Genomic DNA, 57,671 nt, shown 5'->3' on the forward strand with positions numbered 1-57,671 from the left:
AGAATGAGAAATTATGTCAGAAACCGTCAAACACGAAGAAATGGAAGCCTCAGAGCAGTCTTATAAAGCGCTTCATCGTCCCGCGTCTGAGTTTAATACTCGTGAAGAATACTTAGATCATGAATTACAAATCATGAAGCCTAGGCGTTGGGGTCTTAACTTACCGGGTCGAGATTTTCGCTTTGAATGGGAAGACCTTGTTCCCGCCATCGCTGGCACTATCGGCATTACCGTTATGTATTCTGCGGTAATGGCAGCTTGGGCTGCTGGACTGACCGAGAAATGGGAGCACGTTAATTTAGGTGCCGAGTTTGCCATTCAAGTTGTTCGAGTAGAAATGCTCATCCCTGCGTTACTCTTTTGTATTATCAGTTCCGGTTTTATCAACCCTCGCGCCAATCTTGGCGGTAATCATGGCCCCATGATCCCACTGATTGGGGCAATCGCCTTAGCTGGCGCGCACCCTCTCGCACTGGCCATTTTACTCGGTATCTTTGGCCTTATTCTCAGTTATTTTAAAGGCGGATCACGGCTGGTTAACCTCACCTCCAGTGGCGTGGCCGGTGGTTTATTGGTATTCCTCGGCTTTATGGGGGCCAAGAGTCAAATTAGCTCATTGTTCGATTGGGCTGGGAGTTTACAATCCAAGCATGCTCTAGATTACAGCTTAGGCTATGTGGCCTTCTTTATTTTGTTGGTGAATGTGATCTTATATGCCTATCTTGCTAAGGTGGGTAAACGTTGGCTGGCTATCCCATTGTGCTCAATTGCCGCGATTGCTTTAGCATTTGGCCTGGGGGCTGGGCTAGATCTGCAGTTTGTGACAGAACCTGGCATCCCTAACTTGAATCCAGCTTACTGGTGGGGCTCAACCGAATACGGTTGGCAACTAGGCTTGCCTAATGCGGCGCATTTTATCGCTTCACTGCCCTTTGCGATTTTAGCGGTTGCCATGTGGTCACCAGACTTCTTAGGTCACCGTATTTTCCAAGAACTTAATTACCCTAAAGGCACTGAAAAGGTACTCATGGATGTTGATGACACCATGACCACCTGTTCTTTACGTCAAATTGTGGGCACAGCTGTGGGCGGCGGTAACATCACCTCATCATGGGGCACTTATATGATCCCTGCTGCCATTGCTAAACGCCCTATTCCTGCTGGTGCTATTTTACTCGGTACACTGTGTATCATAGTGGCAGTTCTTGGCTATCCAATGGATGTGACGGTATGGCGCCCTGTGATGTCGATTGCATTACTTGTGGGCGTATTTTTACCGCTACTCGAAGCGGGTATGCAGATGGTCAAAGACACCCAAAGTAGCCAAGCGGCAGGGATCTGTATTTTTGCCTCGTTTGTAGCCAATCCCGTGCTTGCATGGGCACTCACCATGTTCTTAGACAACAATGGTCTGATTGGTGACAAAGAACGCGCTAAAAGATTAAGCGTCGCTGACCGATTAATTATCCCAGGGCTGGCCTTTGTTATCTGTCTTGCAGCAATGTTAGCCGTGGGCATGATCCAAGGGATCCCAGCACTATTGTAAACACTGTGCCACAAGGTGGGGTCCCCTGCTTTGTGGCTTCTCTTCTATACTTGTGATGATTAAGTGCTCTCTGATTTGTGGTCAGGATTATCGCTGTCAAATCTACCAATCTCATACTCAATCGGGATTGTTATTAGTACACAGTGGCGATAATTTAGGTCTAAATAACCGACTTTAAGATGAGATGCAATTAGAAAATGCGGGTAAAAATGATAGGTTGGTTACAGTTTTGCCTTTATCTCTAGCGAATCTGATGCAGCTAGCAAGTGGATATGCTAATATCCATTAGGTAAATTGGTCTTACCAATTTAGTGATCGCCGGTAAAACTGTAACGTGTCATCTTATCGGCCATCTCAAGTATAGAATTTAATCGACTCGTGAATACGAATCGATAATCGGTTCCCATCATCAGGGCAACATATTGAGGGGAGCTGTTAAGACTTAGCTATTGGTGTATCGCAACCTTTGTTATCAGAGCCAAATCGATACCCAATAACCTTTATCTCAATACAAAAGGTATTAGTACGATGACCGAAAAAACTGAGCTGTTCACCAAAGCGTGGGAAGGTTTTACTCCTGGTGATTGGAAGTCTGCAGTAAATGTACGAGACTTTATTCAAGCGAACTACACCCCATATGAAGGCGATGAGTCATTCCTAGCTGGCCCAACCGAGGCGACCCTAAAATTATGGGACAAGGTCATGGAAGGCATCAAGCTGGAAAACCGCACCCATGCTCCTGTCGATTTTGATACCGATAAAGTATCAACTATCACCTCTCACGAAGCGGGTTATATCGCTAAAGAATTAGAAACCATCGTTGGCTTACAAACTGAAGCGCCTCTTAAGCGCGCTATGTTGCCAAACGGCGGTATCCGTATGGTAGAAAGCTCTTGTGCTGCCTACGGTCGTGAATTAGATCCAAACATCAAATATATCTATTCTGAGCTACGTAAAACTCACAACCAAGGTGTATTTGATATCTATACCCCAGAGATCATGCGTTGTCGTAAATCAGGCATCCTAACCGGTTTACCCGATGCCTATGGTCGTGGCCGTATTATCGGTGACTACCGTCGTATCGCGCTCTATGGTATCGACTATTTGATGCAAGATAAATTTGCCCAATTTAGCTCGTTACAAGAAAAGTTTGAAGCCGGTGAAGACTTAACTGCCACAATGCAACTTCGTGAAGAGATTGCAGAGCAGCATAAAGCCCTTGGCCAAATGAAACAGATGGCGGCTAGCTATGGTTTTGATATTTCACGCCCTGCAACCAACGCCAAAGAAGCTATTCAATGGACTTACTTTGGTTACCTTGCGGCAGTGAAAAGCCAAAATGGTGCAGCTATGTCACTGGGCCGTACTTCGACCTTCCTTGATGTTTATATCGAGCGTGACCTGAAAAATGGCCTGATCACCGAAGAACAAGCGCAAGAAATGGTTGACCATTTCGTGATGAAACTACGTATGGTTCGCTTCTTACGCACTCCAGAATACGATGAGCTATTCTCTGGCGACCCAATCTGGGCTACCGAATCGATTGCTGGTATGGGACTGGACGGCCGTACTTTGGTGACCAAGTCAAGCTTCCGATTCTTACATACCCTATACAACATGGGCCCAAGCCCAGAGCCAAATATCACCGTACTTTGGTCAGAAAAACTGCCTCTAACCTTTAAAAAGTACTGTGCTAAGGTGTCAATCGACACTAGCTCTATTCAGTATGAAAACGATGATCTGATGCGTCCAGACTTCCAGTCTGATGACTACGCGATTGCTTGTTGTGTAAGCCCTATGGTTGTGGGTAAACACATGCAGTTCTTCGGCGCACGAGCCAACCTAGCTAAAACCATGCTTTACGCTATCAACGGCGGTATGGATGAAAAACTCAAGACCCAAATCGGTCCTAAGTTTGAGCCTATTACAGACGAAGTGCTCGACTTTGATGACGTGATGGGGCGTTTAGACGTCATGATGGATTGGTTGGCTAAGCAATATGTATCAGCGCTTAATGCCATTCACTTCATGCACGATAAGTACTCTTATGAAGCGGCCCTAATGGCACTACATGACAGAGACGTTCGTCGCACTATGGCGTGTGGTATCGCGGGTCTTTCTATCGCAGCCGATTCATTGTCAGCTATCAAATTTGCCAAAGTGAAGCCTATTCGTGACGAGCACGGCATTGCAATCGATTTCGACATTGAAGGCGATTACCCTAAATTTGGTAACAACGATGCACGCGTTGATGATTTAGCTACTGAACTAGTTGAGCGCTTTATGGCGAAAATTCGTGACATGAAAATGTACCGCGATGCCATTCCTACTCAGTCAATTCTCACCATCACCTCAAACGTGGTTTATGGTAAGAAAACAGGCACGACCCCAGATGGCCGCCAAGCAGGGGCTCCATTTGCACCAGGTGCAAACCCAATGCATGGCCGTGATGAGAAAGGCGCTGTCGCTTCATTAACCTCGGTGGCTAAACTGCCCTTTGCTCACGCTCAAGACGGTATCTCTTATACCTTCTCTATCGTGCCAAATGCACTAGGTAAAGACGATGATGGTCGCCGCACTAACCTGGCTGCGTTGATGGATGGCTATTTTGCCCATAACGAGTCTCGTGAGGGTGGTCAACACCTCAACGTGAATGTGATGAACCGCGAGATGCTTGAAGATGCAATCGTTAATCCTGATAAGTACCCACAGCTAACTATCCGTGTTTCTGGTTACGCTGTGCGCTTTAACGCCCTAACGCCAGAGCAGCAACAGGACGTTATTACACGTACTTTCACCAAAGGCATGTAAATTTAGGCGTTCCCTAGCATTTACGGTAGATTTTTGGTGAATTTAAGATAGGCTGTGCGGCTAATTTAGCACAGCCTACTTTACTTAAGGAGTCGCAATGACAGTAAAAGGTCGGATTCATTCACTCGAATCCTTTGGCACAGTCGATGGTCCAGGCATTAGGTTTATCGCCTTTATGCAAGGCTGTTTAATGCGCTGCCAATACTGCCATAACCGTGATACGTGGGATCTGCATGGTGGTCGTGAAGTCGAGGTCGATGAGCTAATGGAGCAGATCATTAGCTATCGCCCGTTTCTCGAATCGAGCGGTGGTGGAGTGACAGCCAGTGGTGGTGAAGCCATACTACAAGCCGAATTCGTCGCAGCCCTCTTTAGTGCCTGTAAAGCTCAAGGCATCCACACCTGTTTAGACACTAACGGTTTTGTCCGTAAATACACCCCCGTTATCGACGAGCTGCTCGATAACACAGATTTAGTGCTACTGGATATCAAACATATTGATGATGCCAAGCACATCGAATTAACTCAAGTCAGTAATCATCGCACCCTGCAATTTGCGCAGTACCTTCAAAAACGCCAACAAAAAACATGGATACGCTATGTCGTTGTCGGTGGATTTACTGATGATATTGACTCAGCTAAAAGCCTCGCTGAGTTTATTAAACCCATGAGTAACGTTGAAAAGGTTGAATTATTGCCCTATCACGAACTCGGCAAACACAAATGGGAAGCCCTAGGTGAAGAGTATCAACTGAGCCATATTTCGCCCCCAAGTCGCGACACTATGGACCAGATAAAACAGATTTTTTTAGATGCAGGGATCCATGCGGTTTATTGATAATTACAGATTTTCCCAGTAACTGTTATCGAGACGTTCAAAGGCCATTTTTAAAATCACCGCCATATCGAGATAACACGCTTTTGCCCCTAAGGGAGCACAAGCAACACCCATGCTTTGCAGTTTGATTGACAGATTATTACACCAATCAAGCAAGCTTAACGGTAACGGATGCGTGGCTCGCCAACCGAGCCAAAATAAACCTTGGATAGGTAAACTGATAAAAAACAACGCGATGGTAATGGCTTGCGGTAAAAAAGCCCATCCATAGAGATACAGTTGACTGCCAGCAGCAATAATGGCTAACAACGGCATAAAGCGTAATGCCAGCTGAGTCGCCCTGACAACGCGATACTCTGGGAAATAGAAACTAAGTTGTTTAACCATGGGCCACGTCTTCATATAACGACGACCGTCCCCTAAGGTTTTAAACACTTTTACTGTCAATGATGACACCTAAACTTTGAGACACTGCCTTTACCATAGCACAATCGGTTTAAGAGTCCCAAGTACTCACGACTGGCTTAAGGCAGTTTATCAGCCCCATTATTGGGCAAAACACGTGGTTTGCACTACATATTATTGCAGCCATTACATTTTGGTGAACGCACCCGATTCATCTACTTTGCAAAAGGTTTTAAACATGTCAAATAAACTGGTATTGGTACTTAACTGCGGTAGCTCTTCATTGAAGTTTGCTATTATTGATGCCCTCACAGGTGATGACCAGATCTCTGGCTTAGCTGAGTGTTTTGGTCTTGAAGACTCACGTATTAAGTGGAAAGTTAACGGCGCTAAATCTGAAGCCAAATTAGGCGCCTTTACTGCTCACCGTGAAGCGGTTGAGTTCATTGTGACCAAAATTTTGGGTGAACACCCACAAATTGCCGAGAAGATCCAAGCCATTGGTCACCGTATCGTTCATGGCGGCGAGAAATACACCCAGTCTGTCATTATTGATGAAACCGTGCTTAAGGGTATCGAAGACAGTGCCGTATTTGCACCACTGCACAACCCTGCTCACCTGATCGGTATTCGTGCGGCGCAAGCCTCTTTCCCTGAGCTACCACAGGTTGCCGTGTTTGATACTGCGTTCCATCAAACCATGCCTGAACATGCCTACATCTATGCACTACCTTATAAGCTATATCGTGAACACGGTATCCGTCGTTATGGCGCACATGGTACCAGCCACCTATTCGTTAGCCGTGAAGCGGCTAAAGCCTTAGGTACAGAACCGAGCGAGACCAATGTTATCTGCGCTCACTTAGGCAATGGAGCATCTGTTACGGCGATTAAAGGCGGTAAGAGTGTTGATACCTCAATGGGCTTAACCCCTCTAGAAGGCTTGGTGATGGGCACACGTTGTGGTGATATGGACCCTTCAATCGTGTATCACCTTATCAATAAACTTGGCTACACGGCTGATGAAGTCAACAACTTGATGAACAAGCAAAGTGGTCTATTGGGCATTTCTGAGCTAACCAATGATTGCCGCGGCATCGAAGAAGGTTACCAAAATGGCCATAAAGGCGCGACATTGGCATTGGAAATATTCTGCTATCGTTTAGCTAAATATATCGCCTCTTATACTGTGCCACTGGGTCGCCTCGACGCACTGGTCTTTACTGGCGGTATCGGTGAAAACTCCGATCTTATCCGTGAAAAAGTGCTTAACTTGCTTTCAATCTTCAATTTCGAAGTGGATACAGAACGCAATACGGCTGCGCGTTTTGGCAAACAAGGTCAGATCACTACTGACAATGGCCCTATCGCCATGGTTATTCCAACCAATGAAGAGTGGGTTATCGCCGAAGACGCGGTATCACTGCTCAATAAATAATAGTGAGTCGGGATTAACCCGTCTCGCCTAAGCGTAAATTGACCTGCAAGTTACGACTTGCAGGGTAACAAGAGGTATTTATGTCTCGCAATATCATGCTCATACCCAACGGCACTGGCGTAGGCTTAACGTCTATCAGTCTCGGTATGGTTCGTGCGTTAGAACGCCACGGCGTTAAGGTGCGTTTTTTTAAGCCTATCGCCCAGCAGCGTCCAACCGACACAGGCCCTGAACGTTCGACCACTATTTTAAGTAAGTCGCCTACAGTAAACCCGCTTGAGCCGTTCGATATGGCTCACGCTGAAAACCTGATCCGCAACGATCAAACCGATGTGTTAATGGAACAGATCATTGCGCGCGCCACTGAATGTGCCGATGCCAGTGAAACATTGATTGTCGAAGGTTTAGTGCAAACCCGAAACCATCCGTTCTCTGACGACATCAACTATCAAATTGCCAAGGCGCTCGATGCGGATATTATTTTCGTCGCAGCGCCGGGTAATGAAACCCCAACGGCACTGATGAACCGCCTTGAAATTGCATTCAACGCTTGGGGCGGCATTAAAAACAAACGCATTATCGGCGCGATTATCAACAAGATCGGCGCACCTGTTGATGATGAAGGTCGTGCTCGCCCTGATCTGTCTGAAGTATTTGACCATCAAGATGTACAGCGCCCCGATCCAGCAAGTATGTTCCAACTGCCAGGTAAGAGTAAACTGCGTATTCTAGGCAGCGTACCTTACAACTTAGATTTGGTCGCACCACGGGCATCGGATCTGGCTAAGCACTTACGCGCGCGCATCATTAACGCTGGCGAAATGCATACCCGCCGCTTACGTAAAGTCACCTTCTGCGCACGCAGTATTCCTAACATGGTCACCCACATTAAAACCGACTCATTGTTAGTCACCTCGGGCGATCGCTCAGATGTGATAGTCTCGGCTTGCCTAGCGGCAATGAACGGGGTCAAGGTTGGCGCGCTGCTGCTCACAGGTAGCTATGAGCCAGAGCCTGAGATTATGGCATTGTGCGAGCAAGCCTTTGAAACCGGTTTACCTGTGTTCCTAATCGACACTAACACATGGCAAACATCACTTAATATTCAACGTTTTGATCATGAAGTGCCTGTCGATGACGCCGTGCGTATCGAACAAGTACAAGAGTATGTGGCTAGCCACATCGACCAAAACTGGGTAGAGAGCGTGACCGAAAACTCACCACGCGAACACAGACTCTCGCCACCGGCTTTCCGTTACAAGCTGACTGAAATGGCGCGTGCTGCAGCTAAAACTGTGGTACTACCTGAGGGTGACGAACCCAGAACCATCGAGGCGGCAGCCATCTGTGCACAGCGTGGTATCGCTCGTTGTGTGCTACTTGGTAATCGCGAAGAGATCTTGCGTATCGCCAACCAACAAGGCGTTACACTTGGCGAAGGCGTTGAAATTGTTGAGCCAGAATCCGTACGCGAACGTTATGTTGAGCCGATGCTCGATCTTCGCCGTCACAAGGGACTGACTGAAGTCGTCGCGCGTGAACAGCTTGAAGACAACATGGTACTCGGCACAATGATGTTAGCTCAAGGTGAAGTTGACGGTATCGTTTCTGGTGCAGTCAACACCACAGCGAACACCATTCGCCCACCGCTACAGTTAATTAAAACTGCGCCGGGTTCAAGCTTAGTCTCCTCTATCTTCTTTATGCTGATGCCAGATCAAGTGCTAGTTTATGGTGACTGCGCGATTAACCCAGACCCAAATGCAGAGCAACTGGCCGATATCGCCATTCAGTCTGCAGAAAGCGCAGCAGCTTTCGGTATTGAGCCTCGCGTGGCAATGATCAGCTACTCAACGGGCAGCTCAGGCACGGGTTCTGATGTTGACAAAGTGCGTGAAGCCACACGTATCGCCAAAGAGAAGCGTCCAGATCTGATCATTGACGGCCCACTGCAATATGACGCAGCGGTTATGCCTAATGTGGCCCGCTCTAAAGCACCAAATAGTCCTGTAGCTGGTCAAGCGACCGTATTTGTATTCCCAGACCTAAATACAGGCAATACAACCTACAAAGCCGTACAGCGAAGTGCTGACTTGATTAGTATTGGTCCTATGCTGCAAGGCATGCGCAAGCCAGTTAACGACCTTTCACGTGGTGCGTTAGTCGATGATATCGTCTACACCATCGCACTGACTGCGATTCAAGCTTCACAAAGCTAAGCGATAATCCCAAGGTAAGTCGTTACCTACAAAAAAGCCTGTCAATTGACAGGCTTTTTTATTATTGCGGCAATGGAATCAAGATAATGGCAAATAACCCAAGTAAAATCACAATGCGTCAAAATTTAACCAGTGGTTATTATCAATTAAGTTCAACGACTTAAAAGTTATGCATCGAGTCTTCAACATAGTTGTCCACAGATTCTGTGGATAACCGCAATAAGTTATTCATTCAGATATGCCTTATTGCTGCGTCATAGTCAAGCAATTTATGGCCACACGACTTAATTTGACACCGCGAGAGAGTTAACCCGCATTGCCATCACCATTGCACTTTGATGGTGACATACTTAGCCTTGTTAGCTTTGCTCCTAGCAGAGAAAACTGCTTGTCCATTTATCGACATCCAAACCTGTTCGCAGGTCTAACAAATACACAGGCAACAGCGAATAGCTCATCCCCCTTGCTAAGTCAATACAGAGTCGCGATACTATTGAGCAAATTTCATTGATATAAACTATATGAGAAACTTACTTTTTTTGGTGATGGTCTTACTCGCTGGTTGTGGTCAGGGTAGCGATCCGATGAAGGGGATACAGACCCCTGAGCAGGTTTCATTGGGCTTTTTCAACGCTATCTATGTCGATAGAAGTGTCGACAAAGCGTTGCAATATGTTGATGAGCCAATGCAGCGAGTACTGCAGCACTATTATATCGCCTCAGCAGTACAGCGCCACGTACTCAACCTATCAATGACGGATGTCACATTAGAAATAGAAGAAATTGATATCGATTTTTTTCGTAAATTCACCAAAGACATTACGGTGATAGTAAAGATATTTGGTCTTAAAGATGGTCAAAAATGGATAGACGACCGTACTATCAGGTTGCATAAGGTGGATAACCGCTGGGTAATAGTTGAAATATTACCCGAGAAAGGGAATTTAAATTAAGACTAATCAACTTAATTACTGCACTATTTATCGGTGATATAAATGAGCTTATATATGGCATACTTTCAGGTGCCAAATGATATTTATCATATAAATCACATAATGTTAGCAGCGTATTTTTGAAACGTGCAGCTGATTTCATGGGGGGACACTAGCCAAATCATATAATCTTAGCAGCGTATTTTTGCAGTCTAAAAATGGCGAGACAAACAATACGATTAATATCAACTATCAGTAGTAACAAGCAAAAAAAATAGCAACCTAATGGTTGCTATTTTTATCTGAAATCGGCCTTATGCACATCGATGATACGATAACGCTGATCCAGTAATGGGGTTACCTATTAGCACAAACCCTTATCCAAAAACGTTTCGTCATCCATTTCAACAGGAAGTGACTCAATCACATCATCTTGAACTTGGTAATATGCGCTTTCGTAATCACGTGCTTCCATAACGACTCCAGATAGTATTGTAGGGTACAGGCATGCCTTTATGAATGCATTTTGCCTTGGGTCTTAATCTGCCTCTCAGCAAACTATGAGCGGCATACTAACATCAAACAACGACGACTTACAGAAAACTTTCACAAATGTCGCCACAAACAGGCCTAAAACCTTAATACACACAAAAATCACCTCACAAAAATGAAAGACTTTCAGGATTAAGCACACTTTTACCGACGCAAGGCTTATGAAGATAGCGTTTACAATTAAACGGCCTATGGCTCTGATCTCAGTGCTGAGACGTCATAGACACAGTTTTTGGTCAATCAATACGGCTGCGAAGCGGGTATGGATGTACTGGTGGAATTTGATGTAAAAAAGTAGTCGACCTGTTTGTTCAAGGTGACACATTGTCAATCCATGTGTTTATGGCTCCTGTGTCCATTTCGTTCGATGTACAGGACCGACTATTTAATGAAATATCAGCATTAAAAAAGCACTGCTTACTGATGCTACCTTGCAGCCCCCATGTGTCATATAGCTCATCGGTGCTGCGGGAGTATTTAATCTTTTAAACAACAGAGCAATAAGCGAAGCAAGGCTGCGGCGTAATGCCACAGCCTTCAATGATCGTGATATAAATTATACCGTTACGGTAGAATCGATATCTCTTTTATGCTGATAGCGCAGTACCTTAAGGGCTTTATTGGGATCTTTATCGCAATACACTTCAGGGTTAGCCAACTGTTCAATAAAGATTAAACTAGGGCTATGCTCTGCCACCTGCTGCATCAAAAAGTCGATATCCAGTTCAGGTGCATTGAGACACAGTAAAATGTCCCCCTGTTCGGCCAAGAGGCTTGGAAGGCGCCGTAATAATCTGGCGTAATCTTTCGTTGCTACGAAACTACCACGCTGATTACTCGGCGGATCGGCAATAATAAGATCATAAGGCCCAAATTTGGTTAGCTTACCCCATGACTTAAAAATATCATGGCCTAAAAATCGGGCGCCATGAGCCAAGCCATTGCGCAGATGATTTTGCTTACCAATACTCAGCGCCCCCTTACTCATGTCAATATTAACGACTTCATCGGCACCACCTTGCAGTGCCATAACAGAAAAGCCACAAGTATAAGCGAATAAGTTCAATACCTTGCGCTGCTTAGCATGTTGTTTAACCCATGCCCTACCCGCTCGCATATCGAGAAATAAGCCGTGATTTTGCCCTCTTAACAGATGCACCTGAAATTGCGCACCGTTTTCGGTGACATAATGGGGTTCGGGTACTGCACCTTGAAGCAGTTGGGTTTCTGTCTGGCCACCACAGCGGTGTTGAAATACCAAGTTAAGGGGTTCTTGCCCTTTAAGTTGCAGCCAGCGCTGAGTGATTGCCGTTGTTAATACATTAATTTCATCCTCATCAATGGCCTTAAAACTGGTCAAAAGTAATACCGGAGGAAACCAATCTAAACATAGGTGCTCACACCCTGCGAACATACCACCACGACCATGAAAAAGGCGCTCAGCATCATCACCCAAAGTAACGTGTTGCAATGCTTGTACAAATAATTGCATTAAAATTTATAACCCTATAATTAAGCCTGACTTTCGCTGTCAGTCACTGTTTCATCTGTGGCGACACCAGCCACTTCATCAACCTTATCGGCCAACAATATGGCTAACCAGCCACCACTCTTACTCGACTCGAGTGCAATCTTAACAATCATAGTCAGGGGCACAGATAACAACATGCCAACCGAACCTAATAACCATCCCCAAAAAATTAATGATAGAAATACCACCAAGGTCGACAATCCTAGTCCACGCCCCATATATTTAGGCTCCACCACATTGCCCATCACCATATTGGTCCCTAAATAGAGCAGTGCGGTTCCACCAGCCGCGGCAGGGCCTATTTGAATAAACGCCAGTAATACTGCAGGAATCGCCGCGATGATCGAGCCAATATTAGGAATATAGTTAAACAAGAATGCGACAACGGCCCACAGCAGCGCGTAATCAACACCCATCACAGCCAAGCCTATTCCGACTATGGCGCCAGTGCCGAGGCTAACCAAGGTTTTTATCACCATATATTGATTAACAGAATGCAGAAATTTATCGATCTGCTTTAGGCGCATGTCAGGATCATCTAAAGCAAGGTGTAACTTTTTAGGTAAGTTTTCCGCTTCGGACAACATAAAGACGACGGTTAAGATGATTAAAAACAGGTTAGCCATCACCCCACCGACGCTAGACAACATATTAGTGGTCATCGACAGCGCCACACCCGGATCAAAATAAGCCAGAATTTGTTCACGTGACAAGTCGATATTAAAGGTGTGCAATTTAGTTAATATCCAAGCGAATTGTTCAACTAACTGGTCGCGATATTGCGGTAATTGACGTGAAAACTCGTTAATAGAACTCCCCACTAACGAGGCCATCCAAAGCCCCATCAGCACGATAAAAATCATCATAAAGAAAACCGCAATCGGCCTAGGGATCTTAAATCGTGTCATACCATTAATGGCAGGATTACAGATAGCCGCAATAAAAGCTGATAATACAAATGGCACGACAATCGGACTTGCCGCCTTCATTCCAGCTAATATCACCACAATAAAAGCCATAATGGCAAAGCCCTTAAATGCAACACCTTGGTTTTCAAATCGAGCCATCTACATAATACCCTTATGAATAAACTATAAAATAATAGTGTGATCCGTGTAGGATACCACTACATGGTAATGGGTTACCTAACGCTATCGTCACTCATCCACTGACTCCACTCATCTTAAACCACATGTTCAAACCTTATTTTTACCGTGATGGAGTAAATTATCGCATGATTATCAAAAAAATCATCGCTTTGGTTGCCACTACCACCATAGCAGAAACAGCCTTGTATCGCTCAATAAGACAAGGATACAGGCTGAATCAGCCTTAACATATAACCATCATAATACTGAACTCAATCATAGGCACTGACCAAGCCCTCTTCTGGTTAACCTAACAGTCCGAGTAAACAGCAGATTTGTCTAGCCAGGTGTCCAGCTCTGCCATCTTTTTGTTATCCGCCAAGATGAGAGTCGATTAAATATTAACAATATAATGATCCTAACTAGGATAGTTAGTGTATATTTTTGATAACGTAGAAAAAAGTGGAGCGACTATGAAAATACTCATCACTGGAGGCACAGGCTTTATCGGGCGGCAGCTCGTTAACGCATTAAGTGCCGATAATGACATCACCATATTGACTCGCTCCGCGGGGAAGGCCCATCTCGAACTGGGCCGTCAGCACCGGCTCTTAGGTAATCTCAGTGCATTATCTTCGCTAGATGGGTTCGATGCTGTGATTAACCTTGCGGGAGAGCCTATTGCCGACAAGCGTTGGACCTTAGAGCAAAAACAAAAAATTTGTCACAGCCGCTGGGATATTACCGCAAGACTGAGCCAACTGTTTAACGCCAGTCAACATCCGCCGTCAGTTTTTATTAGTGGCTCGGCTATTGGTATCTATGGCAATCATGATGACCACACCTTACTTGATGAAAGTTTTGATTTAACTCAGCATAATGATGCCAGTCATACGGATTTTGCTCATCGGGTCTGCGCTCGCTGGGAAGAACTGGCACTTGAGGCAGCCAACAGCACTCGCGTGTGTATTGTTCGTATCGGTTTAGTGCTTGGCCTTAACGGCGGCGCACTGAAAAAGATGTTACTGCCTTTTAAAATGGGCGGTGGAGGCATTATCGGCTCAGGCAAGCAAGGCATGAGCTGGATACATCAAGCCGATTTAGTGGGACTCATCCTTTTCTTACTTAATAATGATAAATGCAGTGGCATTTTTAACGGCACTGCACCTAATCCGGTCAGTAATAAAGACTTTACCAAAGCGCTTGGCAAAGCACTGCATAGACCGACCTTTTTACCTATGCCAGCAATGGCGCTGAATATCGCCTTAGGTGAGTTATCACAGCTGTTACTTGAGGGGCAATATGTTTACCCTAACCGTGCATTAGAAGCAGGTTATCAGTTTACATACCCACAACTGCCAGAGGCATTAGCGGCATTAATGCAAAATCAATAAGGATTGGGTGAAGACAGTAAACATAGATGTGTAACTCATGTTTGCTGCTAATCTCGTCTTTTAATCGCTCAAAATGACATAGTGCCAACCATCGAGATTAAACAAGAAGCCAGTAAACCCTTTATGGGTCACTGGCTTCTGCTGTTTATTAGGCTTTAAGTAACTCACCACACGACTTTTGCAGTAACTGCCGGCAACGCCACGTGCCCAGCAGAGCCACAATAACGGCGCCAGACAGTGGCGCTAATATCCACCAATCCCAATGCATATACACAACGAGCTCAAACACTTGGGTCTTTAACAGATACAAGGTGAATTCGGCCACAACCACAGCCATCACCCCGGCTATCAGTCCTAATAAGGCAAATTCTAGTGCGGTCGCCATGCGCAATAACCAGCCCGATGCGCCAAACGTCCTTAATACGGCAAGTTCGCGTTGGCGCGTTGCCATGCCCGCTTCCGTTTGTGCCACCATCACTAAACTACTAGCGAGTAATACCAGTACCAGCACTAAGGTGAGCGATAACGACACTTGGTCGATGATCTCACGCAACTGCTTAACCATGGCGCCCACATCAATAATCGACACGGTAGGAAAGCGTTTAATCAACTCAAGCACCAGATGTTTTTGGTTGTCTTCAAGATAAAAGCTAGCCATGGAGGTATACGCAAAGGGCGCTAGCGCCTCTTGAGTGAAAATCATAAAAAAGTTGGGCTGTAAGGTTTCCCAGTGCACCGCACGTATACTGGCAATGTTCACAGTGAACCTTTGATTGTCTATTTCAAAAGTTAATGTATCACCTAAATCAACGCCCAAGCGTTCTGCGACGCCTGATTCAATTGATACCTCATCACTGGCTTGATTAAATGTGCCCGATAATAGATCGTTATTTGGGGGTAAATTGTCACGCCAGGTCAGATTGAGCTCTCTTGAAATCCCCACTCTACCCTCATTCCCCGCATCGGCTTGATCCGATGAAATCAAGTCTTCGCCATTGATCTGCACCAAACGTCCACGGATCACCGGATAAATATCGGTGGCCTTTATCGCATTTTGACTAAAGTAATCACTAAGGGGTTGCTGCTCATCGGGAGCAATATTCACTAAAAAGTAATTAGGTGACCCCTCTGGCAGTTGCTTTTGCCACTCATCGAGCAGGTCTTGGCGCAACGCAATTATCGTTAACAAGAGTACTAATGCACTACTAAATCCCACCAGTTGTACCGCATTTTGCTTCGCTCGGCGGCGCAGACCTGCTAGTGCCAATTGCATAGGATTGGTGGTTTTCATGCCTACGCTGTGCCCTGCCCTGATAAGCACAAAACCAAAGAGGCTCAGCAGTATTCCTAACAACAATACACCAGCAACAACTGTCATGGTCAGGGCAAGGCTTTGCGAATACAGGTAACCTAATAAGGCCATGGCACCGACACTTAAAAGTAGGTGTAGCCACATGCCAAACTGTACGCCTTCAAGTTGTCGCTGTAACACCCTTAACGGCGGTATGGATAACAAACGCATCAACGGATAAGCCGAAAACATAAATGCCGAAATGAGCCCTGTCGCCACCCCCAATAAGAGCGGACGAGCCAGTGGCGCATCATATTCGGCAATAGCTTGGGGTAAATAAGCGGTTAACATCGCATCAAGTGCGAGCCCACCGAGTAGCCCTAAAATAATGCCAAAACTGGTGACAAGTAAGAGATGTACGCCAAATAGCAGCCGAATTTGCTGACTCGATGCGCCGAAGGTTTTCAGCATGGCAACGACGTCAAAATGGCGCTGACAATAGCGCTGAGCCGCAATACCAATAGCGGCGCAGGCAAGTGCGATACCCAGTAAACTGGCCAAAAGCAAAAATCGCTCGGCCCGCTTAACCGCACTGGCAATGGGAGAATCGCCCGATTGCACATCGACCCAACGCTGACTGTTATTAAGCAGCGGTTTAACGGCCTCCTCGAACGCGACAAGCTTATCGGCATCGCCCGCAAACTGATGAATATAACTGACTCGACTGCCCGGTTGAATCACCCCGGTTTTTACCACATCGTCAAGACGCATCAATACCACAGGTGACGAAGCAAAAGGGTTGAAACCAGCATCAGGTAAGCGCGCGATCTCGGCGCCAAGGCGAAATTCCGCATTACCAATCTCAATCGAGCTTGGGTAATTTAACATGCCGCCTAAACGCGTCTCATACCATAAAGTATCCGCTTGCGGTAAGGTGGTCGTCACCCCATCGACTAACTCAATTTGGCCTTTTAATGGGTAATTAGAGTCTACCGCACGGACGGTTACCAGCTGAAAATTATCGTTAGCATACACCATAGAATTAAACTGCATGCTCTGAGCATGCGCTAGCCCTAAGTTGCTCGCTATGGCTAAAATCTCACTGTCGATGGGCGTTGGCGAATTGATAATACGGTCGGCGGCAATAAATTTAGACGCCTGCCCATTGATGGCAATTTGTAATCGCTCGCTTACCCTTGCAAGCCCTGTCACTGATAATACGGCCAGAGTAATGGCTAAGATGATCAGCATAAGCTGGCCCTGAAACAGCTCGCGCTTAAATAACTTCCATGCAATGCGCATCTCCATTAACTTACCTCCATCGATGCCAATTTACCTGACTCATGGGGAGCAGATTTCAGCGTGTCATCTGGCTCAGTTAATAGCCCTGCTTGCATAATAAATTGACGCTCACAGCGGTTAGCCAACTGCAGATCATGGGTAACCAAAATCAAGGTCGTATCACTATCACGGTTGAGTTCAAATAACATATCCGCGACCTTGTCGCTGTTAGCCCCGTCGAGATTCCCCGTAGGCTCATCGGCAAACAGCACCTTAGGTTCGCAGATAAACGCCCTTGCAATTGCGACACGTTGCTGTTCTCCCCCCGATAATTGGTTAGGGAAATGGGTTAAACGATGACTTAAACCAACGCGCTCGAGCATAGCTTCGGCCTTTTCACGAGCACGCTCAACCCCCGATAACTCTGCAGGCAACATCACATTTTCTAATGCATTAAGGGTATCTACTAGCATAAATGATTGAAAAATAAAGCTAACCTTTTCCTTCCTCAGTCTTGCCTTACCTTCTTCATCAAGGCCATGCAGTGCGACACCATCGAGGAATATCTCTCCAGACGTTGGTGAGTCCAATGCCGCCAGCAACCCAAGTAACGTTGATTTACCCGATCCAGAGGGGCCAAGGATCGCCACACTCTCACCTAACTTGACATCCATGTTGATGCCGTTGAGGATAGTAAGCTCTCCCTCTTGGGTAGCCACTGACTTAATGAGATTATTTACCGTGATAGCGCTATTGTCTGACATAAAATCCTTATTCATCCTTCGCTTAAATGTTGTGTTGCGGCTGCTTAGCCTCGGCTTGATGCTCAATATTGTCCCAGCCCATGCTAACCCAATCTTGATACTAGGTGATAGCCTAAGCGCAAGTTATGGCATGGAGCAAGACCAGGGCTGGGTTCATCTGTTACAACAAAAAATGCCTGATAAAACCATAGTAAATGGCTCTGTCAGCGGAGAAACCTCCGCGGGCGGCCTTCGTCGGCTACCGGGATTGCTTAAGTCGGTTCAACCCAAACTGGTGCTTATCGAACTTGGTGGTAACGACGGTCTGCGCGGTTTTTCACCTAAGCAGCTAAAAACCAATCTTGCCGAAATGATCCGCCAGAGTAAACAAGCAGGCGCTAAAGTCCTGTTAAGTGAAGTCATGGTACCACCTAACTATGGGCCACGTTATGCCAAAATATTTACTCAAGTTTATCAAGACTTAGCTAAAGAGCATCAAGTGACTTTAATGCCCTTTTTTATGACAAATATTGCCATACACCCCGACCTCATGCAGGCCGATGGTATCCATCCTAACCAAGCTGCTCAAGCGCAGATAGCCGATTTTGTTAAGCCTTGGCTGTTAGATACGCAGCCCGCGCCGCTTTAGGATCAATCATTTCACTGTGGCTTGCATTGGCATTAAAGAACCAAGCCACAGCTTTGTAGTCAATAAAATGTACTTTTGCAATTAAAGTTCACTGAACACTATGTGTAAGTGGATAGCTATAATTCATTAAAATACAGCAGCTTAATTATTGTATGGATATCCTCCAAACAACAAACTCTCTCTGCTTCCTATTTTTAACGTCAAATGCTTTAGCACAAGGCAATGATGATTAAGCTCGGTATAAGCCAGAGGCTAAAACGCGCTTTAGGTTAAGCAGGGCGTTAAGACAATAAAAAACCCGCTAAAAAGCGGGTTTAAACACTGACCTATACATTATCGATTAACTCATAGGTTGGTTTTTTTCAGCCATACGATTAAAAACAGCATTGACACAGAGCGATACCCCATGAGCAATTTTATCTGCCAACTTTTTCTTCAATCGATAACGCACTTTAATCACAGTTTTATCTTTAGCCAGATCCATAATCACATCATCGCTAGTGGATAACGCATCGATTAGTCCTAATGCAATGGCTTGCTGACCATACCAATGCTCACCCGTTGCCACCTTATCAAGATCTAACTGGGGTCGGTATTTGGCGATAAAATCTTTAAATAATACATGGGTTTCTTCTAACTCTTTTTGAAACTTTTCACGGCCTTCATCAGTGTTCTCACCAAAAAGTGTCAAGGTTCGTTTAAAGTCACCCGCAGTGTGTTGCTCATAATCGATATCGTGCTTTTTCAGTAATCGATTAAAATTAGGGATTTGAGCAACCACACCAATGGAGCCCACAATCGCAAACGGAGCCGCATAAATCTTATCAGCAACGCACGCCATCATGTATCCACCACTGGCAGCCACTTTATCCACACATATAGTAAGGGGGATATTAGCACTGCGCAATCGATCAAGCTGACTCGATGCCAAACCGTAACCGTGGACCATACCGCCACCACTTTCAACATTCACTACCACCTCATCGCCTGCTTCGGCGATGGTTAAAATAGCACTGATCTCCTCACGCAGTGATGCGACTTCACTGGCATCAAGGCTGCCTTTAAAGTCGATAACAAAAACTTTAGGTTCTACTGGCGTATCCTTGTGGCTTTTCTCCGCCTTCTCTTTTGCTTTCTCTTGCGCCTTACATTGCTTCTCGTAAGCCTTAAACTGCTTCTTTGACAACAACTCTTCTTTTAAATCGTGTTTTAACGACTGTAACTCTTCAGACAAATTAGTGAGGTTTAACTCCCCTTTATCTGCTTTCTGTTTAATCGCAGACGCCAATATCACCACCACTACCGCAATAATGGCGATAACAATGGTTACTGCCTTGGCAAGGAATAATCCATACTCGTACAAAAATTCCAAAATAAACTCCGTTTAAGGCTCTGTCGCTACACTAAAAATGTGGCGGTTATTCTATCAGTACTACTTTGAATAACAAATGCAGTAATAAAAAAACCCAGCATTTGCTGGGTTTTTATTCAATTATGTAACTGCTATTGCGCGATACCCACACACGGCTGAACTACAGACGAATATCTGATCGAGACAGTAGCCTGCTGTTTACCCGCAGTTAATGCAAAGGTGGCCACTTGTTGCTGCATTTCTGCCGTCGCAGCAGCCGCTTTACCATCTGTGACACCAGGGATCTCACTTGGGCTGACGATAGAGCTATGATGACCTTTACTAAAGCGAACCGCGCCAGAGCCTTGAATGGTGCTATCGACACATTCAAGACCTAAGTTAGCAATCAACGGCTCTGTGCCTGATACAGGGAAGTTCTCAACTGCGTTAGGCAACACCTGATCCGGTAAATTGCTTTCATCGCCCGTCACTTCAATCAAATGGACAGGTAAACCACTCGCCTTTAGCGCAGCGGCGTGGTTAATGGGATCGGCGCCATCAACAACGGTTTGCACCGCAAAGGCAAATGTCGGTATAAATTGACCATACACGGTTTTCACCAAAGCCATATACTCATCACTACCTGGCTCATAACCTGCAGTATTAGCCGCATCGACTAACGCTTGGAATGCTTCATTGGCAGTAATGTTAGCAAACAAAACGGGGCCGAACGTGGCAGAACCAATGAAAGTCCCGGCAAATCCACCCGAAGGCGCAACTAGCGAAACCGCATTAAGCTTATGGACATAACTTAAATCCATTCCATTAGGATGGGTCAAGCCAGAACTGGCATAAGTGGCAAAGTCAGTGCCCACTATCGCGCCTAAACTCAGTCCTTGAGCGCTAATTTGGGTAATGTCAAACATCTGTGGTGCCTGCGCAGCGGCAAGCCCACCCGCTAAGCCAGTAAGCGCCGCGCGCAGTCCTAAATGATCAACAGTTGCTTGTCTGAAATTATCACGTACCGATAAGGTACTGTTGATATTGATAAAGACCAGTGGATCACCTTTGACGAAAGCATCAGGATTGCCAACAAAGGCGCCAAAAGAGGGATCTGTTGCTGACACCTCATAGGTACCATCACCATTGGCATCAAATGAACGCGCACCGTGCAGCGGCATATCAATAGCAATAGTCGCGACGCCCATGGCGGCATAGCTTCCGGCATAGGCAAGTGACATCTCTTTACCGCCGCCTAAACCATGCATAGCGATCGTTGTCGGCCAACCAGCAGTGGGTGCTGTAAAAGTCTGTCCTTGATCAGCATAAAACGCAGCCAATCGTTGTGCATTTGGCATAGAGATCAACACAGGTACCGTTTCACGGCCTGTAGGCGCAGGAATGGGGTTAAACTTAGTCAAATGCTTGGCTTTATCGGCGGCAGTACCATCATCTAGCAGCCACGTTTTGCCTGCAAGCAACGCTGGATTTCCTAACGCTTGGCTCGGATCGATACCGTGTGCTACCGCTTGTGCGCCAAAGTTTTGTTGGCTCATGGTGCCAGATTGTAAAGCTAACAACACAGAGACAGGGCTGTCGCCAACGGCTTTCCAATAACCATCAATCCCATTACAGAACACCGAATTACAGCTACCGTAAGTCGGTAATGACAGCTCAGCAACATACACATCCGCCAGACTCGACACCACATAAGCCAGACCATCAGCAGGTGTTAATCCTGCGGCTTGGGCCACTGTTAACCCTAACGGGTGTTGCTTGGGGACTGAAATGGAGGGCGCATAAGGCGAGCCTTCTTGTAGCATCAATAACTTGGTCGTCTCATAAACATCACTGATCGCTTGGGTGGTAAACAAAGCTGAATAACTGATACTTGAAGAGTCAACACCATGAGCCGCTGCAATGCCTTTTTCGTAACTATTGACTAAACCTTGCAGCATTAACTGCTCAGGTGTCTCTAAGGGCTTAGTTTCAATATCGAGCTTTAATAAGCCATAAGTCGAAGACGGCGCAAGTGCACGGCCCTCTGAATCTTGAATAAGATTGGTGGTGGCATAAATATAAGATTGGTTTGCTTTAAGTGGTTTAAGCGGAATAACCGCAATGGTGCTACCCGATGTGGTGGTCACAAAATCAACACCAAATTGCAGCTCATCACCCACTTTACAGGCAGATGCAGATGCCGCAGCTTGGCACTCAGGATCGCTTGAGAGTGGTCCTCCGACCGTCGCTTCAAACAATCGCACCGCACCTGGTTGAGCAACAGAGACGGCATCTAAAATCAGTGCCGCGCCTTCATTGTTAGTCGCCAGAGCAACATTAATCGAAATTGGCGATGTGGTAGACCACCCATCTAATGCGCCTATGGCGATGGTGGCATCGGTATAATCACCATTAGCCTCACTTGGAGCATCTGGATCTGAACTTTTAGGAATAGTGATGGTACCATCAAGTGTGCCGCTAAAAAGCAAATCGTTAGGTAATGGCACAGCACCATTAGCCGGATCAAATACTATCGTGGATTGAGGTGTCAACGGTTCGGTCTTATCAGCCAGTTGATCAACACTATCTTCGCTACAACCTGTCATTCCTAACGCGGATGCTATTGCGACACCCAAAAAGAGTCTTTTCATCTTTTTTCCCCAAATCTTGTTGTAATAATTTTGTTTTCCCCAAAAATTGGTCACAATAGTCTTCCTTGCGTGACCCGTAGGACTTTTTAAGTCCCTATCTCAGCTCAAGTTAACGTAAAATTATTGAGTTAGCTACATCTTTGTCACATTTAAGAGCGGGATAAAAGGTCACAACTTAATCGTTTGTTTTAAACAAGCGTTTTTGACTGTAATAAATCATAGAAATGGCGGGTAATTCCGCTAATAGGAAAAATTAACTCATGTTGGAATATCAGGCAGCAAAAGATTTACTTAAAGATAAAACCATTTTGGTTACTGGTGCAGGTGATGGCATTGGACGCGCCGCTGCACTGGCATACGCTGAGCATGGTGCCACGGTGATCTTATTAGGCAAAACGGTCAAAAAGCTTGAAGCTGTGTATGATCAAATTGAACAAGCCGGTTACCCAAAACCTGCAATAGTGCCATTAGATTTGAAAGGTGCCACCGAGCAGAACTATATCGATATGGCCGAAACCATCGAACAGCAATTTGGCCACCTAGATGGTTTACTGCACAACGCCAGCTTATTAGGGGTTTTAGGCCCGTTTGAGCATATCTCACTCGATTCGGTAAGAGATGTACTGCAAGTCAATGTGGTCGCCGAGATCATGATGACCAAGGCGTTATTACCCGTGATGAAAAAAGCGCCATCGGCTTCTCTCATCTTTACCTCAAGTAGTGTTGGCCGTCAGGGACGCGCATTTTGGGGCGAATATGCTATTTCAAAATTCGCCACCGAAGGCATGATGCAATCCATTGCCCATGAATACCAAGGAACTTCACTGCGCGCCAATAGCATCAACCCTGGGGCGACTCGCACAGGTATGCGCGCCAACGCTTACCCAGCAGAAAACCCACAAACTTTGAAAACCCCAGAAGAGATCATGCCAACCTACTTATACTTAATGGGTGATGACTCTAGTGACATCACTGGCCAACAATTTAACGCTCAATAGCCTGATTGAAGTATAAAAAAAGGGAAGCTTTCGCTTCCCTTTTCTATGCATCAACTATAAATAAATCATCTATTTATATTTACGCATCACTAAAGTTGCATTGGTGCCACCAAAACCAAAGCTATTACTCATAATGGTATTTAGCTCTGCTTCACGATATTCAGTCACAATCGGCATCCCTTTAGCTTTTTCATCGACGTTGTCGATATTGATGCTCGGCGCAATAAAGCCGCTTTCCATCATAATAAGGCTATAGATCGCTTCATGAACACCAGCTGCACCAAGCGCATGACCCGTCAGTGACTTAGTCGAAGCTATCGGTGGAAGTTTATCACCAAAGGTTTCGGCTAATGCTTCTAGCTCACGCATATCTCCTACTGGCGTCGATGTACCATGAGTATTGATGTAATCGATAGGTGTATCGACATCGGCAAGCGCCATTTGCATACAACGCACTGCGCCTTCGCCCGATGGTGCAACCATGTCATAACCATCTGATGATGCGCCGTAACCCACCACTTCAGCATAAATTTTTGCACCGCGCGCTAGCGCATGCTCTAACTCTTCAACGACCACAATTCCGCCGCCACCAGAGATAACAAAACCATCACGGTCAGCATCATAGGTACGAGAGGCTTTTTCTGGGCAATCGTTATACTTAGTCGATAGCGCGCCCATGGCGTCAAAGCCCATGGTCAAAGTCCAATCAACCTCTTCTGCACCGCCAGCAAACACCATATCTTGTTTGCCCATCTGAATAAGTTCAACCGCATGACCGATACAATGTGCACTGGTTGCACAAGCCGAACTAATCGAATAGTTCATGCCTTTAATTTTAAACGGCGTTGCAAGGCAAGCGCTAGCCGTGCTCGACATAATACGTGGCACAATGTAAGGACCAACGCGCTTAACGCCTTTTTCACGCAGGGTATCGGCAGCCTGTACCTGGTTGGCCGATGATGCGCCGCCCGTACCTGCGATAATACCAACGCGATGATGTGAATATTGCTCTTCTGTTAGCCCGGCATCATTAATCGCTTGCTCCATAGCAATGTACGCATAAGCTGCGGCATCGCCCATGAAACGTAATGCTTTACGATCAATATGTTCTTTAGGGTCTAACTTAATGTCGCCCCAAACATGGCTACGAAGCTTCATTTCTTCAAACTGATCTGAGTGGGTGATCCCACTACGACCTGCTTTGAGTGACTCGGTGACTTCTTGCTTGTTATTACCAATACTTGAAACTATGCCAAGTCCGGTGATCACGACTCTTTTCATTATTTACTGTCCATTCCGTACGTCTAGTACCAATTTTGCTGGGCCAATAGTAGCGCTTTTAACGCAATTAAGTGGTCAGCTTTCCATAAAGGCAGGTAAAATAATGCCTAATATCATCGTCAGAGTAAAATCATTGGCTAACGAACCTGAAAATAAAACCCAAATTTGTGTAAACAAAAGTGTCATTGAGTCTATTGTGGCACATTTTTACCGTGCAACGCGCCTGCCTATGATGCTAGGTATCATAGGCCCTGGGCTTGAGTGTGTCATCAAACAGTTGCTTAGCCATATCGCCCATAATCCTCAACAAAGCCCATTGAGGTTGCACTACTTTATTGTACAGGCGAGTGATTTAAGCTCGCTATCGCAGCAATGCCAACCATTTGATGCCATTGTACAGCAACTTGATGACATCAGCATGTCAGCAGTGGCTGGTTGTCATCGGGTTATTGGCTTCGATGGTGCCTTATCGATAGATGTGCATATAGGCCAAACCATACAAGCATTAAAACAACTCACCAATGCTGAGCAAACCTTTGGCGCTTGGATGTTCAGTAACACCCAAGCCCCTAAATTAGATCACCCGTTAGCATGGCAACTCGCAAGATTATCCGATGATGACGCAAGCGTGATATTAGCGGCCTCCCCTAATGAATCACTCAGCGCCTCGGTGCAGCAACAGCTGAGTAACGTCACCCAGCTTTGCGGCTTTCGTTTATTACAGTGGCCGTTAGAACCGCTCAGTGAAATTACGCTCCTTAGCCATCCCGATCCGGTCAGTCTCGATATTGCTAAAAAAGAGCGCGCTGCATTACGTTACCAGCAGCAACAAACCTTTGCCTATAATCCGCTAAAAAGTGCCACAGACGGTAATACCGCCATTATCGGCGGCGGCGTGGCCAGTGGCTGCTTGGCCTTATCACTTGCCGAGCGCGGCCAGGCACTGACGCTATTTTGCATGGATAACGCCCCAGGCCAACAGGCCTCTGGCAATAAACAAGGAGCAATCTATCCGCTACTGACACCAGAAGATGGACCATTGAGCCAATTTTTTCTGCAAGGATACCTGTTTAGTCGCCAGCGGATTAATGCCCTCGTTAAGCAAGGATACAAGATTAATCATGATTTTTGCGGTGTCTTGCAAACAGGCCATGATGATCGCAGTGCCAAGCGCTTGCATAAAATTATCACCGCCAGAGCCTGGGCTGATACCATAGCTAAGCCTCTTACTGGCGCCCAAGCCAGTGCTATCGCAGGGATAGAGATAGGCATAGACGCTATCTATTACCCCTTGGGGGGCTGGGTTAACCCACAACAACTAACCACCGCAGCCATAGAAAAAGCCACAACACTGAGTGATGTGACGTGCCACTTTAATACCCAAGTGACCGCCATTGAGCGGCGTGATAATCAGTGGTACATCAACGCACAAGTGGGTAATAAGCAACAAGCGTTTGGGCCATTTGCCAACCTGGTTCTGGCCAATGGTCGCCACTTAACCGATTTTTCGCAAACCGCACAACTTCCGATCAGCGGCTTTAGGGGACAAGTTAGCCATATTCCATCACGTTTTGCGCTTAAAAAGCTCACTACGGTATTGTGCTCTCACGGCTACCTAACGCCTGCCCATGACGAACTGCATTGCACTGGGGCTAGCTATATTAAAGATCCCGACAACCTAGATTACAGTGCGACCGAACAGTTTGATAACTTAGATAAAATACGCACCAGTTACCAAGCTGACTGGACTAAAGATGTCGATATTAGCGGCCATAGCGCCCGCGTGGGCGTGCGCATGGTGACCCGAGATCACGCCCCTATGATGGGCTGCGCGCCAGATTATGATGCCATCATCGACGCCTACCAAACCGAGCAGTACACCAAATCGAGTGCGCAGTATTGGTTACATACCCAGGCACCGATCCACGATAGACTCTTTATATTAGGAGGGCTGGGCTCGCGCGGTCTGACCTCGGGTCCGTTAGCGGCAGAGCTGCTGGCGGCGCAAATGTGCGGTGAATTGATCCCGACCACGACACCCATTTTAGGCTTGTTGAACCCGAACCGTATGTGGATGAGAAAATTAATCAAGGGCAAAGCACTGATGTAAAATCAGGTTACTTAATGTAAGTAAAGTCAGAACGATGATTGCTGAAGCTGCGGATATTATTGAAAGATATGAGTGACGGATATTAACGGTAATTGATTACGTAAGGCTAAATAAGCTTGCTATGCAACATGGCTACAATAAAACAGATAAGGCCTAAGTTAACCGTTAAGGTGAACGGTTAAGCGTGTGCTAAAAGTTAAATCACCTGAACGCTATGTCACCCCTTTGTCCATTAACTTCTTACCCACCAACCTATTGCCCTATGCCGACTAACGTTTAACGTTGGTCATAGGGCAAAGATTGAGTTCGAGATTAGCTTATAACGTGGCGTTGGGTTTCACTTTGACGCGATTATTGGTATCGCGACTTTGACGGATCAACTCATCGCTGCCAGTGGGCTCACCTTTAGCTAACCTGTCGTATAACAGCACATTGACTGACGATGCTAAGTTCATGCACCCCACAGTGGGCATATAAACCACCGCATCGGCGCGATCAATCAGATACTGATCAATCGTGCCATCTTCGGGGCCAAACAGATAAATGGCTTTATTAGGGTGCTTAAATTCAGGCAGCGGAATAGCCCCTTCGACTAAATCAACGCAGATCACTTGCGTATCGACATCAAGCCCCTCCAGTAGACATTCGACACCCGTTAAGGGGATCGTTAGTCCCGCACCTTTGGTATCGGTATTGTATTGCTCACCACGATGCTTGGCTGCGAGTGCATAACGTTTACCCGTATAAGTGACGGCATCGGCGCGGTAACAGCCTGCGGCGCGCATAACGCCACCCACATTAGTGGGGCTTTTGGGATTAACTAACCCTATCGTCACAAACGAATCGCATGGCATGATCACTGTGCTTCCAAGCTGGCAATTTTTGCGCTTAATTCATCCCAAGCACCTTGCACTAATAAAAAGTCGGCTGGCGCGAGCTCCGTTTTAGCGGTTTCCAAACAAACCTGCATCTTGTCATCTAGTGCTTGATGGTCTTGCTCTGCTTGAACTTCTAACTGCGACAACACCACGGCAAAATGGCCTTGCAAATAACCACTGGCAAACAGTTGATCGTCATCGCCCTGCGCTACTTTTGTTGCAATCCATTGATCTAATGCTTGTTCGTACTGCTCTAACATGGTTTCTCCAATCAATTAACAGTGTATTGCCGCTTAACTTATCTTGAGACAAGATCAGGGTTGGCCACCTGATACATGACATAATCGCGGTATCCCGAGACGACTTTATAATAGCCGCACAATTCGGCGTCGAGTTCTGGGTCGCCACTATCCACAATTAAGGGGCGTCCTTCAAGTGCTTTTAGTTTAGTTTTTGTGGCTAAGATAATAATATTGTCTTTACCAACGGCGCGGATAAGCCGACTCGACAACTGTTGGTTGCCTCGGCCTAAAATATGGCCTTGTCCACCAATAAGGGTGATCACCAATTTACATTGCCTATCTTGAGTCAATTCAAGCAGCTCGTTGGCGGTTAAATCGCTACCAACCAACTGACGGTGCGCGATCACATCGACCCCAAGCAGCGTATTCGCTAAGCCCAGCTCTTGCATAACCGCAGCCACAGTGCTGCCAGAGCCCATGATAAAAAGCTCATCTTCCATCTGATCTATCACTTGGGCAGCAATATCACCAAGCACTAACTCATCAACCTCTCTACCGCCCATTTTTACGGCTTGGATATAGCGTGGCTCGGCTGGAACCAACATCTCACCAAAGCGGCGCGCCTTTACCGTCCCCTGCCGAAAAGCCACTTCGTCAATATCCATCACATCACCCGTCATTAAGCTGACCAACTCACCATCTAATAGCAACTTGATCACCATGCCAGAAGCGTGGGGAGTAATACCATAAACGCCCGAGTGTATTTTGACCCCTGCTGGTACGCCCAGCACTGGCAAGGTCTCATCAACCACGGCAAAGATATCCCGAGCGGTACCATCGCCACCCGCAAACAGCAGCAGATCGACCCCAGAGGCTTGTATGGCTCTGACCGCATCTTGGGTATCTCGCGCCTCTGTCTCTACTGCGCTGTGATATGCCACTTGATGGTTAAAGCCCAATTTAAGCGCGACCTCTTCGCCCATAGTGCCAGAGGCGGTGATCAGCTCCACTTTATCTCGATAAGGTAAAATAACCTCTAATGCTTGAGCCATACGCAAATGCGCCTTAGGCTCAGCGCCGCGAGCCATCGCCTCAGCCGCCACGCCATCACTGCCCTTTAAGGCAACACTGCCCCCAAGTCCAGCCAGGGGGTTAATGATAACCCCCAAGCGAAATGTGTTACTCATCAAACGGTTCTCCCTGTTTTATACTTTGCACTAATTTGATTGGCTTTCGCCTTAGGCGTTCGCAGTCTTCGGGTTACTCGAATTAAGATTAGGAATACATAATACCGCTAACATAGATAAGCCAGCGCACGCGGCGGCAACCGCCCAACTAAGCCACGCTTGCGAACCATCACCCCAAATAAAGCCACATAACCAGGTGCCCAATGCGCCGCCCACTCCAAAGCTAAGGCTGGCATACAGAGCTTGGCCCTTACTGCGGTGACGAATATCAAATTTTTGGTGCACAAACTGAATCGACGCCGCGTGCACTAAACCAAAGGTAAAGGCATGCAAAAGTTGGCTCACGCCAAGCCAGAACATATTGCCAACACAAAAAGCCATTAATAACCAACGCACAGCACTAAAGCCAATACTGACCACCAATAATGTCTTCACCCCGTAACGCCCCATGAGTCGCGGCGCAAACATAAACATCACTATTTCAGCCAGCACTCCCAGCGCAACATACACGCCAGCGGTGGATTCGCTATAACCAACTTGCTTGAGATACAGCACAAAAAAGCCATAAAAAGGCCCGGCGCTCATTTGCAGTAACAGTGCCGACACCAAAAACCAAAAAATTCCCTTATCGATTTTAAGCGGTTCAACCGAAGTCAGTTTGTCCACCATCACTCGAGTGTTAGGCAGTGACAATGAACAGCCCAGCAGACATAAAAACAAGCCCAACCCGACAAAAGGAAGAATTTCGGTGCCAAAATAGCTGATACCAAAGCCTACACTGACCACGAACACCAGATAACCGACACTGCCAAAACTGCGGATTTTACCGTATTTACTGGTGTTTTCGCCCAAGGTTTCTAGCGTGATCACTTCTAACTGCGCCAAAATAGCATTCCAGAAGAAGGTGTAAATACTGAGACTAATAGCAAGGTAGACAAAACCACCGTGATAGAAAAAGCTTAAAAACGCCACCGCGGAGCAGCCCGCCCCAAGCTTAACCAGTTGACCACGCATGCCGGTTTTATCGGCGACCATGGCCCATACATTGGGGGCGATAATACGGGTGGCCATTAAAATCGCCAATAAGAAGCCAATTTCTTGCGCCTCAAAGCCGCGATGTTCAAAAAACACGCCAAGATAAGGGACTAATACCCCAAGAATAGCGAAGAAGAAAAAATAACAAGCGCTGATCCAGCGCAAGGAGTGAAAAGTATCTGCTTGTTGCATGTGTAAGGCTCAATCAACTCATTAATTATCTGATGTACAACAAAAGAAGGCACATACTATGTGCCCTCTTTTACGTCACTGATTGAGATTATCTCATCCCAATAACCGGGGTTTCGCTGTGTACATCGGCATTTTGTGCACGGTGACGTAACAGGTGATCCATAAGAACAATGGCCAACATCGCTTCGGCAATGGGCACGGCGCGGATCCCGACGCAAGGGTCGTGTCGCCCTTTGGTCACCACCTCAGACTCTTCACCTTGTACCGTCATGCTCTCGCCCGGCACACTGATGCTGGATGTGGGTTTCATGGCTATATGGGCCACTATCGGCTGACCTGAAGATATCCCTCCCAAGATGCCGCCGGCATGATTAGATGCAAACCCTTGAGGTGACATTAAGTCACGATGCTCAGAGCCTTTTTGATTAACCACCTCAAATCCATCGCCAATCTCTACGCCTTTTACCGCGTTGATCCCCATTAACGCATGCGCGATATCGGCATCGAGCCTATCAAATACAGGTTCACCTAATCCCACAGGCACATTGGTTGCCACCACAGACACCTTAGCCCCAATTGAATCACCGCTCTTTTTCAAGTCGCGCATGTAATCATCAAGGGCGACTAACTTATCGGCATCAGGAAAGAAAAACGCATTTTGCTCGACCTGAGCTAAATCGACTTTGTCAGCCACAATCGGCCCTAACGCGCTGAGATATCCGTGAATGTCGATACCATGCACTTGCTTTAAATACTTTTTAGCAACGGCGCCAGCAGCAACACGCATGGCCGTTTCACGTGCCGATGAACGTCCCCCACCGCGGTAATCCCGCAGGCCATATTTTTGCTGATAGGTATAATCAGCATGTCCTGGACGAAACTGATCTTTAATGTTGGAGTAATCTTGACTGCGTTGATCGGTATTTTGAATCACTAAACCAATCGAGGTGCCTGTGGTTTTCCCTTCAAACACCCCTGAGAGAATTTGCACTTCGTCGGCTTCACGTCGTGCAGTGGTATAGCGAGATGTTCCGGGGCGGCGACGGTCAAGATCGTGTTGCATATCGGCTTCATTCAGCGTCAATCCCGGAGGGCATCCGTCAATAATACACCCCAATGCCTTACCATGGCTTTCACCAAATGTAGTCACTACAAAATTTTGACCAATACTGTTTCCCGACATCTGCTTTATTCACCTCAATGTTATTAGACGTTTTCCAGCCTAGCCTAATGGTTAATTACCCAATAGGCTGACTTATCCCTAAACCCACAAATGGCTATTATTCACTATCTTTGTAAATGGCGAACAGTGATTCATTTTCAACTAGCTGATCATGAGTCAAAACAAATACCCCATCACCGCCATTTTCAAAGTTCACCCAGGTAAACGGGACTTCGGGGAATTGCTCGATAAGGTGCACCATAGAATTACCTACTTCAACCACTAACAGGCCATCTTCGGTGAGGTAGTCTAGAGCATTGGCTAGAATGCGCTTGGTTAAATCTAGGCCATCGCGCCCCGAGGCTAACCCTAGCTCTGGCTCATGATGGTATTCATCTGGCATATCACCAATATCTTCAGCATCGACATAAGGCGGATTAGAAACAATCAGATCGTATTGCGGCCCTTTAGGGATAGCACTAAAGAGATCCGACTCGATCGGAAACACCCTGTCCATCACACCTAAGGTTTCAATGTTAATCTGTGCCACTTCCAGTGCGTCGGCGCTGATATCAAGTGCATCGACCTCGGCGTCTTCAAACTCATAAGCACAGGCGATGGCAATACAAGCACTGCCGGTACATAGGTCAAGAATACGGTTAACTGGTTTGTTATAAAGCCAAGGGCTAAAGCGGTTCGCTATCATCTCGGCAATTGGCGAGCGCGGGACTAATACCCGCTCATCGACATAAAATTCAAGCCCTGCGAAGTAGGCTTTATTGGTCAGGTAAGGAACAGGTAAACGTTCACGCACGCGACGTATGATCAGCTCAACAATTTTATGCTTTTCACTGCTGGTCAAATTAGAGTGGATGACCTGTTGGCCTATCTCTTCAGGAAGGTGAAGTGCATGAAACACTAATGCAATGGCTTCATCCCATGCGTTGTCGGTTCCGTGACCATAATAGATGTTAGCATCATTAAAACGGCTCACAGCCCAACGTAACATGTCACCTATGGTGCGTAATTCGGTTACCGCTTCATCAACAAAAATCTTATCCAAAACATACTCCAGCTAGATAGTTCGACCTCATTGTAACTGAACTCTATTCATATGGCATCGGATTCAATAAAATAGCCCCATGAATAAAGAAAAAGATGAAGGTCTGACGCTATTTTCGGCTCTGACCCAAGGCATAAAGCCGCTTAAACAAGATAAGCGTCATTTTTCGACGCCACAAAAACCCAAGCGGGAAGTGGAAGCCAGAACCACAGAACTGCATGCCGACAGCTATTTTTCAGATACTTACCAACCATACTTGCCCACCGAAGGTGCAATGCGGTGGGCACGTGACGATGTCGACAGCTTTGAAGTCAAACGGCTACGCCGCGGTGATTATCAACCCGAACTGTTATTAGACCTTCATGGCATGCGCCAATCTGAGGCCAAATTAGAACTCGCTGCCCTGCTGCAAGCCTGCATAAAACAACATTGCGCATGCTGCTGCGTCATGCACGGCCATGGCACAGGCGTATTAAAACAAAATATTCCCATGTGGCTTGCCCAGCATCCGCATGTAAAGGCATTCCATAAGGCCCCTAAAGAGTGGGGCGGCGATGCCGCGCTGCTGGTGTTAGTCGATGTTGGCGAGCGTCATGAATGGGGCTAGCCCACAAAAAAAGACGCTTTAAGCGTCTTTTTAAATGCAGAAATCTCTTTAATGCCGATAACGCTTAATGCAGGTAACTCTTAGTACAGATAACTTCTAGTACTGGATAGGATCGATAAATCATCATAGAGGCTTTATCGCATTTATCCGCATTAGCCATTCATACCATGATTAACTCACTGTGTGAGGTGTGTTTTGCCACGAGAGTGATGCCCTTTCGCCATGCTTGTCTATCAAGGTGATCCCTGAAGTTGCAAATAATGGCGGCTCAATACCTGACACTAATTCACTGACCATATAGCCAAGTAATGGCATGTGAGCAATCACTAGCACATTATCTGCCTTATATAATTCACCATAAGCTAAAACAGTCTCGACCGCGCGCTGCGGATCGGCTGATGGGGTTAAATCATCCAGTACTTGCCAATGTCGAGGCTCAGGAAAGTGCTTACTGACTTCTTGCCAGGTTTGCTGAGCGCGCAAATAAGGGCTAACCAAGACTAAATCAACATCTGTAACACGCCGTGCTAACCAATTACTCATTAATTCGGTTTGGTGACGCCCTACGTCAGTCAATACCCGTTCCCGATCGGAATGTGCATTGTACCCAGCGTCCCCATGTCGCATTAAAAAAAGCTGCATACTACTTCTCGCTACAATATATTTTTATTCTTCTTGGCAATTGTAGCGTTAAAGTCAACCGTAACACACCTAAAGTCTGTTAATAATTAGTCGAATAGGCAATAAGGTATTTGCCAAAGTCGTTTTTCGAGACCACTATGTAGGCTTATTGTTTTATTTACCCTTTAACGAGCAACCTCTTTTTTTAGCGTGTTGCCATTAAGGTTGGAGCCGCTCAATTGCCAACGTCGACCCGCATCACTCAAAGTCCCAATGATCATCGCCAGTATCGCTATATGCAACTTAGCAATCGATTAAGGGTGCTTTTAGTCGAAGATTGGCAAACCAATCAAGGCGCAGCCTCGATGGCAGTGAATGTGGGTCACTTTGACGATCCTAACGCCCGCCCGGGTATGGCACACTTTTTAGAACATATGCTCTTTCTTGGCACCGAAAAATACCCAGATTCGGGCGAGTATCATGCTTTTATTAACCAGCATGGCGGCAGTAACAATGCGTGGACAGGAACCGAGCAAACCAACTTCTTTTTTTCAATCGATGCCGACGTTTTTGAAGAGTCACTCGATCGCTTTAGTCAATTTTTCATCGCCCCTTGTTTTAATCTCGACTTGGTTGACCGAGAACGGCATGCCATTGAATCGGAATTTAGCCTAAAACTGAAAGACGATATTCGCCGTGTGTATCAAGTGCAAAAAGAAACCGTAAATCCAGCTCATCCATTTAGTAAATTTTCCGTGGGTAACTTACAAACCTTATCTGGTAGCCAACAAACATTACGCGACGAATTAGTGGCATTTTATCAGCAGCACTACAGCGCAAATTTAATGACCCTTTGTTTAGTAGCGCCCTTACCAATTGATACATTAGCCCAATTAGCCAAGCGTTATTTCTCATCCATTGTTAATAATGATTTGCATAAACACTATCCTGCTACGCCGCTCTACCAAGCAGCACAGTTAGGCCAACAGATAAACATAGTGCCACTTAAGGAGCAGCGCCGAGTCGCCATCACCTTTCCGCTGCCCGCCATTGACGGCTTCTATAAACGCAAGCCCCTCACTTTTATCAGCCATTTATTGGGTTATGAAGGTAAAGGAAGTTTACTCAGTTACTTAAAAAGTCAGGATTGGGCTGCGAATCTCTCGGCTGGCGGCGGCGTAAGTGGCTATAACTTTAAAGATTACAACATCAGTATTCAGTTAACCGATAAGGGACTTGCGCAACTCGATGATGTCATTCAAGCGACATTTGAATACTTAACCCTCATCAAACATAGTGGCTTAACCTCGTGGCGTTACCAAGAGCGGGCCAATCTATTAACCCTAGCATTTAAGTACCAAGAGCAGATAAAAGCACTCGACTTAGCGAGTCATCTCAGTATTAACATGCACCATTATGATGTCGAAGATATCGTTTATGGCGATTACCGCATGGATGGCCTCAATATCGCAGAAACCCAAGCCTTACTGGCGTTAATGACACCAGATAACCTGCGCATTCAGCTGATCTCGCCAGAACTCGACACCGACAAACAAGCGGCGTGGTATCACTCCCCGTATAAAATCAAACCCATTGATAAAGCTCGTTTAACCCCATGGTACAACCCCACAATACGACAGGAGCTCAGCCTTCCGGAAGTTAACCCTTTTATTATTGCCGACTCCGTCGCAAGAGATGAAAAAAGCGCGCACAATGTTCCTGTGATTGTCTGCCAAGAAAATGGCTACCGGATTTGGCATCGAAAAGACGATGAGTTTAATGTCCCTAAAGGACATATCTACCTATCCCTAGACTCACAGCAAGCGACCGCCACTCCCCGTCATGCGGCGCTGACACGCTTGTATGTCGAAATGCTGTTGGATTATTTGACGGAATACACTTACCCCGCCGAAGTGGCTGGACTCAGCTATAATATTTACCCTCATCAGGGCGGTATTACACTGCATCTAACCGGATTTACCGGCAAACAAGAGGCTCTGCTGGCGTTATTAATCAGCAAAGCCAGAGAGCGTAATTTTACCCAAGAGCGCTTTAAGCAAATTAAGAAGCAGATATTACGCAGCTGGTATAATCAAAGCCGTGCCAAACCTATCTCGCAATTATTTACCAGCTTAACGGTTACACTGCAACGACGCAGCTATGAGCCACTGCGCATGGCTGAAGAGTTAGAAAAACTCACCTTAGACGATCTGCACGAGCATATCAGCCGCTTCTATGAAAAGTTGCATTTGGAAGGGTTAGTCTATGGAGATTGGTTAACTAAAGAAGCTAAAGCCTTAGGTAAACGACTCGAGCATATTTTGTCACTCGTCTCATCCCCTAGTGGCGAGTCTGAGCGCGAACTGATTAACCTTGAAAATGTCGGCACCCTCATCAGAGAGGTCCGCGTCGCACATCAAGATAGTAGTATCATCGTTTACTATCAATCGGCACAAGCATCGACGTTAAACATGGCATTATTTAGCTTGCTCAACCACACGATGTCGTCTACTTTTTTTCATGAACTGCGCACTAAACGTCAATTGGGTTACATGGTCGGTACCGGCTACTTACCACTCAATCGCTACCCTGGCATGATTTTCTATATTCAATCACCAACAACAGGGCCCCTGCAACTGCTGGAAGCTATTGATGAGTTTATCGCTGACTTTAATTATGCGGTGATGCAGATAACAAATACCCAATGGGAACTTACCAAACAAGGCTTAATTAGCCAAATCATGGAACATGATCCCAACTTAAAAACCCGTGGCCAACGTTACTGGTCCAGTATTGGCAATAAAGATTATCAATTTAACCAACGAGAGCTCGTCGTCGAAGCATTAAAACAACTGACTCGTTCTGATTTAATTAAATTTATGATGCAAAAAATGCGCACTAAACATTGCGATCGTCTCGTATTGTTTACCACGGGTGAGCAACATAGAAATCAGGAACCACTTAACTCAGACAATATGATCACAGACCTGCGCTCATTTAAACAGCAAGCCCCCAAATTTAGTTATTAACACCTGAATAATACACTAGGGCAACCCCTTATCTTCAACCGCACTTGGCATCAGTTCTGCTTGACGCAAGCAAACCAGATGCCAACCACCCAAAGCAAGCCTTTGATAAATATGATATTAGCATGCATCTGACGCCATAAATCATCTATAACCTCCCATCAACTTGGCCATTATACCTTCGCCTATCTTTACACAATAAAAGAGCGGTTCTAACGGCTACTGTGTATACCTGATAGCGCAAGGCATTAAAATTAAATGAAAATAAAAATGATTAACATGCAAAAAATTCAGTGTTCTTTTGACAAATCATTCACTTTCTGGAAAAGTAGGTTAACTACATGCTGCCTAAGCACTACTGGCTAATAATCAAACTAATAATTATGCCTAATTCTTTGAAAAATTTATTACTAATTCTTTTTGCGATAACGACATTTACTTCTGAAGTCATTGCTTCTCAATTAAATGAAAAGCCTCTGTTTTATAATTACAGCTCATATAGTGTTCCTGAAGGATTGTCACAAACAACTGTTACATCAGTGACAAAAGATCATAATGGCTACCTATGGATAGGTACACTTAACGGTTTAAACCTTTTTAATGGAAAGATTTTTAAACACTTTTTTTCATCAAATCAGAATAATGGATTGCCTAGCTCATTCATTCGAAGCTTATTAGTTCTTGACAATGGAGAAGTTTTAGTTGGTACAGATAAGGGCCTAGCCAAATTCAATCGTGAAACATATACATTCAACACTATTAACAAAAGTAAAGATATAGCTATATGGTCATTATCAAAAAGTAAGAACTCCGTTTATGTTGGCACGGAGGATTCGATATTTGAATACAAAGATAATGAATTAAATAAAATTATAGAATTCCCTTTTCATGGAATTAAGAATATAGAGGAAAACAACGACAATTTATATATAAGGAATTACAGCGGAACGGTATTTTCAATAGAAAAAGATCAGGTTAAAGTAATAAAGGAAAATGTTAAAAGTTTAGTAACCCATAAAGAAACTCTTATATCTCATAATAAATATGGGGTTTACAAATTAAAAGATGGTGAATTCTTAAAAGTTAACAACTTTAACTATGACTCGATAACATCAAGTGACAGTTTAACCCTAGGATTAAAAGACAACAAAATATATAAACTCGAAGAAATAGAAAAAAATAATAGAGTTTTACTTGGCGAAATAGAAATACCAGTACATGTATCTAATATAGAAATATACAACTTAAATGAAGAGATATACCTAACAACTCACAATGCTGGCTTTTATCAAATAAAAAAAATAGAGAATATTATTTCAAGAGCTAAAATAACGAAAGAAAATGTTTGGTCACTAGACCAAAGCTCTAATGGGATTTTAATTGCTACTGATGACAACAATATTAACTTATACGATGAAAAATATGACCTTGTCGAATCCTACGATTCAAAAGTTAATGGTCCTAAACAAGTAAAATGGAATCGTGATAAAATTATTATCACCACCACGGAAGGTGTTATAGAAATAAACACTAAAACATATGAGCACAAAGTATTAAGTCATAAAGGAGCATTTGCACTATCTCCACCAAATATGAATGGCTCTTTTTTTGTTGGCACTATAGATGGTAAAGTTTTAAATTTTGACATCTCAGGAAAAATAAAAACATCAACAGAAATAGATAAAGAAAACCCAATATTTGGAATAGAAGAAAATTCAAAATCAATATGGATAACATCTCAAAAAGGTTTATTTGAGATAAATAAGAAAGATGGAGAGATCCGAAAAGTATATAGTGATGAATTGGTAATAAGCTTACATTTAAATGGTGAAGATGTTTATTTCGGAACTGAAACAACTCTCTTTCACTTCAGTTCAAAACTAGGAATTGAAAAGCTATACTCTCCCCAGAAACCAATTTACTCAATAGTAACTGATGGGGAAATAATACTATCCTCATCAATTAAAGACATATCAATAACAAACCTTAAAAACAAAGTAACAAGACCACTATCTACCGTTTACGGTAGTCAAAACGAATATAATGCACAGTCAGTTTTAAAAAACAATGGATTAGTATACTTTGGAGGTATAAGTGGAGTTAGTTTAATTTCAACATATAACTTAAAAAAACTACTTGAAAAAAGTAAGGCACCAAAAGTTGACTTACAAGAGTTATCAATTTTCAACACTCCAGAAATAATTGGAAACAACGTATTAAAAAAACATCTAAACTCTACCGAAAATGTTAAATTGAACTATTCAGATTATCCATTTACAATTTCATTTGACAGCCCTGGTTTTAAAAGAGAAGAAGTTGAATATTATTATCAGATGAATGGTTTGTCAGACTCATGGATAGCGGCTAAAGGAATTGATTCAGCAACGTATACTAATTTATCGCCAGGTGAATATATTTTTAGCATCTATGCAGTTGACAATTTATCTTTAAAAAAAGGGGAAACAAAGAGTCTTAATATAGAGATCACTCCCCCTTGGTGGCTATCACTTCAAGCTAAGTTAGTTTATTTGTCTATTTTTTTAATCATTAGTAGTCTTATCGCCAAAGCAATACTCAAAAAGCGAGAAATACAACGCCAAATCGCTAAATCAGAAGAGCGCTTAAAATTATCACTCTGGGGAAGTGGCGATGAGATGTGGGACTGGGATATAGAAACAGGACAAATATACCGTTCTAATATTTGGGGCTCATTAGAGTTCCCTCGCGATGGTCAGCGCTCAGGAGAGCAAGGTCAAGAGAGTAATATCCACCCCATGGATCAAGAGCGAGTGAATACGGCACTGAATAAACACTTCTATGGTGAAACCGATCATTTCGAAGCTGCATACCGGGTCAAAGGTAAGGATGAGCAATGGGTATGGATTTTAGATAGAGCTAAAATAGTTGAACGCGATGAAAATGATAAAGCACTAAGAATGACGGGCACCATAAAAAATATCAGTAACTTTAAACAGGCTGAGGAGCAATTAAGATTATTTGAACGTGCTATTGAAAATATTTCCGAAGGCATGTTCATCTTAGATAGTGAATTTAAGTTTGTTGAAGTCAACGAGGCCTGTTGTGATTTATGTGAAAGAAGCCGTAGTGACTTTATCGGCTCACTATTTAAGTTCGACCTATATCCAGAAAGTTACTCTCAACAGATCCGCTCAATATTGCAACAACAAGGCAGCTGGAGTAATGAAGTAGAGTCACCAAAAGGAAATAACAGCAGCTTCTTAATGGAACTCACGGTCGATGCCATTTATGATGAGCAAGGGGTACTCTCCCATTATGTTGGTGTATTTTCGGATATCTCACGCCGTAAACAACAAGAAGAAGAACTGAGAAAGCTCACCAACAATGATTTATTAACCAATCTACCCAATCGCTCGAGTTTGATGGTGACTTTGGGAAATCTAGTCAAAAAAGACACTCATCATACTTTAATGATCCTCGATCTGGATAACTTCAAAAAAATCAATGATTCATTAGGGCATCAAGTCGGCGATGAACTACTGATTAAAGTCGCCCATAGAATAGAAGCAACCGTACCACGCCATACTAGTATATATCGGTTAGGGGGTGATGAATTTGCTATCCTAATCGATAATAATCCTGATATTGGATCAAGTGCAATTATTGCAAATAATGTGGTAGACGCGTTTTCAAATCCTTTCGAGCTCACCAGAGACAGAGTTGTCGTTGGAGTCAGTATTGGTATTGTGCTCTACCCTGAAGATGATCAAAATGAGCAAGCACTCCTGCGTAAAGCCGATATTGCCATGTATCATGCTAAATCTGCTGGCGGTAATCGTTACCAATTTTATTCAGAGTCACTCAATCGCAATGCAATTCGCCAGCTGGAAGTTGAAAACCTGATAAGACAAGGGCTGAAAGATGACCTGTTTGAGGTTCACTATCAGCCTAAAGTCGATCTCAAGTCGGGTAAAATGGCGGGAATGGAAGCACTCGTTCGCTTAAATCACCCAACCCTAGGTTTAATTCCGCCTAACGAATTCATACCATTAGCTGAAGAAAATGGTCTTATCGTAGAAATTGGCGAGGTCGTTATGCGTAAAGCCTGCTTCGCAGCACAAAATTGGCGTAATCAAGGACTGTTTAATGGTCGTGTTGCCGTCAATTTATCATCGCTACAATTTGCACTACCCGATCTACAGCAACGTATAGAGTCAATTTTACGTCTCACCCAACTACCAGCAAGCAATCTAGAGCTTGAAATTACCGAAGGTACTGTCATTAAACAACCAGAAAAAGCCATAAAAGTGATGATGCAATTATCAAAAATGGGCGTCAGCCTAGCATTAGATGACTTTGGCACCGGATATTCATCACTGTCCTATCTCAAACGCTTTCCAATCAATACTCTAAAAATAGATAAGGCGTTTGTAGATGATATAGATAAATCAGATAGAGACTTAAAAATGGTCGACTCAATTATCACTATCGCCCACAACATGGGGTTGTCCGTAGTGGGAGAAGGCGTTGAAGACGCGTCGCAGCTCAGTATATTGAAAGCCCTTAAATGTGAAGAAATACAGGGGTTTATATTTAGCAGAGCGGTTAGTGAACAAGACTTTAGCGAACTCTTAAAACAAGAAAACTTACAATACAGTTCAATCGATAACATTAAAAAAGCATAGAATAATGTATAGCTTCAGTTATCGCTAAGGCTTTACCTTAAACCTAAAGAACAGCACATAAAAAACAACTAAAAAACAACCAAAGGCACATTAAGTGGCAATAAATTAAAAACATGGCATAACACCTGCATTACCTCTTTCAGACGTCAACAATTTGTTGGCAATAATAAAATTATAAACTCTGAGAGAATGAACACTATGATTACTTCAATTGTTACTGCCATCGCCCTTGCTCTTTCTGTAAATGCAACTGATAACAATTCACTTACAAATATTGACACTAACATCTCAAAAAATTCGATAGAATTAGCAGGTGTACCTCATGTTCGCTTCAAACCTGTAGAAACCGCTGGCGTACCTCATGTTCGCTTTAAGCCTGTTGAAACCGCTGGCTCACCACACATTCGTTTTAAGCCTCTTGAAACCGCTGGCTCACCACACATTCGTTTTAAGCCTCTTGAAACCGCTGGCTCACCACACATTCGTTTTAAGCCTCTTGAAACCGCTGGCGTACCTCATGTTCGCTTTAAGCCTGTAGAAACCGCTGGCGTACCTCATGTTCGCTTCAAGCCTATTGAAACTACTGGTGTACCTCATGTTCGCTTCAAGCCTGTTGAAACTGCTGGTGTACCTCATGTTCGCTTTAAGCCTGTTGAAACCGCTGGTGTACCTCATGTTCGCTTCATCAACTCTGCAACGGCTTAAGTTTAAAGGAGAATCATTATGTTGAAATCAATAAAGAAAGCTCTTGGACTTAATTGCAAACCCGAACGTAAAAAAGTAAAACTACCAGCAGGTCTGGATCGTTTAGAAGTGATCCCAGCTAAGGGATGGTGGAATTAATTATTATCCTCAGGCAAGGGTTTACCAAGCACAATCACGAAAAAAGGAGCATAAATGCTCCTTTTTTCGTGATTGTAGTAATAACCTAGTGACTAAAGCCCTAAGCATTACAGGCGGATAATTGCAGCACCTTTACCTTGAGCACGTTTGATAGCTAAACGCTTATGAGTTGCTAACAAGGGGTAGCCAACGGGACCAATAAGCAAACCTAATAAGGCCCAGCGTTTAACCCCAAGCCCTGCGCGAAACGCCATATTTCCCATGACCACACTGCTTAATGTGAGAATACTACCTACCAATACAATCACTTAAAACCTCAACTGTTAACTTATTAACCCGTTACGGCTAATCACTTGTGTCATCACACATGTTGTCCTGTTTGTACCAACGACTTTGCCAAACACTTTTACAAGCAGGCATGATAACGAAACCAAAGTGACAAGTGAACAAAAAACAGGCAGTAATTTTCCTTGAGCCAAAAAAAACGCGGCATCATGTTGCCGCGTTGTTAATTAAAATATCATCATTTTAAATCAAGGCTTTTAGGATCACTGCTGCATTTTAAGCAGAATTCATTTATTGATGAAATTGTGCACCTGAGGTCGCCATGTCCACCAGTGTATAGCATGGTTTAAATCGTTCACCATGGACATTGGCATAACGGTTTAATTGCTCTACTAATTTGTCAGCCCCTAAGGTATCGATGTAGCGGAAAGGCCCACCTAAAAACGGCGGGAAACCGATACCAAATATTGCACCGATATCACCATCACGTGCTGAGGCAATAATCCCCTCTTCTAAACAGCGCACCGCTTCATTAAGCATCTGCACTACGCAGCGCTGTGCCAATTCAGGGGCATCAGTACTCGCAGATGGGGTTAACCCCAACAGAGTATATACCGTCTCATCGACCTGTTTCTTTTTCGATTTAGAGCCGTATTGATAGAAACCTTTGCCATTTTTACGACCCTTACGATCGTCAGCGAGTAACTTATCAAAGGCTGCAGGCGCCTTAAAACGCTCGCCAAGTTCTTTCTCTAAAATAGGCGAAATCTTAGCCCCAACATCAATGCCGACTTCATCGAGCAACGTCATTGGCCCAACCGGAAAACCAAACTTGACTAAGGCTTTATCTAGATGATCAACGCTTTGCCCTTCCAACAATAAGTTTGCAGCTTCATTCATGTACAAGGCTAAAATACGGTTGACATAAAAACCAGCGCCGTCTTGCACGACAATTGGTGTCTTGCCTTGCTTACGCGCAAAGGCCACTGTGGTCGCAATCGTTTGCGCCGAGGTTTTTTCATGGGCAATCACCTCGACAAGAGGCATCTTTTCGACTGGCGAGAAATAGTGTAAACCAATCACATTTTCAGGACGCTCTGCCGCCTCTGCAATTTGCGAGATAGGCAATGACGAGGTATTTGAGGCAAAAATGGTCTCTTCGCCACATTCACGCTCAATATCTTTAACCATCTGATGTTTTAAGGCTAAATCTTCAAATACCGCTTCAACAACGATATCTGCATCTTTAACGCCTGTATACTCAGTGGTCGTGGTCATCAGAGACATGATATTATCACGCACGGCCGGCGTCATATGACGGCGCTTAACCCCTTTATCCAGTAGCTTGTAGGCATAGGATAATGCGTTGCTTAATCCGGTTTCATTGATATCTTTGACCCGCACCGGAATTTTAGCTTTAGTCGTGGTCACAGACGCAATACCACCACCCATTAAGCCGCCGCCCAAAATCACCGCTTTATGAACGGGTTTAGGTTGCACGTCACCTGCACCCGACTCTTTTTTCATCTCTGTGGTGGCAAAGAAAATACTTCTTAACGCTGCCGACTCGGCCGACACCACTAAGTCACCAAAATGACTCGCTTCGACATCAAGGCCTACAACCATGCTTTTGGTCATGCCTTGACGTACGCAATCGATAATTTTAGCTGGCGCAGGATAGTTACCCTGAGTCTTTTTGTTAACTTGCTTTAACGCTTGATCGAACACAATATTGCGCCCAACAGACGTGCCTTCTAGCAGACGATTGACCAGCGACACTTTACGTTTAGGCGCTATTTTTTTGCCTGCTAACGCCATCTCTATGGCCGTTTGCAACAAAATCGATTCAGGTACCACATCGTTAACTAAGCCCATTTTTAAGGCTTGTTTAGGGCGAACTTGCTTACCCGTCAACATCATATCCAGTGCAGTAGTGATCCCCACCAAACGCGGTAATCGCTGGGTACCGCCGCCGCCGGGTAATAAGCCTAACTGTACTTCAGGCAGTCCCATCATGGTTTTATTACTGTCACTGCACACTCGCTGATGACAGGCCAATGCCAACTCTAATCCGCCACCTAGGCAGGCACCATGAATGGCGGCAACCACAGGAATGTTTAGCGACTCAAGAGCCAGAAACACCTCATGACCCTGTTTAGACAGCTGCCTTGCATCTTCGGCGGTTTGACACGCAGCCAGCATAGAAATATCAGCACCAGCCACAAATGAATCTTTTTTGCCCGACACCAACACTATGCCACGGATCTGTGAGTCCGCTTTTATCTCGGCCAACATTTCACAGATCTCTGGGCCAAATTCGGCGCGCAGGGTATTCATTGTTTCGCCAGGTACATCCATTGTCAAAACGGCAATGCCATTTTCAAGGCGATTTAAACTAAAACTCTTTTCCATGAGATCACTCCACTTCTACAATCATTGCTGCACCAAGACCACCCGCGGCGCAGGCCGTGGCAAGGCCTGTGCCCCCACCACGTCGTTTCAATTCACGACACACTTGGGTTATCAAACGCGTACCTGTGGCGGCAAAAGGATGACCATAAGCGAGTGAACCACCCAGCACATTAAATTTACTCATATCTATTTCACCGATGGCGCGATCACGGCCGAGCTTTTCTGCGGCAAACTTCTTCGACGCAAACATCTGCATGTTAGCAAGAGTTTGCGCCGCAAATGCTTCGTGCATCTCGATAAGGGTTAAATCTTCCAGTTCCATCCCGGCACGCTTAAGGGCTAACGGCGTAGCGTATGATGGGCCCATCAGCATATCTTGCCACACATCAATGGCGGTAAAAGCGTAGCTCTTGATATAGCCAATAGGTTGATAACCTAAGGCTTTAGCACGGCTTTCACTCATCAACAACACAGCCGAAGCGCCGTCGGTTAATGGCGTACTATTAGCAGCGGTGACAGTGCCATGTTTACGATCAAACGCGGGGCGCAGTTTGGCATAAGACTCTAGAGATGAATTTTGACGAATATTATTATCCCGATCGATAAAGGACTTATAAGGCGGCACATGGGCAGTCATCACTTCATCACGTAAGTTACCAGAGTCCCATGTTTCTGTCGCCAAGGTGTGCGAGCGATGGGCAAGCGCATCTTGATCGGCGCGGCTAATATTATAGGTTTTAGCCATCTGCTCTGCCGTTTGCCCCATTGACAAGCCGGTTGAGTATTCGGCGACCGCAGGCGGGACGGGTAATAAATCTTTTAAACCAAGGCGTCTAAAGATAGCCAGCTTTTGGCTAAAAGTACGGGCTTTATTCAAATCCACTAGCGCATGGGCAAGTTTTTTTGACACACCTATGGGTAATACTGAAGAGGAGTCGGCGCCACCAGCAATCCCGATGTCGATATTGCCTGTCATGATAGATTCAGCCACATTAACGGTCGACTGGAAACTGGTCGCACATGCTCGCGTCACGCTGTAAGCATCGGTCGCTACGCTCATGCCTGTGCCAAGTACAATTTCACGAGCAATATTGGGCGCTGCAGGCATCTGCACCACTTGCCCATAAACCAGTTGCTCAATCTCCTTAGGGTCCAGCTCTGAACGGGCAAGCAGTTCGTTAACCACCATTTTGCCCATATCCAACGCCGATACACCATGAAACGCGCTCGCTTGCTTAGCAAACGGGGTTCTAAGCCCCATCACAATCGCAATACGATCGCCTTTTGCATTCCTAACTTGCTGTAGATGACTCATTTTTTGCCCTCGTGTCACGCCTATTCGAATAGATTCTCATGGCGCAATTATTATTGTTCCCTTACCCACAGATTCAGCTCATTAACCCAAGCAATCAAACAGGTCAGACCATCAAAGTGTGATCTGATTCTAACTTCTTATTCCAAAGTTTTAAACACTTGTTTGGTTTATAGACAGTGAAATTAAAAAAATTCTGTGTTAACAATGTTTAATAAACTAATTACTCTGAGTGATTAGTGTAATTTCCACCACAAGCATGCTAACTTATTTTGCTTCTATGCCATTGCAATGGACAGCTCGAGGCCAATTGGTCCTGTATTTAGACTAGCCAAAACTGGTCTGAATTTTTTACCATATGCGCTGTCTATAGCTCACACAAATTAATATAACTGAGTAGCATCATGCCTTTAAGTCGATTTCATGCATTACGCGAATACCTAGACAATGTCATTCTAGGTCAGCCTGTTCTTACCGAAAATTTACTGATCGCATTAATTGCCGATGGACACCTGTTAGTCGAAGGACCACCAGGTTTAGCCAAAACCCGCGCGGTGAAAGCGCTCAGTGATGGCGTTGAAGGCGATTTCCATCGCATTCAATTTACCCCCGATCTTTTACCAGCCGATCTGACCGGCACCGATATCTACCGCGCACAAACGGGCACCTTTGAATTTGAAGCAGGTCCCATCTTTCATAACCTGATTTTGGCCGATGAGATCAACCGCGCGCCCGCCAAAGTTCAATCGGCACTTCTCGAAGCCATGGCAGAAGGCCAAGTGACCGTTGGCAAACACAGTTATCCTTTACCTAAGTTATTTTTAGTGATGGCCACGCAAAATCCGCTCGAAAATGAAGGCACTTATCCTCTGCCCGAAGCGCAACTCGACCGGTTTCTAATGCACCTTAACTTAGATTACCCGAGCGCCGAAACTGAATTTAAAATCATGCGGTTATCACGTAGTGAAGCCCTAACTCACGATGCGCCCAGTGTCAGCCCAATTGCGCAAGCAGATATTTTTGCCGCCCGTGAAGCCGCACTTGGCCTCTACCTTGCTGAGCCGTTAGAGCAATACATAGTCAATATCGTGATGGCAACTAGGCAGCCGCAGCAATACAGCGACACTCTCGCCAGCTGGCTAGAATACGGCGTGAGCCCACGCGCCACTATTGCTATCGAGCGCTGTGCGCGTGCCCGCGCCTGGTTAATGGAGCGCGACTTTGTCTCTCCTGAAGATATACAAGCCGTGGTGCCCAACGTATTACGCCATCGATTGCTACTCAGTTATCAGGCTCAGGCCGAGGGCGTCAGCAGCGATCAGGTGATCAACCACATTCTTAGCCAAGTCGCGGTGCCTTAATGTCAGTCAGTGAATTACCGCTATTTGCCGATGGCGTATCACTCAATCAAAAAGAGCTACTTGCATGCCAGAATATTGCCCGCGCTCTGCCTGAAACGCCAAGCAAAGCTCGCGCGGCTCTCGCAGGCCACCGCGCGAGCAACATCAGAGGCCGAGGCATGGAGTTTGCCGAAGTACGGCACTACCAAAGTGGTGACGATGTGCGCACCATAGATTGGCGCGTGACCGCTCGCACAGGCAAAGCCCATACTAAATTGTTTGTTGAAGAACGCGAGCGGCCAGTGCTGCTGCTACTGGATTTAAGCCATAGCCTCTATTTTGGCTCAAGCCTAATGCTACAAGCAGTGCAAGCCGCTCATGTGGCTGCGACTTTAGGCTGGCGCGCCGTGGGCCATGGCGATCGACTCGGTGCGCTCATAGCCTGTGAGCAACAACATATCGAGCTCAAACCCCGTAGTCGTCAAAGTGCCATGCTGCCATTGATCTCGGCGATGCAAACGGTTCATCAAGCGCAGCTTGACGGTATGGGATCTCACGTCAGCGAACCTGAGCATATCTACCGCGCCTGCCTGCGTTTACGCCGCATAGCCAAGCCCGGCTCACTGATTTGGATCATCAGTGATGGCAGCCATTTCACGCCGCAGTGCCTGCAGCCATTAACTGAGTTATCTCGCCACTGCGATATAGGCGCCTTACTGATCACCGATCCCCTCAGACAAGGAGAGCTGCCTTTACCTGCTCAGTTTCAGCTGCCAGTCAAAGACGGCGCGCAAGAATTAGTGCTCAACCGAGACAGTTATAACGGTTGGCTAACCCGCCAACACGCCCAGCAACAAGGTTTTATCGATATGATGCGCCAACTTAACGCGCGTTTACGTACAATCAGCGCAGCACAACCATTGAATCAACAGATTGGAGCCTTAAGATAGATGCAAACGGCCAACAATCCAGCCCTTGCTGCCATGAAAGACATTCAACTGCCCGAGCCTATCCATGCCTGGCCACCCGCTTACGGTTATTGGCTGGTACTGGCCGCATGCCTTACTATTTTGGCTGTCTGCCTATGGTGGTTCATCAAGCAATATCGACATCGCGCCGCGAAACGTGAAGCATTAAAGCAATTAGCCCATCTGGCGCTCAAGCACCCACAATTTGCTATTGAAGTTAACACCATACTCAAACGCAGCGCCATGAGCTACCTGCCCCGTGAACAGGTTGCATCACTTGAAGGTGAAGCCTGGTTACTGTGGCTACAGCAGCAGGTCACTCACATAGACGATAACTTGCCGCTGTTATTAGCTAAACGCTACCAGTCCAAGGCACTCACTCCCACTCAAGCTGAGCAACTGCGCCTAGCTGCCATAGGCTGGCTTAAGCAGGCACTGCCACTCAAGCATCGCGCATCGACTAAGGAGGCAGCATGTTCACATTAGCCTGGCCTTGGCTATTACTGTTACTGCCATTACCCTTGATGTTTAAAGGCTCAGGCGCCCAACAGCATCAAACGGGTGGCCATTTACACCTGCCCGGTGTTGCCGATGTCGGTGCGCAGGTTAGCCAGCAGCGGCCACAGCGTCGGCGCTTACCCTATTGGCTTATTTGGTCACTGTTGGTGCTGAGCGCCGCGCGGCCATTGTGGATTGGCGATGCTATCGAGCTGCCCAGCAAAGGGCGCGACTTGATGTTAGCCATTGATTTATCTGGGAGTATGCAGATTGAAGATATGGTCATCGAGGGTAAAACGGTGGATCGTTTTACCTTAGTGCAAGCGGTTATGAGTGATTTTATCCAGCGACGTAAAGGTGACAAATTGGGCCTCATTTTGTTTGCCGACCACGCATATTTGCAAGCGCCGCTGACACAAGATCGCCGCTCTATAGCCCAGTTTTTAGCCGAAGCCCAGATAGGTCTGGTGGGAAAACAAACAGCCATTGGCGAAGCCATCGCCCTGGCGGTTAAACGCTTCGACCAACAGCAACAAAGTAACCGGGTGCTGATCCTCCTCACCGACGGCTCGAATAACTCGGGCAATATTAGCCCAGATCAAGCGGCCGCCATTGCCGCCAAACGCGGCGTGACCATCTATACCATTGGGGTCGGAGCCGAGATAATGGAGCGGCGTACCCTATTTGGTAACGAGCGCGTTAACCCGTCGATGGATCTTGATGAAGCGCAATTGACGGCGCTGGCCAGCGCCACAAACGGGCGTTACTTTCGCGCCCGCAATGCCACCGAACTGGAACAAATTTATCAAATGATCGATAAGTTAGAACCGACCAACAGCGATCAACTCACCTATCGTCCTCAATCAGAGCTGTTTTATTATCCGTTAAGCGCTGCCTTACTTATCAGTGTTCTGCTGATATTGTGGCAGTTGCCGTTATTTCAGTCGCTGCCATGGTTAAGATCACGGGGAGCCTTATGATCCATTTTTTACGCCCCGAATGGCTATTGGCCCTATTACCCTTGGCCCTATTATTGTGGTTTGCCCGTCGTAGCCAATACCAGGTATCAAGCTGGAATCGCTACATCGCGCCTCATTTGGCCAAGGTACTGGTATCAAGCCAAACACAGTCAGGTAAACGCCATCTACATGTGATTGGTTTTAGCTGGTGTATCGCGGTGCTCGCGTTGTCAGGTCCTGCTTTTACCAAGCAAACCCTACCAGTATTTGAAACCAACCAAGGACGCGTGATAGTGATGGATATGTCACTGTCAATGTACGCCACCGACTTGGTGCCTAACCGCTTAACTCAAGCTAAATTTAAAGCCAACGATCTTATTAGCAGTCTCAGCGAAGGTGAAACGGGCTTAATTGCCTATGCTGGTGATGCCTTTACCATTAGCCCACTGACCCGAGACAGGGCGACCCTGTTGAATCTATTACCCACCCTATCGCCAGAGATCATGCCAGTCCCGGGCTCTAATTTGCCTGCGGCTTTAACCCAAGCAACCACTTTGCTTAAGCAAGGGGGACATCTGCGCGGCGATATCATATTACTCACCGATGGGGTAGCTGTAGAGCAAATTAATCAAGCAAAAGCGCATTTACAAGGCAGCCAATATCGGCTCTCAGTGCTTGCCTTTGGCAGCCCACAAGGCGCCGCAATTCGTTTACCTGACGGACAATTAATGCGCGATCGCAGCGACCAAGTAGTGGTAGCCAAAACCGATTATCAACATTTAAGTGAATTAGCCAGCGCCAATGGCGGCAAGGTATTTACTTATCGCGCCGATGGCAGTGATCTCAGCGTGCTAAACCTATGGTTAGCCCAGAGCACAGCAACTAAGGCCAGCGACTTAGAAGGTGAACTGTGGCTCGATGCTGGCCCATATATCGCTTTATTATTGTTATTGCCAGCACTATTAAGCTTTCGACACGCCATTGCAGCACTTAGCTGCATCATGTTGTTCAGCCAACCTACGCCCGCCTACGCCAACAGTTGGCTACACCCTTGGCAGACAGACAACCAACGTGCAATGCAAGCCTATGAAAACCAAGATTATCAGCAAGCGGCAAGCTTGTTTTCCGATCCTAATTGGCAAGCGGCCGCCCGGTATCGCGAAGGCGATTACCAACAAGCTCTTAAGCTGTTTGAGCAAGACACAACTGCAACAGGCTTTTATAACCAAGGCAATAGCTTAATGCAGCTGCAAGATTATGCGACTGCTATTGAGCGCTATCAACAGGCGCTAGCTCAAGATAACGACTTTAGTGATGCGCAGCATAATTTAGCCTTAGCCCAACAACTGCTGGCGCAGCAACAAGCTGATAGTGAGCAGCAAAGTCAGAGCGAACAAAATCAAGACACGCAACAGCAAGAAGGATCTGACAGCAATCAGCAGCAAGGCGATAAACAACAAGATGAGTCAGACAGCAATCAGCAGCAAGGCAATGACAAGTCAGGCGATAAACAGAGCGCAAGTGAACAAAGCGAGCCGTCATCACAGCCGGATAATGCGCCCTCCACTGGCGATGATGAACCAAATAACGAAGCGCCAATGAGCGCTCAAGCACCCAAGCCTGGTGAGAATAATGAGCAGGCTCAGCCTGATCAAGCACAAGCGCGCAGCGATACCAGCGCTAACGAAAACGACAGTTCCAATGCAGCAGAAGATCTAAATGAAGACTCAGATAAAGACCCTCATGATAATACGCAGGCCCAAGCTGTTAGTCAGCCAGCTCCGCCAGAGGAGCTGCCAGCCGACATGCAACGCGCACTGAGCGGCGTCGTAGACGATCCGCAGGTTCTGCTGCGTAATAAAATGCTATTAGAGTATGAAAAACGCCGCCGTCAGGGCACTACATCAAAGGAAAGTGAACAGTGGTAAATCGATATTTTTTAACTTTCGCCTTATTGGCTCTGACTCTCGTCCAGCCAGCTTTTGCCTTAACTCAACTTGAGACCTCAGTAGACAGAAACCCTGCCATCGAGGGCGAATACTTAGTACTGACGATTAAGGCCGACGACGATATCAGCAACGGCAGCTTAGACACCTCAGCGCTATTAAAAGACTTTATCGTGGGTCGCACCAGCGTCAATCGCAGCACCCAAATAGTCAATTTTGATGCACGTAAAGAGACGCGCTGGCAAGTATTATTGGCCCCCAAACGCACAGGGCAGCTGATCATTCCCGCGCTCACCATCGACAATGTCAGCTCTTCGCCCATCACGCTGACGGTCGCGGCGCCTGGCAGTCAACCTGCGCAGATGAAAAACCTATTTATCCGCAGCTCGCTCTCCACCGAGCAGGCTTATGTCGGTCAGTTAGTTACCTACAAGGTAAAACTCTATCTGGCCGTTGAGTTGCAACGCGGAGTATTGAGCGCTCCAAATGTGGAGGGGGCGCAACTTAAGCAGTTAGGCGAAGACAGTGATAGCAGCGAAATTGTCGATGGGCGGCGCTATCGTGTCATCGAGCGCAGCTATAGTATTGTGGCCGATAAACCCGGCACCTTACACTTATCGGGCGCGACTTTTTCTGGTGATGTATTAATTGAAGCCTCGCGTCGTGGTGGCATGTTCTCATTTAATGAAAGCCGCCCCATGCAAGCCCAAGCGGCGCCGAGTGAAATCACTATTTTGCCCATTCCTAGCCAATATCACGGCCAATGGTTAGTGAGCGATCTGGTGGTACTTAAAGAAGATTGGGCTGATATCGATACCATAGAGGTCGGCACGCCCATTACCCGCAATATTACCCTGCTGGCCTCTAATACCGAGCAAACCAGCCTGCCAGCATTAACCATTGGGCTACCCGATGGCTTTAAAATGTATCCTGAAAAGCCCAAACGAGAAACCTTTGTGCGCGACAAACAGGTGGTGTCACAGCTAACACAAACGGCGGCGATAGTACCGACTCAAGCGGGCAGCTACACCTTACCCGAGATCCGCGTGCCTTGGTTTAATTACATCACTCAGACCCAAGAGTTTGCCACCTTACCGGCTCGCACTGTCAACGTGATAGCCGCCAGTGCCAACCCGGTAGCGCTCAACCCAAGCGCCACCACAGTGCAACCCAGCGCTGGCTTTTGGCCTTATCTGAGCGCATTGTTGGCACTACTGTGGCTACTGACTCTGCTGCTGTGGGCTAAAGAGCGTGGTAAAACTGTGGGCAAAAGCATCTCGCCCACGACATCAGCACCTCAACAGACGACAACGGGCTTAAGCGCGCTGCGCCAAGCCTGTCAAACGGGTCATGCTGGGCACATTATCTTGGCCTTACAACAGTATTTTAGCCTGCAACAAGGTATGCCCATGTCCTTAAGTGACATAGCGGCACTCAGCCCTGCACTTAAACATAATATCGATAATATTCAACGCCAAGCATACAGCCCAGCAGCACAACCCATAGACACTGCTGCGCTACTTGATGCCGTCAAACAAGTTACAACGGCAATGCAAACGCAACCATCCAGCGCCTTGTCATCGTTAAACCCAAGCTAAGTCACTTGCTTTACCCAAACCAACAGGAATAAGGTTATTCCTGTTGGTTAAGCACCATATCAATGACGTGAACACCACGTATGCATACATAGCGAGTAAAAATGTTTAGCTTTAAACGAAAGAAAGTACCGAGTCCCTCGGTCAATAATGACATGCTAAGTAAACAACGACGATACGATAGCCTTGTCAGGGCACTTCATGGCGATCTTTACCGTTACGCCTATTGGCTTTGCGGCGATAAACATATCGCAGAAGATATCACCCAAGAGACCTTTTTAAGGGCTTGGCGCTCGCTCGAATCCCTTAAGGATGATAAAGCCGCTAAAGCTTGGTTAATCACTATTTTACGTAGAGAAAATGCCCGAAGGTTTGAGCGCAAACAGTTTGACTACTCTGATGTCGAACAATCTGAATTGGCCGACTATGTGTCGCTGTCAACTGAAGACAATATGGAGCAACATCTGCTAAGACGGCAAATCGGTCGTCTTGAAGTCGAATACCGAGAACCCTTGATCTTACAGGTTATCGGTGGTTTTACTGGCGATGAAATTGCCAACATATTAGAACTGAACCGCAATACCGTTATGACGCGCCTCTTCAGGGCTCGCAACCAATTAAAAGATATGCTCGATGATAAACAAACAAGGGGGCACTCCAATGGATGAGCTGAAATTCCGCCGCGAGGCCTATGAAAATCCACAGCGTCGTGATGCCGACTTCATCGCTGCCATAGGTGAGTCGAGCCAACGCGCTCAGTTTGTCAATGACTTAAAGCGCTTTGACAATCAAATTGAAGCGGCACTTAATATCGATGTCCCCAATGGCTTAGAAGCAAAACTGCTATTAAATCAACAGTTACATCAACACCAAGTACGTCGCCGCAAAATGGGCTTCACTTTAGCTATGGTGGCATCGGTGGCTTTTGTCGCAGGCATCAGTTTTAGCCTGTTTAGGCTGGGACCGGTCGATTTGGGTGAACATGCCCTAGCCCATGTTGCTCATGAGACCGTAGCGATGCAAAGCAGTCTCGATATCAGCTATAACACCATAAATAGTCAGTTAGCGTTACTGGGAAATTTTGCTAATGCTCGTTTTACTGAGCAGCCAGGGCGAGTGTTTTTCAGTACGTTTTGCGACTTTCAAGGCGTTAGAAGTTTGCATTTAGTGATGCAAGGTGAGCAAGGCAAAGTCACCTTATTTATTGTCCCCATTGAAGAGCGCATGATCTTAGAACAAGCCTTTGCCGATAACCGTTATCAAGGGGAAGGCTTTACAGCCGACAACGCCTACATGTTATTAGTTGCGGAACACCACTCAGATATCGACAACATTAAAAACGAAATTCAGCAAACTTTCATCTAAAATGATTACAACCTATGGCGAGTTTTACTTGCCATAGGTTAGATCTTCATCACATCAGCCGCCTTTATTGAGCTGCAGAGCCAACATCTGCTAGCATAGCGACCTCTCAAAAAACATAACTATAAAATGGCACAAGCATGACTATTGAATTACCCATATTAATCACTTTTTTTGGCTACCTTGCCTTAATGATGGGGATAGGCCTATGGGCCTATAAAGCCACCGATTCGGTTGATGACTATATTTTAGGGGGTCGCTCTATGGGCCCTGCAGTTACCGCATTGAGCGTTGGCGCATCTGATATGTCAGGTTGGCTACTATTAGGCTTACCGGGCGCTGTGTATCTCGGTGGATTAGGAGAAGCCTGGATCGGTATTGGCTTAGTTTTTGGTGCATGGCTTAACTGGCTGTTTGTTGCCAAACGCCTGCGTATCTTCACCCAATTTACCGATAACGCGCTAACGCTACCTGACTTTTTTGAAAAACGTTTCGACGATAAACATGGCATGTTAAGGCTGGTCTCTGCGGTCACCATTTTAGTGTTTTTCACCTTTTATGCCTCCTCTGGTATGGTCGGTGGCGCCATACTGTTTGAGAAAGTCTTTGGTCTAGATTACACCTTAGCCCTTATCATAGGTTCAACTATTATTGTGGCTTACACCTTTGTCGGGGGCTTTTTTGCAGTAAGTTGGACCGACTTTTTTCAAGGCTGTTTAATGCTTATCGCTTTACTGTTTGTCCCTGTGGCCATTTTCAATCAACCCGAAACCCAAAATGGATTACACCAGCTCGATCCCGCCATGCTATCAATGATAAACCCTGAGACCACAGTGTTTGGCATAGTGTCATTACTGGCTTGGGGACTGGGTTATTTTGGCCAGCCACATATTTTATCGCGCTTTATGGCCATCGCCAGCCCAGATGACATTGCAGTGTCGCGTCGTATTGCCATGAGTTGGATGGTTGTTGCCTTAATTGGCGCACTCGCCACGGGGATCGCAGGCTCGCTCTATTTTGCCGATGAACCACTGGCAAACCCAGAGACAGTATTTATCCATTTAGCGCATGCCGCATTTAATCCCTGGATTGGCGGATTACTGATCGCCGCCATTTTATCGGCCATTATGAGTACTATCGACTCGCAGCTGCTGGTGTGTTCGAGTGTGGTCACTGAAGATTTTTATAAAAAATGGCTGCGCCCAGAGGCGAGTAGCAAAGAGTTGATGTTAGTCGGTCGCATTGGTGTGCTCGCTATCGCGCTTATTTCAGGCATTATCGCCCTTAACCCTGAAAGCAGTGTTTTAGGCCTCGTCAGTTATGCATGGGCCGGATTCGGTGCTGCATTTGGCCCTGTGGTGTTACTCGCACTATTTTGGAAGCACTATAGCCGTAATGGTGCCATTGCCACTATTTTAGTGGGCGCGTTAACAGTGGTATTGTGGAAGCAAGTTAGTGGTGGAATATTTGAATTATATGAGATTTTACCTGGATTTTTGTTCGCCACCCTTGCTGGCATAGTCGTGAGCTTACTGTTTAAACCCACTGAAGAGATCACTGAGCAGTTTGAGCAATTTAGCGCAAAGCTTTGATCCTATGCTACTGCACATTACATTGTCACATTAGACTGGGGTGGTAAACGGAGCTAACGATAAACCGGTTTATCGATATCAAGCTTTCAGTCAAATGACTGAGTGATACCCAAAAAGCGTACACGTGTACGCTTTTTTTATACTTGTCACTTTTGACACAAGCAACCCAATTAACAACCTATTAACTAGACAGTTAAACAAGCTGAAACCCACAACACTGGCTACACCTAATGTCGAGAGCCATATTCAGTCACTGCGCCACTTCTGCAACCGCCTAAGCCATTAATTTTACATAAAAATAACATGCAAACTCAATCTGGTCGGAGTTGTTGGCGCATCGCGGCCCCCCTACTATGCATCCGACTAACAAAAGGATCTCGAGAGATTGCTCAGCCAACTCACTAATAAAACGAGACCGATAATAATGAGAATTGATTTATGAAGCCTTTTAACAAGACAATATTAGCCGTTGCCGTTACGCTCGCGAGCTCGCAAACCATGGCAGCTGGTTTTTTACTTAATGCACAATCAGCAACCGGTGTGGGCCGAGCCTTTGCCGGTGATGCCGTTATTGCCGATAATGCATCGGTATTAGCGCGTAACCCAGCCGCGATGGCGCTGTTTGACAAAAAACAACTATCAATGGGATTGAACTACGCCGATGTTGAAGTAACTGTCAGCGATGTTTATATCGACTCTCAGTTAGGCGAAATCCATTACGGCGGTGTCGATGATGCCGCCGATGCCAAACTCATCCCTAACTTTTACTACGT

The 57,671-nt window shown here is 45.8% G+C and carries 42 protein-coding genes (1 of these 42 running past the window's edge); 24 read left to right on the forward strand and 18 right to left on the reverse strand.

All coding sequences use genetic code 11. From position 1 onward, the window contains the following. Positions 1-13 precede the first annotated feature (13 nt). From AC0VXX_RS10690 to pflA, 3 genes are all read left to right on the forward strand, one after another. Positions 14-1,546 (forward strand): DUF3360 family protein, encoded by a 1,533-nt coding sequence (locus tag AC0VXX_RS10690; RefSeq protein WP_475514217.1) that lies wholly within the window; start codon positions 14-16, stop codon positions 1,544-1,546. A gap of 528 nt (positions 1,547-2,074) precedes the next feature. Continuing rightward, positions 2,075-4,357, forward strand: a complete 2,283-nt coding sequence (gene pflB / locus AC0VXX_RS10695; protein WP_475514218.1) for a formate C-acetyltransferase — start codon at positions 2,075-2,077, stop codon at positions 4,355-4,357. Positions 4,358-4,454: 97 nt separating this feature from the next. Then, positions 4,455-5,195, forward strand: coding sequence for a pyruvate formate lyase 1-activating protein (gene pflA / locus AC0VXX_RS10700; protein WP_475514219.1), 741 nt, complete (start codon positions 4,455-4,457; stop codon positions 5,193-5,195). Positions 5,196-5,198: 3 nt separating this feature from the next. Here the strand turns inward: pflA and yfbV are convergent, their stop codons facing one another. After that, complete coding sequence (gene yfbV, locus AC0VXX_RS10705) at positions 5,199-5,642, reverse strand: terminus macrodomain insulation protein YfbV (protein ID WP_475514220.1); 444 nt, start codon at positions 5,640-5,642, stop codon at positions 5,199-5,201. A 196-nt stretch (positions 5,643-5,838) separates the two neighbouring features. Here yfbV and ackA point away from each other — a divergent pair, with 196 nt between their 5' ends. The 3 genes from ackA to AC0VXX_RS10720 all read left to right on the forward strand — a co-directional run bounded on the left by ackA (position 5,839) and on the right by AC0VXX_RS10720 (position 10,210). Then, positions 5,839-7,038: an acetate kinase gene (gene ackA / locus AC0VXX_RS10710; RefSeq protein WP_475514221.1), complete on the forward strand. Its 1,200-nt coding sequence runs from the start codon at positions 5,839-5,841 to the stop codon at positions 7,036-7,038. Positions 7,039-7,118: 80 nt separating this feature from the next. Continuing rightward, positions 7,119-9,257, forward strand: coding sequence for a phosphate acetyltransferase (gene pta, locus AC0VXX_RS10715; protein ID WP_475514222.1), 2,139 nt, complete (start codon positions 7,119-7,121; stop codon positions 9,255-9,257). A 521-nt stretch (positions 9,258-9,778) separates the two neighbouring features. Beyond that, complete coding sequence (locus tag AC0VXX_RS10720) at positions 9,779-10,210, forward strand: nuclear transport factor 2 family protein (RefSeq protein ID WP_475514223.1); 432 nt, start codon at positions 9,779-9,781, stop codon at positions 10,208-10,210. Positions 10,211-11,297: 1,087 nt separating this feature from the next. On the opposite strand, the gene AC0VXX_RS10725 is transcribed toward AC0VXX_RS10720, so the two are convergent. Both AC0VXX_RS10725 and AC0VXX_RS10730 read right to left on the reverse strand, forming a co-directional pair. After that, complete coding sequence (locus AC0VXX_RS10725; protein WP_475514224.1) at positions 11,298-12,233, reverse strand: class I SAM-dependent methyltransferase; 936 nt, start codon at positions 12,231-12,233, stop codon at positions 11,298-11,300. A gap of 20 nt (positions 12,234-12,253) precedes the next feature. Continuing rightward, complete coding sequence (locus AC0VXX_RS10730; RefSeq protein WP_119979116.1) at positions 12,254-13,339, reverse strand: AI-2E family transporter; 1,086 nt, start codon at positions 13,337-13,339, stop codon at positions 12,254-12,256. A 494-nt stretch (positions 13,340-13,833) separates the two neighbouring features. Between AC0VXX_RS10730 and AC0VXX_RS10735 the strand changes: the two genes are divergently transcribed. Then, a complete protein-coding gene (locus AC0VXX_RS10735) occupies positions 13,834-14,754 on the forward strand; it encodes a TIGR01777 family oxidoreductase (protein WP_475514225.1) in 921 nt (306 codons plus the stop codon). 148 nt (positions 14,755-14,902) lie between these two features. Here the strand turns inward: AC0VXX_RS10735 and AC0VXX_RS10740 are convergent, their stop codons facing one another. Together AC0VXX_RS10740 and AC0VXX_RS10745 are read right to left on the reverse strand one after the other, a co-directional pair. Then, positions 14,903-17,353 carry an ABC transporter permease gene (locus AC0VXX_RS10740; protein ID WP_475514226.1) on the reverse strand — a complete coding sequence of 817 codons (2,451 nt, stop codon included), beginning with the start codon at positions 17,351-17,353 and terminating at the stop codon, positions 14,903-14,905. Next, positions 17,353-18,090: an ABC transporter ATP-binding protein gene (locus AC0VXX_RS10745; protein WP_475514227.1), complete on the reverse strand. Its 738-nt coding sequence runs from the start codon at positions 18,088-18,090 to the stop codon at positions 17,353-17,355. Before AC0VXX_RS10745 ends, AC0VXX_RS10740 begins: the two co-directional genes overlap by 1 nt. 58 nt (positions 18,091-18,148) lie before the next feature. Between AC0VXX_RS10745 and AC0VXX_RS10750 the strand changes: the two genes are divergently transcribed. After that, positions 18,149-18,718 carry an arylesterase gene (locus AC0VXX_RS10750; RefSeq protein ID WP_475514228.1) on the forward strand — a complete coding sequence of 190 codons (570 nt, stop codon included), beginning with the start codon at positions 18,149-18,151 and terminating at the stop codon, positions 18,716-18,718. A 340-nt stretch (positions 18,719-19,058) separates the two neighbouring features. On the opposite strand, the gene sohB is transcribed toward AC0VXX_RS10750, so the two are convergent. Together sohB and AC0VXX_RS10760 are read right to left on the reverse strand one after the other, a co-directional pair. Beyond that, positions 19,059-20,090, reverse strand: a complete 1,032-nt coding sequence (gene sohB, locus AC0VXX_RS10755; RefSeq protein WP_475514229.1) for a protease SohB — start codon at positions 20,088-20,090, stop codon at positions 19,059-19,061. Positions 20,091-20,221: 131 nt separating this feature from the next. Further along, entirely contained in the window at positions 20,222-22,720 is a 2,499-nt protein-coding gene (locus tag AC0VXX_RS10760) for a VolA/Pla-1 family phospholipase (protein ID WP_475514230.1), read from the reverse strand. A gap of 260 nt (positions 22,721-22,980) precedes the next feature. On the opposite strand from AC0VXX_RS10760, the gene AC0VXX_RS10765 reads away from it, so the two are divergent. Then, positions 22,981-23,718 carry a YciK family oxidoreductase gene (locus AC0VXX_RS10765; RefSeq protein ID WP_110456099.1) on the forward strand — a complete coding sequence of 246 codons (738 nt, stop codon included), beginning with the start codon at positions 22,981-22,983 and terminating at the stop codon, positions 23,716-23,718. A gap of 69 nt (positions 23,719-23,787) precedes the next feature. Here AC0VXX_RS10765 and fabB read toward each other — a convergent pair whose 3' ends face one another. Then, positions 23,788-24,999: a beta-ketoacyl-ACP synthase I gene (gene fabB, locus AC0VXX_RS10770; protein ID WP_475514231.1), complete on the reverse strand. Its 1,212-nt coding sequence runs from the start codon at positions 24,997-24,999 to the stop codon at positions 23,788-23,790. 103 nt (positions 25,000-25,102) lie between these two features. On the opposite strand from fabB, the gene mnmC1 reads away from it, so the two are divergent. After that, positions 25,103-27,109 carry an FAD-dependent 5-carboxymethylaminomethyl-2-thiouridine(34) oxidoreductase MnmC1 gene (gene mnmC1, locus AC0VXX_RS10775; protein ID WP_475514232.1) on the forward strand — a complete coding sequence of 669 codons (2,007 nt, stop codon included), beginning with the start codon at positions 25,103-25,105 and terminating at the stop codon, positions 27,107-27,109. 317 nt (positions 27,110-27,426) lie between these two features. Here the strand turns inward: mnmC1 and AC0VXX_RS10780 are convergent, their stop codons facing one another. The 6 genes from AC0VXX_RS10780 to prmB form a co-directional block, all read right to left on the reverse strand. After that, the gene (locus AC0VXX_RS10780; protein ID WP_475516997.1) at positions 27,427-27,963 is read right to left on the reverse strand and encodes an RNA methyltransferase; all 537 of its coding nucleotides are present in this window, start codon (positions 27,961-27,963) and stop codon (positions 27,427-27,429) included. Between the two features lie 2 nt (positions 27,964-27,965). Then, entirely contained in the window at positions 27,966-28,247 is a 282-nt protein-coding gene (locus AC0VXX_RS10785) for a YfcL family protein (RefSeq protein ID WP_475514233.1), read from the reverse strand. 38 nt (positions 28,248-28,285) lie between these two features. Beyond that, positions 28,286-29,416, reverse strand: coding sequence for an ATP-NAD kinase family protein (locus AC0VXX_RS10790; RefSeq protein WP_475514234.1), 1,131 nt, complete (start codon positions 29,414-29,416; stop codon positions 28,286-28,288). 51 nt (positions 29,417-29,467) lie between these two features. Next, positions 29,468-30,643 carry an MFS transporter gene (locus AC0VXX_RS10795; RefSeq protein WP_475514235.1) on the reverse strand — a complete coding sequence of 392 codons (1,176 nt, stop codon included), beginning with the start codon at positions 30,641-30,643 and terminating at the stop codon, positions 29,468-29,470. Positions 30,644-30,731: 88 nt separating this feature from the next. Beyond that, positions 30,732-31,826, reverse strand: coding sequence for a chorismate synthase (gene aroC, locus AC0VXX_RS10800; protein WP_475514236.1), 1,095 nt, complete (start codon positions 31,824-31,826; stop codon positions 30,732-30,734). A 97-nt stretch (positions 31,827-31,923) separates the two neighbouring features. Further along, positions 31,924-32,868 (reverse strand): 50S ribosomal protein L3 N(5)-glutamine methyltransferase, encoded by a 945-nt coding sequence (prmB, locus tag AC0VXX_RS10805; protein WP_110456107.1) that lies wholly within the window; start codon positions 32,866-32,868, stop codon positions 31,924-31,926. Between the two features lie 79 nt (positions 32,869-32,947). Between prmB and smrB the strand changes: the two genes are divergently transcribed. After that, a complete protein-coding gene (gene smrB / locus AC0VXX_RS10810) occupies positions 32,948-33,475 on the forward strand; it encodes an endonuclease SmrB (protein WP_475514237.1) in 528 nt (175 codons plus the stop codon). 171 nt (positions 33,476-33,646) lie between these two features. Here smrB and sixA read toward each other — a convergent pair whose 3' ends face one another. Next, positions 33,647-34,117: a phosphohistidine phosphatase SixA gene (gene sixA, locus AC0VXX_RS10815; protein WP_475514238.1), complete on the reverse strand. Its 471-nt coding sequence runs from the start codon at positions 34,115-34,117 to the stop codon at positions 33,647-33,649. 275 nt (positions 34,118-34,392) lie between these two features. Here sixA and AC0VXX_RS10820 point away from each other — a divergent pair, with 275 nt between their 5' ends. The 3 genes from AC0VXX_RS10820 (at position 34,393) to AC0VXX_RS10830 (ending at position 42,491) form a co-directional block, all read left to right on the forward strand. Further along, positions 34,393-37,125, forward strand: a complete 2,733-nt coding sequence (locus AC0VXX_RS10820) for an insulinase family protein (RefSeq protein WP_475516998.1) — start codon at positions 34,393-34,395, stop codon at positions 37,123-37,125. A 338-nt stretch (positions 37,126-37,463) separates the two neighbouring features. Then, on the forward strand, positions 37,464-41,786 hold the full coding sequence (locus AC0VXX_RS10825) for an EAL domain-containing protein (RefSeq protein WP_475514239.1): 4,323 nt from the start codon (positions 37,464-37,466) through the stop codon (positions 41,784-41,786). A gap of 198 nt (positions 41,787-41,984) precedes the next feature. Continuing rightward, positions 41,985-42,491 (forward strand): hypothetical protein, encoded by a 507-nt coding sequence (locus AC0VXX_RS10830; protein ID WP_475514240.1) that lies wholly within the window; start codon positions 41,985-41,987, stop codon positions 42,489-42,491. 245 nt (positions 42,492-42,736) lie between these two features. On the opposite strand, the gene AC0VXX_RS10835 is transcribed toward AC0VXX_RS10830, so the two are convergent. The 3 genes from AC0VXX_RS10835 to fadI all read right to left on the reverse strand — a co-directional run bounded on the left by AC0VXX_RS10835 (position 42,737) and on the right by fadI (position 46,641). Beyond that, positions 42,737-42,937 carry a hypothetical protein gene (locus AC0VXX_RS10835; RefSeq protein ID WP_475514241.1) on the reverse strand — a complete coding sequence of 67 codons (201 nt, stop codon included), beginning with the start codon at positions 42,935-42,937 and terminating at the stop codon, positions 42,737-42,739. Between the two features lie 268 nt (positions 42,938-43,205). Further along, positions 43,206-45,326, reverse strand: coding sequence for a fatty acid oxidation complex subunit alpha FadJ (gene fadJ, locus AC0VXX_RS10840; protein WP_475514242.1), 2,121 nt, complete (start codon positions 45,324-45,326; stop codon positions 43,206-43,208). A 4-nt stretch (positions 45,327-45,330) separates the two neighbouring features. After that, positions 45,331-46,641: an acetyl-CoA C-acyltransferase FadI gene (gene fadI / locus AC0VXX_RS10845; RefSeq protein ID WP_110456114.1), complete on the reverse strand. Its 1,311-nt coding sequence runs from the start codon at positions 46,639-46,641 to the stop codon at positions 45,331-45,333. A 401-nt stretch (positions 46,642-47,042) separates the two neighbouring features. Here fadI and AC0VXX_RS10850 point away from each other — a divergent pair, with 401 nt between their 5' ends. From AC0VXX_RS10850 to AC0VXX_RS10895, 10 genes are all read left to right on the forward strand, one after another. Continuing rightward, positions 47,043-47,999: an AAA family ATPase gene (locus tag AC0VXX_RS10850; protein WP_110456115.1), complete on the forward strand. Its 957-nt coding sequence runs from the start codon at positions 47,043-47,045 to the stop codon at positions 47,997-47,999. Beyond that, positions 47,999-48,928 (forward strand): DUF58 domain-containing protein, encoded by a 930-nt coding sequence (locus AC0VXX_RS10855; protein ID WP_475514243.1) that lies wholly within the window; start codon positions 47,999-48,001, stop codon positions 48,926-48,928. The genes AC0VXX_RS10850 and AC0VXX_RS10855 overlap by 1 nt, the downstream gene beginning before the upstream one ends. Further along, the gene (locus tag AC0VXX_RS10860; RefSeq protein WP_475514244.1) at positions 48,929-49,432 is read left to right on the forward strand and encodes a DUF4381 domain-containing protein; all 504 of its coding nucleotides are present in this window, start codon (positions 48,929-48,931) and stop codon (positions 49,430-49,432) included. It begins immediately after the preceding gene. Next, positions 49,420-50,424 carry a vWA domain-containing protein gene (locus tag AC0VXX_RS10865; protein ID WP_475514245.1) on the forward strand — a complete coding sequence of 335 codons (1,005 nt, stop codon included), beginning with the start codon at positions 49,420-49,422 and terminating at the stop codon, positions 50,422-50,424. Before AC0VXX_RS10860 ends, AC0VXX_RS10865 begins: the two co-directional genes overlap by 13 nt. Further along, positions 50,421-52,331: a vWA domain-containing protein gene (locus AC0VXX_RS10870; protein ID WP_475514246.1), complete on the forward strand. Its 1,911-nt coding sequence runs from the start codon at positions 50,421-50,423 to the stop codon at positions 52,329-52,331. The genes AC0VXX_RS10865 and AC0VXX_RS10870 overlap by 4 nt, the downstream gene beginning before the upstream one ends. Continuing rightward, complete coding sequence (locus tag AC0VXX_RS10875; protein ID WP_475514247.1) at positions 52,325-53,947, forward strand: BatD family protein; 1,623 nt, start codon at positions 52,325-52,327, stop codon at positions 53,945-53,947. Before AC0VXX_RS10870 ends, AC0VXX_RS10875 begins: the two co-directional genes overlap by 7 nt. 101 nt (positions 53,948-54,048) lie before the next feature. Beyond that, on the forward strand, positions 54,049-54,612 hold the full coding sequence (locus AC0VXX_RS10880; protein WP_475514248.1) for a sigma-70 family RNA polymerase sigma factor: 564 nt from the start codon (positions 54,049-54,051) through the stop codon (positions 54,610-54,612). After that, positions 54,605-55,309, forward strand: coding sequence for a DUF3379 domain-containing protein (locus AC0VXX_RS10885; protein WP_475516999.1), 705 nt, complete (start codon positions 54,605-54,607; stop codon positions 55,307-55,309). The genes AC0VXX_RS10880 and AC0VXX_RS10885 overlap by 8 nt, the downstream gene beginning before the upstream one ends. Before the next feature lie 137 nt (positions 55,310-55,446). Then, positions 55,447-56,898 (forward strand): sodium/proline symporter PutP, encoded by a 1,452-nt coding sequence (gene putP / locus AC0VXX_RS10890; RefSeq protein ID WP_475514249.1) that lies wholly within the window; start codon positions 55,447-55,449, stop codon positions 56,896-56,898. Positions 56,899-57,336: 438 nt separating this feature from the next. Then, a protein-coding gene (locus tag AC0VXX_RS10895) for an OmpP1/FadL family transporter (RefSeq protein WP_475514250.1) crosses the window boundary here: on the forward strand, positions 57,337-57,671 show its beginning. It continues 982 nt past the right edge of the window; the window shows 335 of its 1,317 coding nt (coding positions 1-335); it begins with the start codon at positions 57,337-57,339; the stop codon falls past the right edge of the window.

This window comes from Shewanella sp. QJM3NY_23 (assembly GCF_056173105.1).

Bases quoted from the DNA above. Each gene is read 5' to 3' on its own strand.
- AC0VXX_RS10690 (WP_475514217.1), top strand. From the start codon at position 14: ATGTCAGAAACCGTCAAACACGAAGAAATGGAAGCCTCAGAGCAGTCT.
- pflB (WP_475514218.1), top strand. From the start codon at position 2,075: ATGACCGAAAAAACTGAGCTGTTCACCAAAGCGTGGGAAGGTTTTACT.
- pflA (WP_475514219.1), top strand. From the start codon at position 4,455: ATGACAGTAAAAGGTCGGATTCATTCACTCGAATCCTTTGGCACAGTC.
- ackA (WP_475514221.1), top strand. From the start codon at position 5,839: ATGTCAAATAAACTGGTATTGGTACTTAACTGCGGTAGCTCTTCATTG.
- pta (WP_475514222.1), top strand. From the start codon at position 7,119: ATGTCTCGCAATATCATGCTCATACCCAACGGCACTGGCGTAGGCTTA.
- AC0VXX_RS10720 (WP_475514223.1), top strand. From the start codon at position 9,779: ATGAGAAACTTACTTTTTTTGGTGATGGTCTTACTCGCTGGTTGTGGT.
- AC0VXX_RS10725 (WP_475514224.1), bottom strand. From the start codon at position 12,233: ATGCAATTATTTGTACAAGCATTGCAACACGTTACTTTGGGTGATGAT.
- AC0VXX_RS10730 (WP_119979116.1), bottom strand. From the start codon at position 13,339: ATGGCTCGATTTGAAAACCAAGGTGTTGCATTTAAGGGCTTTGCCATT.
- AC0VXX_RS10735 (WP_475514225.1), top strand. From the start codon at position 13,834: ATGAAAATACTCATCACTGGAGGCACAGGCTTTATCGGGCGGCAGCTC.
- AC0VXX_RS10740 (WP_475514226.1), bottom strand. From the start codon at position 17,353: ATGGAGATGCGCATTGCATGGAAGTTATTTAAGCGCGAGCTGTTTCAG.
- AC0VXX_RS10745 (WP_475514227.1), bottom strand. From the start codon at position 18,090: ATGTCAGACAATAGCGCTATCACGGTAAATAATCTCATTAAGTCAGTG.
- AC0VXX_RS10750 (WP_475514228.1), top strand. From the start codon at position 18,149: ATGCTCAATATTGTCCCAGCCCATGCTAACCCAATCTTGATACTAGGT.
- AC0VXX_RS10760 (WP_475514230.1), bottom strand. From the start codon at position 22,720: ATGAAAAGACTCTTTTTGGGTGTCGCAATAGCATCCGCGTTAGGAATG.
- AC0VXX_RS10765 (WP_110456099.1), top strand. From the start codon at position 22,981: ATGTTGGAATATCAGGCAGCAAAAGATTTACTTAAAGATAAAACCATT.
- fabB (WP_475514231.1), bottom strand. From the start codon at position 24,999: ATGAAAAGAGTCGTGATCACCGGACTTGGCATAGTTTCAAGTATTGGT.
- mnmC1 (WP_475514232.1), top strand. From the start codon at position 25,103: ATGCCTAATATCATCGTCAGAGTAAAATCATTGGCTAACGAACCTGAA.
- AC0VXX_RS10780 (WP_475516997.1), bottom strand. From the start codon at position 27,963: ATGCCATGCGATTCGTTTGTGACGATAGGGTTAGTTAATCCCAAAAGC.
- AC0VXX_RS10785 (WP_475514233.1), bottom strand. From the start codon at position 28,247: ATGTTAGAGCAGTACGAACAAGCATTAGATCAATGGATTGCAACAAAA.
- AC0VXX_RS10790 (WP_475514234.1), bottom strand. From the start codon at position 29,416: ATGAGTAACACATTTCGCTTGGGGGTTATCATTAACCCCCTGGCTGGA.
- AC0VXX_RS10795 (WP_475514235.1), bottom strand. From the start codon at position 30,643: ATGCAACAAGCAGATACTTTTCACTCCTTGCGCTGGATCAGCGCTTGT.
- aroC (WP_475514236.1), bottom strand. From the start codon at position 31,826: ATGTCGGGAAACAGTATTGGTCAAAATTTTGTAGTGACTACATTTGGT.
- smrB (WP_475514237.1), top strand. From the start codon at position 32,948: ATGAATAAAGAAAAAGATGAAGGTCTGACGCTATTTTCGGCTCTGACC.
- sixA (WP_475514238.1), bottom strand. From the start codon at position 34,117: ATGCAGCTTTTTTTAATGCGACATGGGGACGCTGGGTACAATGCACAT.
- AC0VXX_RS10820 (WP_475516998.1), top strand. From the start codon at position 34,393: ATGCAACTTAGCAATCGATTAAGGGTGCTTTTAGTCGAAGATTGGCAA.
- AC0VXX_RS10825 (WP_475514239.1), top strand. From the start codon at position 37,464: ATGCTGCCTAAGCACTACTGGCTAATAATCAAACTAATAATTATGCCT.
- AC0VXX_RS10830 (WP_475514240.1), top strand. From the start codon at position 41,985: ATGATTACTTCAATTGTTACTGCCATCGCCCTTGCTCTTTCTGTAAAT.
- fadJ (WP_475514242.1), bottom strand. From the start codon at position 45,326: ATGGAAAAGAGTTTTAGTTTAAATCGCCTTGAAAATGGCATTGCCGTT.
- fadI (WP_110456114.1), bottom strand. From the start codon at position 46,641: ATGAGTCATCTACAGCAAGTTAGGAATGCAAAAGGCGATCGTATTGCG.
- AC0VXX_RS10850 (WP_110456115.1), top strand. From the start codon at position 47,043: ATGCCTTTAAGTCGATTTCATGCATTACGCGAATACCTAGACAATGTC.
- AC0VXX_RS10855 (WP_475514243.1), top strand. From the start codon at position 47,999: ATGTCAGTCAGTGAATTACCGCTATTTGCCGATGGCGTATCACTCAAT.
- AC0VXX_RS10860 (WP_475514244.1), top strand. From the start codon at position 48,929: ATGCAAACGGCCAACAATCCAGCCCTTGCTGCCATGAAAGACATTCAA.
- AC0VXX_RS10865 (WP_475514245.1), top strand. From the start codon at position 49,420: ATGTTCACATTAGCCTGGCCTTGGCTATTACTGTTACTGCCATTACCC.
- AC0VXX_RS10870 (WP_475514246.1), top strand. From the start codon at position 50,421: ATGATCCATTTTTTACGCCCCGAATGGCTATTGGCCCTATTACCCTTG.
- AC0VXX_RS10880 (WP_475514248.1), top strand. From the start codon at position 54,049: ATGTTTAGCTTTAAACGAAAGAAAGTACCGAGTCCCTCGGTCAATAAT.
- AC0VXX_RS10885 (WP_475516999.1), top strand. From the start codon at position 54,605: ATGGATGAGCTGAAATTCCGCCGCGAGGCCTATGAAAATCCACAGCGT.
- putP (WP_475514249.1), top strand. From the start codon at position 55,447: ATGACTATTGAATTACCCATATTAATCACTTTTTTTGGCTACCTTGCC.